Annotated in this window: 56 protein-coding genes and 2 tRNA genes (2 of these 58 cut by a window edge); 26 read left to right on the forward strand and 32 right to left on the reverse strand. The window is 63.9% G+C overall.

Going from position 1 to position 55,578, the window contains the following annotated elements:
• A protein-coding gene (locus tag EU803_RS07060) for an ABC transporter ATP-binding protein (RefSeq protein ID WP_129681177.1) crosses the window boundary here: on the forward strand, positions 1-2,071 show its 3' portion. 14 nt of this gene lie to the left of the window's left edge; only the last 2,071 of its 2,085 coding nucleotides appear in the window; its start codon lies beyond the left edge, outside the window; its stop codon occupies positions 2,069-2,071.
• A gap of 76 nt (positions 2,072-2,147) precedes the next feature.
• On the opposite strand, the gene EU803_RS07065 is transcribed toward EU803_RS07060, so the two are convergent.
• On the reverse strand, positions 2,148-2,693 hold the full coding sequence (locus EU803_RS07065; protein WP_242494301.1) for a lytic transglycosylase domain-containing protein: 546 nt from the start codon (positions 2,691-2,693) through the stop codon (positions 2,148-2,150).
• A 245-nt stretch (positions 2,694-2,938) separates the two neighbouring features.
• On the opposite strand from EU803_RS07065, the gene ssb reads away from it, so the two are divergent.
• Entirely contained in the window at positions 2,939-3,424 is a 486-nt protein-coding gene (gene ssb / locus EU803_RS07070) for a single-stranded DNA-binding protein (protein ID WP_129681180.1), read from the forward strand.
• 150 nt (positions 3,425-3,574) lie between these two features.
• On the opposite strand, the gene aroB is transcribed toward ssb, so the two are convergent.
• Both aroB and EU803_RS07080 read right to left on the reverse strand, forming a co-directional pair.
• Positions 3,575-4,687, reverse strand: coding sequence for a 3-dehydroquinate synthase (gene aroB, locus EU803_RS07075; protein WP_129681181.1), 1,113 nt, complete (start codon positions 4,685-4,687; stop codon positions 3,575-3,577).
• The gene (locus tag EU803_RS07080; RefSeq protein WP_129681182.1) at positions 4,687-5,265 is read right to left on the reverse strand and encodes a shikimate kinase; all 579 of its coding nucleotides are present in this window, start codon (positions 5,263-5,265) and stop codon (positions 4,687-4,689) included. The genes aroB and EU803_RS07080 overlap by 1 nt, the downstream gene beginning before the upstream one ends.
• A gap of 201 nt (positions 5,266-5,466) precedes the next feature.
• Here EU803_RS07080 and EU803_RS18555 point away from each other — a divergent pair, with 201 nt between their 5' ends.
• The 8 genes from EU803_RS18555 to lexA all read left to right on the forward strand — a co-directional run bounded on the left by EU803_RS18555 (position 5,467) and on the right by lexA (position 13,084).
• A complete protein-coding gene (locus EU803_RS18555; RefSeq protein WP_165352776.1) occupies positions 5,467-5,622 on the forward strand; it encodes a hypothetical protein in 156 nt (51 codons plus the stop codon).
• A gap of 37 nt (positions 5,623-5,659) precedes the next feature.
• Positions 5,660-7,210 (forward strand): hypothetical protein, encoded by a 1,551-nt coding sequence (locus EU803_RS07085; protein ID WP_129681183.1) that lies wholly within the window; start codon positions 5,660-5,662, stop codon positions 7,208-7,210.
• Positions 7,207-8,157, forward strand: coding sequence for a site-specific tyrosine recombinase XerD (locus tag EU803_RS07090; protein ID WP_129681184.1), 951 nt, complete (start codon positions 7,207-7,209; stop codon positions 8,155-8,157). The genes EU803_RS07085 and EU803_RS07090 overlap by 4 nt, the downstream gene beginning before the upstream one ends.
• A gap of 54 nt (positions 8,158-8,211) precedes the next feature.
• Entirely contained in the window at positions 8,212-9,513 is a 1,302-nt protein-coding gene (locus EU803_RS07095; protein ID WP_129681185.1) for an HlyC/CorC family transporter, read from the forward strand.
• A gap of 276 nt (positions 9,514-9,789) precedes the next feature.
• The gene (trpC, locus tag EU803_RS07100; protein WP_129681186.1) at positions 9,790-10,596 is read left to right on the forward strand and encodes an indole-3-glycerol phosphate synthase TrpC; all 807 of its coding nucleotides are present in this window, start codon (positions 9,790-9,792) and stop codon (positions 10,594-10,596) included.
• Positions 10,596-11,078, forward strand: a complete 483-nt coding sequence (gene moaC, locus EU803_RS07105) for a cyclic pyranopterin monophosphate synthase MoaC (protein WP_129681187.1) — start codon at positions 10,596-10,598, stop codon at positions 11,076-11,078. Before trpC ends, moaC begins: the two co-directional genes overlap by 1 nt.
• Positions 11,075-12,259, forward strand: a complete 1,185-nt coding sequence (gene glp, locus EU803_RS07110; protein WP_129681188.1) for a gephyrin-like molybdotransferase Glp — start codon at positions 11,075-11,077, stop codon at positions 12,257-12,259. The genes moaC and glp overlap by 4 nt, the downstream gene beginning before the upstream one ends.
• Positions 12,260-12,379: 120 nt before the next feature.
• Positions 12,380-13,084, forward strand: a complete 705-nt coding sequence (lexA, locus tag EU803_RS07115) for a transcriptional repressor LexA (RefSeq protein WP_129681190.1) — start codon at positions 12,380-12,382, stop codon at positions 13,082-13,084.
• A gap of 75 nt (positions 13,085-13,159) precedes the next feature.
• On the opposite strand, the gene EU803_RS07120 is transcribed toward lexA, so the two are convergent.
• Together EU803_RS07120 and EU803_RS07125 are read right to left on the reverse strand one after the other, a co-directional pair.
• Entirely contained in the window at positions 13,160-13,576 is a 417-nt protein-coding gene (locus EU803_RS07120) for a hypothetical protein (protein ID WP_129681191.1), read from the reverse strand.
• A 69-nt stretch (positions 13,577-13,645) separates the two neighbouring features.
• Positions 13,646-14,854, reverse strand: coding sequence for a pyridoxal phosphate-dependent aminotransferase (locus EU803_RS07125; RefSeq protein WP_129681193.1), 1,209 nt, complete (start codon positions 14,852-14,854; stop codon positions 13,646-13,648).
• 81 nt (positions 14,855-14,935) lie between these two features.
• On the opposite strand from EU803_RS07125, the gene EU803_RS07130 reads away from it, so the two are divergent.
• Together EU803_RS07130 and EU803_RS07135 are read left to right on the forward strand one after the other, a co-directional pair.
• Complete coding sequence (locus EU803_RS07130) at positions 14,936-15,340, forward strand: helix-turn-helix domain-containing protein (protein ID WP_129681195.1); 405 nt, start codon at positions 14,936-14,938, stop codon at positions 15,338-15,340.
• On the forward strand, positions 15,337-15,609 hold the full coding sequence (locus EU803_RS07135; protein WP_242494302.1) for a succinate dehydrogenase assembly factor 2: 273 nt from the start codon (positions 15,337-15,339) through the stop codon (positions 15,607-15,609). The genes EU803_RS07130 and EU803_RS07135 overlap by 4 nt, the downstream gene beginning before the upstream one ends.
• Positions 15,610-15,614: 5 nt before the next feature.
• Here the strand turns inward: EU803_RS07135 and EU803_RS07140 are convergent, their stop codons facing one another.
• The 3 genes from EU803_RS07140 to EU803_RS07150 form a co-directional block, all read right to left on the reverse strand.
• Positions 15,615-16,454 (reverse strand): lysophospholipid acyltransferase family protein, encoded by an 840-nt coding sequence (locus EU803_RS07140; RefSeq protein WP_129681198.1) that lies wholly within the window; start codon positions 16,452-16,454, stop codon positions 15,615-15,617.
• Complete coding sequence (locus tag EU803_RS07145) at positions 16,451-17,224, reverse strand: GNAT family N-acyltransferase (RefSeq protein ID WP_129681200.1); 774 nt, start codon at positions 17,222-17,224, stop codon at positions 16,451-16,453. Before EU803_RS07145 ends, EU803_RS07140 begins: the two co-directional genes overlap by 4 nt.
• A 128-nt stretch (positions 17,225-17,352) precedes the next feature.
• Positions 17,353-17,541 (reverse strand): DUF3553 domain-containing protein, encoded by a 189-nt coding sequence (locus EU803_RS07150; RefSeq protein WP_129681202.1) that lies wholly within the window; start codon positions 17,539-17,541, stop codon positions 17,353-17,355.
• Positions 17,542-17,571: 30 nt separating this feature from the next.
• Here EU803_RS07150 and EU803_RS07155 point away from each other — a divergent pair, with 30 nt between their 5' ends.
• Positions 17,572-18,159 carry a histidine phosphotransferase family protein gene (locus EU803_RS07155; RefSeq protein ID WP_129681204.1) on the forward strand — a complete coding sequence of 196 codons (588 nt, stop codon included), beginning with the start codon at positions 17,572-17,574 and terminating at the stop codon, positions 18,157-18,159.
• A gap of 53 nt (positions 18,160-18,212) precedes the next feature.
• Here EU803_RS07155 and EU803_RS07160 read toward each other — a convergent pair whose 3' ends face one another.
• The 8 genes from EU803_RS07160 to EU803_RS07195 all read right to left on the reverse strand — a co-directional run bounded on the left by EU803_RS07160 (position 18,213) and on the right by EU803_RS07195 (position 24,270).
• Positions 18,213-19,466, reverse strand: a complete 1,254-nt coding sequence (locus tag EU803_RS07160) for a glutamate-5-semialdehyde dehydrogenase (RefSeq protein ID WP_129681206.1) — start codon at positions 19,464-19,466, stop codon at positions 18,213-18,215.
• A 10-nt stretch (positions 19,467-19,476) separates the two neighbouring features.
• On the reverse strand, positions 19,477-20,583 hold the full coding sequence (gene proB / locus EU803_RS07165; protein WP_129681208.1) for a glutamate 5-kinase: 1,107 nt from the start codon (positions 20,581-20,583) through the stop codon (positions 19,477-19,479).
• Positions 20,571-21,608 carry a GTPase ObgE gene (gene obgE / locus EU803_RS07170; protein WP_129681209.1) on the reverse strand — a complete coding sequence of 346 codons (1,038 nt, stop codon included), beginning with the start codon at positions 21,606-21,608 and terminating at the stop codon, positions 20,571-20,573. Before obgE ends, proB begins: the two co-directional genes overlap by 13 nt.
• A 36-nt stretch (positions 21,609-21,644) precedes the next feature.
• On the reverse strand, positions 21,645-22,163 hold the full coding sequence (locus tag EU803_RS07175) for a GNAT family N-acetyltransferase (RefSeq protein ID WP_129681211.1): 519 nt from the start codon (positions 22,161-22,163) through the stop codon (positions 21,645-21,647).
• On the reverse strand, positions 22,156-22,668 hold the full coding sequence (locus EU803_RS07180) for a GNAT family N-acetyltransferase (protein WP_129681213.1): 513 nt from the start codon (positions 22,666-22,668) through the stop codon (positions 22,156-22,158). The genes EU803_RS07175 and EU803_RS07180 overlap by 8 nt, the downstream gene beginning before the upstream one ends.
• Positions 22,669-22,671: 3 nt before the next feature.
• Positions 22,672-23,208 (reverse strand): GNAT family N-acetyltransferase, encoded by a 537-nt coding sequence (locus tag EU803_RS07185; RefSeq protein WP_129681215.1) that lies wholly within the window; start codon positions 23,206-23,208, stop codon positions 22,672-22,674.
• 144 nt (positions 23,209-23,352) lie between these two features.
• Positions 23,353-23,622 carry a 50S ribosomal protein L27 gene (gene rpmA / locus EU803_RS07190; protein WP_129681217.1) on the reverse strand — a complete coding sequence of 90 codons (270 nt, stop codon included), beginning with the start codon at positions 23,620-23,622 and terminating at the stop codon, positions 23,353-23,355.
• A 24-nt stretch (positions 23,623-23,646) separates the two neighbouring features.
• Entirely contained in the window at positions 23,647-24,270 is a 624-nt protein-coding gene (locus EU803_RS07195; protein WP_129681219.1) for a 50S ribosomal protein L21, read from the reverse strand.
• A 184-nt stretch (positions 24,271-24,454) separates the two neighbouring features.
• Between EU803_RS07195 and EU803_RS07200 the strand changes: the two genes are divergently transcribed.
• Positions 24,455-24,784 (forward strand): hypothetical protein, encoded by a 330-nt coding sequence (locus EU803_RS07200; protein WP_242494303.1) that lies wholly within the window; start codon positions 24,455-24,457, stop codon positions 24,782-24,784.
• Here the strand turns inward: EU803_RS07200 and EU803_RS07205 are convergent.
• Positions 24,781-25,614, reverse strand: coding sequence for a DUF2059 domain-containing protein (locus EU803_RS07205; protein WP_129681221.1), 834 nt, complete (start codon positions 25,612-25,614; stop codon positions 24,781-24,783). The genes EU803_RS07200 and EU803_RS07205 overlap by 4 nt on opposite strands.
• 182 nt (positions 25,615-25,796) lie before the next feature.
• On the opposite strand from EU803_RS07205, the gene EU803_RS07210 reads away from it, so the two are divergent.
• Positions 25,797-25,886, forward strand: a tRNA-Ser gene (locus tag EU803_RS07210).
• Between the two features lie 423 nt (positions 25,887-26,309).
• Here the strand turns inward: EU803_RS07210 and EU803_RS07215 are convergent.
• Together EU803_RS07215 and EU803_RS07220 are read right to left on the reverse strand one after the other, a co-directional pair.
• Positions 26,310-27,038: an RlmE family RNA methyltransferase gene (locus EU803_RS07215; protein ID WP_129681223.1), complete on the reverse strand. Its 729-nt coding sequence runs from the start codon at positions 27,036-27,038 to the stop codon at positions 26,310-26,312.
• A gap of 36 nt (positions 27,039-27,074) precedes the next feature.
• Positions 27,075-28,187, reverse strand: coding sequence for a Ppx/GppA phosphatase family protein (locus tag EU803_RS07220; RefSeq protein ID WP_129681225.1), 1,113 nt, complete (start codon positions 28,185-28,187; stop codon positions 27,075-27,077).
• Positions 28,188-28,451: 264 nt separating this feature from the next.
• Between EU803_RS07220 and EU803_RS07225 the strand changes: the two genes are divergently transcribed.
• The 3 genes from EU803_RS07225 to EU803_RS07235 are packed head-to-tail and all read left to right on the forward strand — an operon-like array spanning position 28,452 to position 30,802.
• Positions 28,452-28,748 (forward strand): virulence factor, encoded by a 297-nt coding sequence (locus EU803_RS07225; protein ID WP_129681227.1) that lies wholly within the window; start codon positions 28,452-28,454, stop codon positions 28,746-28,748.
• A gap of 47 nt (positions 28,749-28,795) precedes the next feature.
• Positions 28,796-29,731, forward strand: a complete 936-nt coding sequence (locus EU803_RS07230) for a methylenetetrahydrofolate reductase (protein WP_129681229.1) — start codon at positions 28,796-28,798, stop codon at positions 29,729-29,731.
• Between the two features lie 9 nt (positions 29,732-29,740).
• Positions 29,741-30,802, forward strand: coding sequence for a methyltetrahydrofolate cobalamin methyltransferase (locus EU803_RS07235; RefSeq protein WP_129681231.1), 1,062 nt, complete (start codon positions 29,741-29,743; stop codon positions 30,800-30,802).
• A 37-nt stretch (positions 30,803-30,839) separates the two neighbouring features.
• Here EU803_RS07235 and EU803_RS07240 read toward each other — a convergent pair whose 3' ends face one another.
• Together EU803_RS07240 and EU803_RS07245 are read right to left on the reverse strand one after the other, a co-directional pair.
• A complete protein-coding gene (locus tag EU803_RS07240; RefSeq protein WP_129681233.1) occupies positions 30,840-32,204 on the reverse strand; it encodes a sulfatase in 1,365 nt (454 codons plus the stop codon).
• A gap of 76 nt (positions 32,205-32,280) precedes the next feature.
• A complete protein-coding gene (locus EU803_RS07245; protein WP_165352792.1) occupies positions 32,281-33,906 on the reverse strand; it encodes an alpha-glucosidase in 1,626 nt (541 codons plus the stop codon).
• A 242-nt stretch (positions 33,907-34,148) separates the two neighbouring features.
• Here EU803_RS07245 and EU803_RS07250 point away from each other — a divergent pair, with 242 nt between their 5' ends.
• A complete protein-coding gene (locus EU803_RS07250) occupies positions 34,149-35,174 on the forward strand; it encodes a substrate-binding domain-containing protein (protein ID WP_129681624.1) in 1,026 nt (341 codons plus the stop codon).
• An 84-nt stretch (positions 35,175-35,258) separates the two neighbouring features.
• Positions 35,259-36,248 carry a glucokinase gene (locus EU803_RS07255; RefSeq protein ID WP_129681235.1) on the forward strand — a complete coding sequence of 330 codons (990 nt, stop codon included), beginning with the start codon at positions 35,259-35,261 and terminating at the stop codon, positions 36,246-36,248.
• Here the strand turns inward: EU803_RS07255 and EU803_RS07260 are convergent.
• From EU803_RS07260 to guaB, 3 genes are all read right to left on the reverse strand, one after another.
• Positions 36,245-38,554 (reverse strand): ATP-binding protein, encoded by a 2,310-nt coding sequence (locus EU803_RS07260; RefSeq protein WP_129681237.1) that lies wholly within the window; start codon positions 38,552-38,554, stop codon positions 36,245-36,247. The two genes, EU803_RS07255 and EU803_RS07260, sit on opposite strands and share 4 nt — an antisense overlap.
• 165 nt (positions 38,555-38,719) lie before the next feature.
• Entirely contained in the window at positions 38,720-39,883 is a 1,164-nt protein-coding gene (locus EU803_RS07265; protein WP_129681239.1) for an RsmB/NOP family class I SAM-dependent RNA methyltransferase, read from the reverse strand.
• 45 nt (positions 39,884-39,928) lie between these two features.
• Positions 39,929-41,377, reverse strand: a complete 1,449-nt coding sequence (guaB, locus tag EU803_RS07270) for an IMP dehydrogenase (protein ID WP_129681241.1) — start codon at positions 41,375-41,377, stop codon at positions 39,929-39,931.
• 167 nt (positions 41,378-41,544) lie between these two features.
• On the opposite strand from guaB, the gene EU803_RS07275 reads away from it, so the two are divergent.
• Positions 41,545-42,243: a hypothetical protein gene (locus EU803_RS07275; protein WP_207209172.1), complete on the forward strand. Its 699-nt coding sequence runs from the start codon at positions 41,545-41,547 to the stop codon at positions 42,241-42,243.
• A gap of 100 nt (positions 42,244-42,343) precedes the next feature.
• Entirely contained in the window at positions 42,344-44,389 is a 2,046-nt protein-coding gene (locus EU803_RS07280; RefSeq protein ID WP_129681245.1) for an ASKHA domain-containing protein, read from the forward strand.
• Here EU803_RS07280 and EU803_RS07285 read toward each other — a convergent pair.
• Genes EU803_RS07285 through EU803_RS07305 form a run of 5 tightly spaced genes read right to left on the reverse strand, consistent with a single transcriptional unit; the run spans position 44,386 to position 48,837 of the window.
• Positions 44,386-45,177 carry an alpha/beta fold hydrolase gene (locus tag EU803_RS07285; protein WP_129681247.1) on the reverse strand — a complete coding sequence of 264 codons (792 nt, stop codon included), beginning with the start codon at positions 45,175-45,177 and terminating at the stop codon, positions 44,386-44,388. The genes EU803_RS07280 and EU803_RS07285 overlap by 4 nt on opposite strands.
• Positions 45,177-45,773, reverse strand: coding sequence for an amino acid synthesis family protein (locus EU803_RS07290; RefSeq protein ID WP_129681249.1), 597 nt, complete (start codon positions 45,771-45,773; stop codon positions 45,177-45,179). Before EU803_RS07290 ends, EU803_RS07285 begins: the two co-directional genes overlap by 1 nt.
• A gap of 11 nt (positions 45,774-45,784) precedes the next feature.
• On the reverse strand, positions 45,785-46,819 hold the full coding sequence (locus EU803_RS07295) for an LLM class flavin-dependent oxidoreductase (protein ID WP_129681251.1): 1,035 nt from the start codon (positions 46,817-46,819) through the stop codon (positions 45,785-45,787).
• 20 nt (positions 46,820-46,839) lie between these two features.
• Positions 46,840-48,312: an aldehyde dehydrogenase gene (locus EU803_RS07300; protein ID WP_129681253.1), complete on the reverse strand. Its 1,473-nt coding sequence runs from the start codon at positions 48,310-48,312 to the stop codon at positions 46,840-46,842.
• Between the two features lie 12 nt (positions 48,313-48,324).
• Positions 48,325-48,837, reverse strand: a complete 513-nt coding sequence (locus tag EU803_RS07305) for a flavin reductase family protein (RefSeq protein ID WP_242494304.1) — start codon at positions 48,835-48,837, stop codon at positions 48,325-48,327.
• 83 nt (positions 48,838-48,920) lie between these two features.
• Here EU803_RS07305 and EU803_RS07310 point away from each other — a divergent pair, with 83 nt between their 5' ends.
• The 4 genes from EU803_RS07310 to EU803_RS07325 all read left to right on the forward strand — a co-directional run bounded on the left by EU803_RS07310 (position 48,921) and on the right by EU803_RS07325 (position 51,829).
• Positions 48,921-49,808: a LysR family transcriptional regulator gene (locus EU803_RS07310; RefSeq protein ID WP_242494305.1), complete on the forward strand. Its 888-nt coding sequence runs from the start codon at positions 48,921-48,923 to the stop codon at positions 49,806-49,808.
• A gap of 37 nt (positions 49,809-49,845) precedes the next feature.
• Positions 49,846-49,919: transfer RNA gene (locus EU803_RS07315), tRNA-Gly, on the forward strand.
• Positions 49,920-49,968: 49 nt separating this feature from the next.
• Complete coding sequence (locus EU803_RS07320) at positions 49,969-50,319, forward strand: RidA family protein (RefSeq protein ID WP_129681255.1); 351 nt, start codon at positions 49,969-49,971, stop codon at positions 50,317-50,319.
• Positions 50,320-50,446: 127 nt separating this feature from the next.
• The gene (locus EU803_RS07325) at positions 50,447-51,829 is read left to right on the forward strand and encodes a DUF2235 domain-containing protein (RefSeq protein ID WP_129681257.1); all 1,383 of its coding nucleotides are present in this window, start codon (positions 50,447-50,449) and stop codon (positions 51,827-51,829) included.
• A 366-nt stretch (positions 51,830-52,195) separates the two neighbouring features.
• Here EU803_RS07325 and pgi read toward each other — a convergent pair whose 3' ends face one another.
• From pgi to zwf, 3 genes are all read right to left on the reverse strand, one after another.
• Positions 52,196-53,794 (reverse strand): glucose-6-phosphate isomerase, encoded by a 1,599-nt coding sequence (pgi, locus tag EU803_RS07330; protein WP_129681259.1) that lies wholly within the window; start codon positions 53,792-53,794, stop codon positions 52,196-52,198.
• 15 nt (positions 53,795-53,809) lie between these two features.
• Positions 53,810-54,481, reverse strand: a complete 672-nt coding sequence (pgl, locus tag EU803_RS07335; RefSeq protein ID WP_129681261.1) for a 6-phosphogluconolactonase — start codon at positions 54,479-54,481, stop codon at positions 53,810-53,812.
• Between the two features lie 95 nt (positions 54,482-54,576).
• Positions 54,577-55,578, reverse strand: the 3' portion of a protein-coding gene (gene zwf, locus EU803_RS07340) for a glucose-6-phosphate dehydrogenase (protein ID WP_129681263.1). It continues 453 nt past the right edge of the window; only the last 1,002 of its 1,455 coding nucleotides appear in the window; the start codon falls outside the window, past its right edge; it ends in the stop codon at positions 54,577-54,579.

Genomic DNA, 55,578 nt, shown 5'->3' on the forward strand with positions numbered 1-55,578 from the left:
TTATGACGGCCCGATCCTCGAGATCGACAAGCTTTCGATCAGCTTCTTCACCCGGTTGCGTGAAATCCCCGCCGTGATGGATTTCTCCGCCAAGGTGATGCCGGGCGAGGCACTGGGCCTTGTCGGCGAATCCGGCTGCGGCAAATCCACCGTGGCGCTGGGGGTGATGCAGGACCTTGGGGTCAACGGCCGGATCGTCGGCGGTTCGATCAAGTTCAAGGGACGCGACCTGTGCGCCATGTCGCCCGAGGAACTGCGCGACATTCGCGGGTCCGAGATCGCGATGATCTATCAGGAGCCGATGGCCTCGCTTAACCCGGCGATGCGGATCGGCAAGCAGCTGATGGAAGTGCCGATGATCCACGAAGGCGTTTCCGAGGCTGAGGCCTATCAGCGGGCGCTGGAGGTGGTGACGGACGTGAAGCTGCCGGATCCGGAGCGGATGCTGAAAAGCTTTCCGCACCAGCTTTCGGGCGGGCAGCAGCAGCGGATCGTCATCGCCATGGCGCTGATGTCGAAACCCTCGCTTCTGATCCTGGACGAGCCGACCACCGCGCTGGACGTGACGGTCGAGGCGGCAGTGGTCGAACTGGTCAAGGATCTGGGCAAGAAATACGGCACCTCTATGCTGTTCATCTCGCACAACCTTGGGCTTGTGCTGGAAACCTGCGACCGGATCTGCGTGATGTATTCCGGCGAGGCGGTGGAGCGTGGCAGCATCGAGGACGTGTTCGACCAGATGCGCCACCCCTATACGCAGGCCCTGTTCCGGTCTATCCCGCTTCCGGGCGCGGACAAGAACGCCCGCCCGCTGGTGGCTATTCCGGGCAACTTCCCCCTGCCCCATGAACGGCCCAAGGGCTGTAACTTTGGTCCGCGCTGCGACTATTTCGAGGCCGGCCGCTGTGACGCCACCGACATCATGATGGCCCCGGTGGAAGGCAACGAACGGCATGAAAGCCGCTGCCTGAAGTTCAACGAAATCGACTGGAACGCCCCGATCAAGGCCTCTGCCGTCAAGGAAAAAGGCGAGATCGGCCGCACTGTCCTGAAGATGGACAACCTCAAGAAATACTATGAGGTGGCGGCCAATGCGCTGTTCGGTGCGGGCGACAAGAAGGTGGTCAAGGCCAACGAGACCCTGACGTTCGAAGCCCGCGAATCCGAGACACTGGCAATCGTCGGGGAATCCGGTTGCGGAAAATCCACCTTTGCCAAGGTGCTGATGGGGCTGGAAACGGCGACCGACGGCAAGATCCTTCTGGACAATGCCGAAATTCAGGGGACCGCGATCCAGAACCGCGATACCAAGACCATCGCCGATGTGCAGATGGTGTTCCAGAACCCCTTTGACACGCTGAACCCGTCGATGACGGTCGGGCGGCAGATCATCCGCGCGCTTGAGATCTTCAAGATTGGCAAGACCGACGCGGAACGCCGCGAAAAGATGCTTGAACTTCTCGATCTGGTGAAACTGCCGCGTGCCTTCGCCGACCGGATGCCGCGGCAGCTGTCCGGCGGTCAGAAACAGCGGGTCGGGATTGCGCGCGCCTTTGCGGGCGGCGCCCGGATCGTGGTGGCGGACGAACCTGTCTCGGCGCTGGACGTGTCGGTGCAGGCGGCGGTGACGGACCTGCTGATGGAAATCCAGCGGCGCGAGAAGACGACGCTGCTGTTCATCAGCCATGACCTGTCCATCGTGCGCTACCTGTCGGACCGGGTGATGGTGATGTATCTGGGTCATGTGGTCGAACTGGGCACGACCGATCAGGTCTTTGCCCCGCCTTACCACCCCTATACCGAGGCGCTTTTGTCCGCCGTGCCCATTGCCGATACCAAGGTCCAGAAAAAGCACATTGTGCTGGAAGGCGACATTCCATCAGCCATGAACCCGCCGCCGGGCTGCCCGTTCCAGACCCGCTGCCGCTGGAAGTCCAAGGTTGCGGGCGGGCTCTGCGACAAAGAGGTTCCGCCGGTCCAGACGCTCGACAATGGGCACCAGATCAAATGCCACCTGTCGGCCGCGGACTTTGCCGAGATGGAGCCGGTCATCAAGGTCGCCGCCGAATAGGACAGCGAGACATCGGAAAAGACAGGCAGCCCCATCCGTCGCGTTGGGGCTGTTTCTGCTTGGGGTGTTGGAAGGCTCAGCTGCCCCAGATCACCTGCACGTAATTCTGGGTTTCCCGGTAGGGCGGGATGCCGTCGTGACGCCGCACCGCTTCCGGCCCCGCGTTATAGGCCGCCAGCGCCAGCCGCCACGACCCAAAGCTGTCGTATTGCTGCCGCAGGTAGCGCGCCCCGCCGTCGAGGTTTTCGTAGGGGTCGGTCGGGTCCACCCCCAGACGCCGCGCCGTGGCGGGCATCAGTTGCGCCAGCCCGATTGCACCCTTGGGCGACACCGCGCCCGCGTTCCAGCCGCTTTCCTGCTGAACAAGCCGCAGAAACAGGTCTGTCGGAACCCCATGGCGCAACGCGGCGGACCGCGCCATATCCAGATAGGGGCCACGGTAGCTGCCGGTATAGGGCTGACCGCTGGCTCCGGGGACCGCCGGTTCGGTCGGCTGCAGGCGCACGGAATTCGAATATTGCTCCGCCGCGCGGCCATCCAGAACGTCAAGCTGGGACTGGAACAGTTGCAGGCGGTTGCGGGTCGAAAACGTCTCGGCCCCGACGGGCGCTGCCGCGGACATTGCGATAGCGACACCGCAGAAAAAGGCCAAACCCTGGCCGCGTCCCTCAACCCTTGTCATTGACGATGTTCCGCCTGTCACCTCTAACCTCGCGAAAAATAGGGCAGGACGATTGCAAATGCCAGTCTTTCCCGGCGCGACCGGCGGCACACTGCCCGTCAGCGGTCAGATTAGCCTTCCATTAACCATGGTGGGGTGATGTAACAGGGCAAAGCAAGACAGCAAGATTCGAAGGGGGGTGCCGCATGGCCGGATCCGTAAACAAAGTCATCCTGATCGGAAACCTGGGCCGCGACCCTGAAATTCGGAATTTCCAGAACGGCGGCAAAGTCGCGAACCTGCGCATCGCCACCTCGGAAAACTGGAAAGACCGCAACACCGGCGAACGCCGCGAACGGACCGAATGGCATACCGTCGCGATCTTCTCGGAACCGCTGGTGCGTCTGGCGGAACAGTATCTGCGCAAGGGGTCCAAGGTCTATATCGAGGGCCAGCTGGAAACCCGCAAGTGGCAGGACCAGTCCGGGCAAGACCGGTATTCGACCGAGGTCGTCCTGCGCCCCTATCGCGGGGAAATCACCATGCTGGATGGCCGCGGCGATAATGCTGCCGGTGGCGGCGGTGGCTATTCCGATGACAGGGGCGGCTATGGTGGCGGCGGCGGTTACGACAGCGGCCCGGTCGGCGGCGGCGGTGGCCGATCTGACATGGACGACGAAATCCCGTTCTAGGTTGACCACGACGAATGTAAGAAGGCCCGCACCGATCCCCCGGCGCGGGCCTTTTCCGTCGCGAACCGCGTCCCATCTTCTTTGGGTCCGAAATATCCTCGGGGGTGAATTGCCCGGCACGGGCAAGAGGGGGCAGACAGCCCCTTTTGCCTAGCGCCCCGCCAGCGCGTCGTTCAAGACCGACAAAACTACGTCACGCGGCACATCCGAGGTGACGAAGGCCGCGCCGATCCCGCGGGCCATGATGAACCGCAGGGTGCCATCGACCACCTTCTTGTCCTGCCCCATCAGCTCCAGCAGTGCGGCGGCGTCCGGCAGGTCACCGGGAATGTCGGCCAGATCGCATTTCATTCCCATGTCTTTCAGATGCGCCCGGACCCGGTTTGGGTCCTCCTGGCTGCACAGGCCCAGCCGTGCCGAGGTTTCGAACGCCAGCGCGCAGCCGATGGCAACGCCCTCGCCATGCAACAGCCGGTCGGAATAGCCGGTGGCCGCCTCCAGCGCGTGGCAGAAGGTATGGCCCAGGTTCAAAAGCGCGCGGTCGCCCTGCTCGGTTTCGTCGCGCATGACGATCTCGGCTTTCATCTGGCAGGACCGGGTCACGGCATAGACCCGCGCGGCCATATCCCCGGCTGCGGCCTTGGGGCCGTTCACCTCGAGCCAGTCAAAGAACGCCGCATCGCCCAGTAGCCCGTATTTCACGACCTCGCCATAGCCGGCCAGAAAATCGCGCGGCGGCAGGGTGTCCAGAAGGCTGGTGTCGGCCAGAACCAGCACCGGCTGATGAAAGGCGCCGACAAGGTTCTTGCCCTGCGCCGTGTTGATCCCGGTCTTGCCGCCGACCGAACTGTCCACCTGCGCCAGAAGGGTTGTGGGGATCTGGGCAAAGCGGACGCCCCGGCGGACAACGGCGGCGGCAAACCCGGCCAGATCGCCAATCACCCCGCCGCCGAAGGCCACGACCAGATCGCCGCGTTCGATCTTCTGCTCCAGCAGCCATTCGACGGTGCGGGAAAACTGGGTCCAGCCTTTGGTCGCCTCGCCTGCCGGCAGTGCCAGCGCGGCATGGGTGATCCCTTCGGCCTCCAGCGCGGCCTCAAGCGTCGCAAGATGGGCCGCTGCGACCCGTTCATCGGTTACGATGGCAACCTTCGGGCGGCGCAGGTGGGGCGACAGGTGCTTGCCTGCCTCCGCCAGCAGCCCCGGTCCGATCAGAATGTCATATTCCCGGCCCGGCAGGCCCACGTGAACGCTATCTTGCATCATGTCTTCTCCAGCACGTCTGGGCGGGTCAGCAAGACCTCGATCACCCGGTCGGTGGTTTCTTCGATAGAGTATTCCGGCAGGGTTTCCGCCCGCAGGTCAGCCAATTGATAGACGGGCACCCGGGCCGCGAAAATCTCTTCCAAGGTCTTGCGCGGATTCGGCGTTCGCAAAAGCGGGCGCGTGTCCTTGTGCTTGACCCGTTCCCACAACAGATCGACAGAGGCGTCAAGCCAGACCGCGACCCCTTTGTCATGGATCGCCTGTCGGTTCCGTTCGGCAAGGAAAGCGCCGCCGCCGGTGGACAGGATGCAGGGTGGACCGGACAGAAGCCGGGCAATCACCTCGGCCTCGCGGTCGCGAAAGAACGGCTCTCCGTCGCGGGCAAAAATCTCGGAGATGGAGGCATTGGCCGCGCGTTCGATCTCGGCATCCGAATCAAGCAGTTGCACGCCCAGCCGGGCGGCGAGGCTGCGGCCCACGGCGGATTTTCCGCAGCCCATCATGCCCACCAGCACAACGGTCCGATGCAGGATCATCCCGCCTGTCACCCCGTTCTGCCTGCCTGCTATGCCCATCTTGCCGAAAACCCCTGACTTGCCGGGGTCAAATGATCGGCATCCCCCCGCGCACCCCTTGAATTTAGCCCTTCAATGGCGTGAACTTGCCGAAAAGGCCATATATAAACGAAACACGAACCGCAATTGGCGGGGCGTTGGGCAAAAAGGCCGGGGACAACCGGCCATATGGGCAGAGGCAGAAAAGGGGCACGTGCCAAGATGATCTGGCGACTGATCAAATACCTGTTGGTCCTCGCGGTTCTCGCCGCGATTGGACTGGTGATTTACGCCTATCTCGGGCCGATCTTCTTCCCGTCCGATTTTGCGGCTCCGACGCAGGACATCGTGGCGCCGGTCACGCTCGAGGTGGACTGACATGGCCCTGTGCCTGCCCCGCAGATGCCGCAGGCTGATGGCCGTGCTTTTGGCGACGGTTGCGGGTCTGGCACAGGCGCAGGAGGGCGGCGCGCCGATGTCGGCCATCGACTGGCTGTCCCGGTCGGTCGAAACACCTGCGGTTGCGGCGGCGGGCCCGCGTCCCGGCCTGCGCCCCCCGGTCCCCGGCGAACCCCCGGTGTCCGAAAATGCCACCTCGCCCGATGTGTCGGTGGCACCGCTCGACGCTGCGTCGCCCGATTCCGTGGGGTTGTTGCCGCCCGAGGTGACGGGTCTGCCCCGGTCGTTATGGTCGGGGTCGTCGGTCGATCTGTTGACCGACCTGATCCATGCGGAACGGGTCGAAACCCTGCCTGCCCTGCAAGAACTTATCATCACGCTGATGCTGGTCGAAGCGGACCCGCCGATGGGGGCAACGCCGGACGGGCGCATGTTCCTTGCCCGCATCGACAAGCTTCTGGACCTTGGCGCATTGGATCAGGCCCTTGCCTTGCTGGACGAGGCAGGCCCCGACAGCCCGACCCTGTTCCGGCGCTGGTTCGACGTGTCGCTGCTGACCGGGACCGAGCAAGAGGCCTGCACCCTTCTGCGCAGCAAGCCAGAGTTCGCCCCGACCTATCAGGCCCGCATCTTTTGCCTTGCCCGCAACGGCCAGTTCGACGCGGCGGTCCTTGTTCTGAATACCGGCGAGGCGCTGGGAGATATTTCACCCGAGGAAGACGCGCTTCTGGCCCGCTTCCTTGACCCGGACCTGTTCGAGGGTGAAGGCCCCCTGCCGCCGCCGTCCCGCCCCTCGCCGCTTGTCTTCGCGATGCGGGAAGCGATCGGGGAACGCCTGTCCACGGGAACCCTGCCCCGCGCCTTTGCCCATGCGGATTTGCGGGACACAGCGGGCTGGCGCAACCAGATGGAAGCGGCCGAACGGCTGGCCCGTGTGGGGGCTGTCGACCCGAACCGGCTTCAGGCGCTTTATACGGAACGGACCCCGGCGGCATCAGGCGGGGTCTGGGACCGGGCGGCGGCGTTTCAGCGGTTTGATACTGCCGTCGCGGCGGGGAACGCCGATGCTGTCGCCCAGACATTGCCAGTGGCCTTTGACGCCATGGAAACCGCCCGGATCGAGATACCTTTCGCCCAGCTATATAGCGCGCAGCTGGCCACGGTTGACCTGACGGACGAGGCGGCGGCGCTTGCCTTCCGGGTTCGGCTCTTGTCGTCAGCCTATGAATCGGCGGCCCTGTCCTATCGGCCCCAGACCCCGGAAGACCGGTTTCTGGCCGGGGTGGCGCGGGGCACGGTGGACCTGTCGGATGCCCCCGATACCCCCGCCGGGCGGGCCGTGGCCGAGGCGTTTTCCGGCCACCCTGCCCCCGATGCCCTTGCCACCCTGGCCCGCAACGGTCGGCTGGGAGAGGCGATCTTGCGGGCGATTGCCCTGATTTCCGAGGGCACATCCGGCGATCCAGTGGCGGTCCGGGACGGGCTGTCGTTCTTCCGCTCCGTGGGGATGGAGGATCTGGCCCGGCGCACTGCCCTGCAATACCTGATCCTGGACCGGGCGCCGTGACACAGGCGGCAACAGACCGCAGCCAGGCCCATTGGGTGCAAGCCTTTCTTGAGGCGCAGGCGGCAGAACTTGATGCGGCCACGAACACGCAACTGGCCTATGGACGCGATCTGCTGCAATTCGCCGACTGGCTGGACCGGCGCGGCCTGCACTTTGCCACGGCAACGCAGGATCACGTCGAATCCTACCTGATCGACTGCGAGGCCGAGGGGCTGTCCCGCGCCACCCGCGCCCGCCGCCTGTCCGCGATCAAGCAATTGTATCGCTTCGCCTTCGAAGAAGGCTGGCGCACCGAAAGTCCGGCGATCCGGATCAAGGGGCCGGGCCGGTCCAAATCCCTACCCAAAACGCTAAGCGTCGAGGAGGTCGACAGGCTTCTGGCGGCGGCCCGCGATCATGGGCGACAGCCGACCCGCAACCACTGCCTGATGGAGGTGCTGTATGCCACCGGGATGCGGGTCAGCGAGCTTGTGGAACTGCCGGTCAGTGCTGCGCGGGGTGATCCCCGGATGCTGCTGGTCCGGGGCAAGGGCGGCAAGGAACGCATGGTGCCCCTGTCCGGCGATGCCCGCGCCGCGCTGGCCGACTGGCTGGCAGAGCGAGACCGGGCAGAGGAGGCCGCCCGCGCCGAAGGCACGACAGCCTCGCGCCACCTGTTTCCGGCGGCGGGCAAGGCCGGCCATCTGACGCGGCAGGGGTTCTACCGCCTGATCAAGGATATCGCGGTCGCCGCGGGGGTCAGCCCTGCCAAGGTGACACCGCATACGATCCGGCACGCCTTTGCCACCCATCTTCTGGCGGGCGGCGCCGACCTGCGGTCGATCCAGACGATGCTGGGCCATGCGGATGTGGCCACCACCGAAATCTATACCCACGTCCTTGAGGACCGGCTTCGCGATCTGGTGCTGGAACATCACCCGCTGGGGAAAGCTGCGCCAAAGGCTTGAAGCGGACCCGCCCTGCCCCCATAAACAGGGAACCCAACAATTTTCTCCGGACCCATGGACCTTTCCCTTCTCGACGCGGCCTTCTGGATCACCTGCGCCGCGGTGCTCGTGCTTCTGATCCTGTCGGCCTTCTTTTCCGGCTCTGAAACTGCGCTGACCGCCGCGTCGCGCGGCAAATTGCGGTCGGCCTCTGACAGGGGGGACGAGGGCGCAAGCCGGGCCCTGAAGGTGACCGAGGACAGCGAGCGGCTGATCGGCTCCATCCTTCTGGGGAACAACGTGGTCAATATCCTTGCCACCGCGCTGGCCACCGCCGTGCTGACCCGGATTTTCGGGCAGAACGGGGTTGCGCTGGCGACGCTTGGGATGACCCTTCTGGTCCTGATCTTTGCAGAGGTGTTGCCGAAGACCTACGCCATCACCAACGCCGAAACTGTGGCCGCCCGCGTGGCCCGGCCGATCCAGTGGGTGATCCTGATCTTCGCCCCGGTGGTCAGCGCCGTGCGGGTCTTTGTCCGGCTGGTGCTGCGCCTTTTCGGGGTGCGGGCCGACCCGGACAGCCATATCCTTGCCGTGCGCGAAGAAATCGCCGGTGCCCTGCAACTGGGCCATTCCGAAGGGGTGGTGGAAAAGGAAGACCGGGACCGCATTCTTGGCGCGCTCGACCTTGGCGACCGGACCGTGGAAGAGGTGATGTTGCATCGCTCCGGGATCGAGATGATCGACGCCGACCTGCCCGCCGAGGAGATCATGGCGCGCTGTCTGGAAAGCCCGCACACCCGCCTGCCGCTCTACCGCGAAGACCAGGAAAACATCGTCGGCGTGATCCATGCCAAGGATCTCTTGCGGGCCATGCACAAGCTGTTGAAAAACGGACGGATCGACCCGCGCGGGCTGGCCGAATTCAACGTGCTGGACGTGGCGATGAAACCCTATTTCGTGCCGGAAACCACGACGCTGGACGACCAGATGCGCGCCTTTCTCAAGCGCAAGTCGCATTTCGCGCTGGTGGTGGATGAATACGGCGGGCTTCAGGGGCTGATCACGCTGGAAGATATCCTTGAGGAAATCGTCGGCGAAATTGCGGATGAATTCGATCTGGTGGAAGAGGCCCCCGTCGCCACCGCGCCGGACGGGTCGTTCATCGTTGACGGCGCGATGACCATCCGCGACCTGAACCGCGCCCACGACTGGACCCTGCCCGATGACGAGGCGAACACCATTGCCGGTCTGGTGATCCACGAGGCCCAGATGATTCCCACCGTGGGGCAGGTGTTTTCCTTCCACGGATTCCGGTTCGAAGTTCTGGAAAAGGACGAAAACCGGTTGTCGCGGCTGAAGATCAGACCCCTGTAGGGGGTGGTGGCTCAAGACTCACCTTACCTCGGGGGCGCTTCGCCCCCCGGACCCCCAGAGGATATTTAGAACCCAAAGAAGGACTAAGCTTGAGTCCAGCCCCCCTTCTTTGGGTCAAAAATATCCCGGGGTGAATGGCCCGGAACGGGCCAGAGGGGCAGAGCCCCTAACGTAAGGTGGGTTTCAACCCACCACCCCCTTGACCCTTCCCCGGTCCGGGGCGAAGGTCGCCCAAACCGGCTTTTCGCCGCGCGGATGATCCCCTAGAAGGCCCTCATGCATATTCTCGACAAGATCAAAGCCTACAAGCTTGACCATATCGCCGCCTGCAAGGCCGCCCGCCCCATTGCCGAGGTCGAGGAGGCCGCGCGCGCCGCATCCCCAACCCGTGGCTTTGCCGACGCCCTGATTTCCGCCAGCCGCGAAGGTTACGGCCTGATTGCCGAGATCAAGAAGGCCAGCCCGTCCAAGGGGTTGATCCGCGCCGATTTCAACCCACCGGATCTCGCCCGCGCCTACAAGGCCGGAGGGGCGACCTGCCTGTCGGTCCTGACCGATGGGCCGTCCTTTCAGGGGGCGGATGACTATCTTGTCGCCGCGCGCGAGGCGGTGGACCTGCCCGCCCTGCGCAAGGATTTCATGTATGACCCCTATCAGGTGGCCGAGGCCCGCGCATTGGGCGCCGATTGCATCCTGATCATCCTGGCCTCGGTCTCTGACGCGCAGGCGGCGGAACTGGAGGCCTGCGCCTTTGACTGGGGCATGGATGTCCTGCTCGAGGTGCATGACGCCGAAGAGCTGGAGCGCGCCTGCCACCTGAAATCCCCGCTCATGGGGATCAACAACCGCAACCTCAAGACATTCGAGACGACGCTCGACACCACCCGCGATCTGGCCCGGCGCGTGCCCGAGGACCGGCTGATCGTCTGCGAAAGTGGGCTGTTCACCCCGGACGATCTGGCCGATATGGCCCGCTATGGTGCGCGCACCTTCCTGATCGGCGAAAGCCTGATGCGGCAGGACGACGTGGCGGCCGCCACCCGCGCCCTGCTGGCCAATCCCTTGCAGGCGGGGGGCATGTGATGGCCGACACGGGGCTGACCCATTTCGACGCCTCCGGCAAGGCGCATATGGTCGATGTTTCGGACAAGCCCGTGACCGCCCGGCAGGCCGTGGCAGAGGGCCATATCACCATGACCCCGGACACCCTGTCGCGCGTGGCAGAGGGCCGCGCCGACAAGGGCGATGTTCTGGGGGTGGCCCGTCTCGCCGGGATCATGGGGGCCAAGAAGACATCCGAGTTGATCCCGCTGTGCCACCCGCTGCCGGTGACCAAGGTCACGCTGGATCTGGTAGTCGATCCCGCCCTTCCCGGCGTTCGGGCCACCGCGACCGTCAAGACCTCTGGCCAGACCGGGGTCGAGATGGAGGCGCTGACCGCGGTCTCGACTGCGCTGCTCACGGTCTATGACATGGTCAAGGCGGTGCAAAAGGATATGGAGATCGGCGGCATCCGGCTCTTGGCCAAGGATGGCGGCAAATCGGGGAGCTACCGGGCCGAATGATTTCCGTCGCGGACGCCCTGTCGAAACTCTTTGCGCTGGCCGCGCCGCTGCCCGCAGAAGAGGTTCCGCTGGTCGAAGGATCTGGCCGTGTGTTGGCGGCCCCTGTCGCCGCCCGTCTGACCCAGCCGCCCTTCGACGCCTCCGCCATGGATGGCTATGCCGTGATCGCGGCCGAGGTTCGCCCCGGCGCCACCTTCCAAGTCATTGGCACGGCACAGGCCGGAACTGCCTTTGCCGGAGAGGTTGGGCCGGGTGAGGCGGTCCGCATCTTCACCGGGTCGCCCGTGCCCAAGGGGGCCACCCGGATTGTCTTGCAAGAGGACGTGACCCGCGAGGGTGACACCGTGACCATCGGCGATCGGGTCGACACCGGCCCGCATATCCGCCCCGCCGGGCAGGATTTCGCGTTTGGGCAGGAATTGTCCGCGCCGCGCCGCCTGACCCCTTCGGGTATCGCGCTTCTGGCGGCGATGAATATCCCCCGCCTGCCCGTCACCCGCCGCCCCGAGGTTGCGATCATCGCCACCGGGGACGAATTGGTGCAGCCCGGGGAAACCCCCGGCCCGGACCAGATCATCGCCTCCAACAGCTACGGGATCGCCGCGCGGCTTGCCGCGGCCGGAGCCATTCCCCGGTTATTGCCGATTGCCCGCGATACGGTTGAAAGTCTGCGGTTCACCTTCGAGCTTGCCCGCGGGGCCGATCTTGTCATCACCATCGGCGGGGCCTCGGTCGGGGATTATGACCTCGTGGGCGATGTGGCGCGTGATCTCGGCATGGAACAGTCGTTCTACAAGGTGGCGATGCGCCCCGGCAAACCGCTCATGGCGGGGCGGATGGGCGCGGACCACGGCGAGGCGATGATGATCGGCCTGCCCGGCAACCCCGTGTCGGCCATGGTCTGCACCGAGATTTTCGTGGTCCCGGTGATCAACAAGATGCTTGGCCTTGGGGCGCAGCCCGCCCCGCGTGAAACCGTGCGGCTGGACAGCGACCTTGCCGCCAACGGACCGCGCGAACATTACATGCGGGCCCATGCCGGGCCGGACAGCGTGCGCGCCTTCGACCGGCAGGACAGCGCCCTTTTGACCGTGTTATCGCAGTCCAATTGCATGATCGTGCGACCCCCGAATGACCCGGCCCGCGCCGTCGGCGACCCGGTCGAGATCATCCGCATCTAGGAACATTACCGAAACCGTTGACACAAAACGGGAACATCGGTAGAACATAGTCAAAACGGACCGCCCGTCCGCACCATGTTCGCCCGGCACCTGCACGGGCCCAGATGAAGGGGAAACCCGATGCTGACCAAGAAACAACTCGACCTGTTGGAATTCATCCACGTCCGGGTGCAGCGCGATGGCGTGCCCCCCTCGTTCGAGGAAATGAAGGACGCGCTGGACCTGCGGTCCAAGTCCGGCATTCACCGGCTGATCACGGCGCTGGAAGAACGCGGGTTCATCCAGCGGCTGGCGCATCGGGCGCGGGCGCTGGAAATCGTCAAACTGCCCGAGGCGCTTGAGGCGAAACTGGGTGGCAAGCGCGCCGGATTCTCGCCTCGGGTGATCGATGGGGACCGCCCCGACCACACCCCGCCCGCCGCGCGGACCATCGAAACCGCCGGTGCGGTCGAATTGCCGGTCATGGGCCGGATCGCCGCCGGTGTCCCGATCGAGGCGATTTCGGAAGTGTCCCACAATATCTCGGTCCCGGGGTCCATGCTGGGCAAGGGTGAACATTACGCGCTGGAAGTGCGCGGGGATTCGATGATCAACGCGGGCATCAATGACGGCGATGTGGTGGTGATCCGCGAAACTTCGGTTGCGGACAACGGCGATATCGTCGTGGCCCTTGTCGAAGGGCAGGAAGCGACGCTGAAGACCCTGCGGCGGCAGAACGGGATGATCGCGCTTGAGGCGGCAAACCCGGCCTATGAGACCCGGATTTTCCGTGACGATCAGGTGAAGGTGCAGGGCCGATTGGTCGGGCTGATCCGCACCTACTGACGCGGAAACCCATCGCAGCAAAAGATAAGGGGGCGCAGAGCCCCCTTTTTCATGCCTGCGGGACAGGTTCGTAGCCTATTCCTTTTCGCCCCGCGCCCGCATGACCCTATCGGCCTTCTTGCGCACAAGCACCGACCGAAGGTCGTGCATCGCCAGCAAAAGCGTATCGGTGATTTCGTCAAGCTGGTCGTCGGTTGCCTTGGATTGAACCCATTGCGTGGTCAGGTTCAGGTGATCGACGGCACGGTGAATATCATCCACCGTGCGCCGGGCCAGCATTTCGGTCCGGGCGTCTTTCCAGTCCTCGATCGCGGCAATCTCTGCCGGGGTCAGCTGATGATCGCCCTGCGCCTTGATCTGGCCGTTGTTGACGTTGACGACGGCGATCTGATCCATCTCGATCCGGCGCTGGCGGTTCTCGGTATCCACACGAAACACGGCCGCCCCGTTTTCACGGACGCGGAAATAGAACTCTGGTAGTTCTGCACTCATATACTGCTCGCCCCTGCGCAGGCCCTGATGTCCTTTGGGCGTGATCCTAGCAGCCCGCGACTGGGCAGGCTAGCTTTCTGTAAGACCGTCGCAGAAGGTCTGAATCCGGCGGCAGGCCTCTTCCAGGGCCGCGTCGGATGTGGCGTAGGACACCCGGAAATTCGGCGACAGGCCAAATGCCGCGCCAAAGACAACCGCGACCCCGGTTTCCTCCAGAAGCGCAGTGGCAAAGGCCTCGTCATCCACAATCAGGGTGCCCCCGGCAGAGGTCTTTCCGATGCAGGCCGAGATATCGGGATAGACGTAGAACGCCCCTTCCGGCACCGGGCAGGTCACGCCCTTGGCGGCGTTCAGCATCGACACCACCAGATCGCGGCGGCGCTGGAACAGGGCCTTGTTGCCTTCAAGATAGTCCTGCGGCCCGGTCAGCGCCTCGACCGCGGCATATTGGCTGATCGAACACGGGTTCGAGGTGGATTGCGACTGCACCTTGCGCATCGCCCCGATCAGCTCTTTCGGGCCGGCCGCATAACCGATCCGCCAGCCCGTCATCGCATAGGCCTTGGACACGCCGTTCACCGTCAGGGTCCGGTCATAGAGCCCCGGTTCCACCTGCGCGGGCGTGCAGAATTCGAACCCGTCAAAGACGAGGTGTTCATACATGTCATCGGTCATGACCCAGACCTGCGGATGGCGCATCAGGACATCGGTCAGCGCCTTCAATTCATCCCAGCTATAGCCTGCGCCCGTGGGGTTGGACGGCGAGTTGAACAGGAACCATTTGGTCTTTGGGGTGATCGCCGCCTCAAGCTGGTCTGCCGTCATCTTGAACCCGGTCTCAAGCGGGGCCGGGACCACAACGGGCGTCCCCCCTGCCAGCAGCACCATGTCCGGATAGCTGACCCAATAGGGTGCGGGGATGATCACCTCGTCGCCGGGGTTCAGGGTCGCCATGAAGGCATTGTAGAGGACCTGCTTCCCGCCCGTTCCGACCGTGACTTGCGACGGATCGTAGGTCAGGCCGTTTTCGCGTGCGAATTTCTGGCAGATCGCCTGCTTCAGTTCCGGCACCCCGTCTACGGCGGTATAGCGGGTCTTGCCCTCTTCAATCGCGCGGATGCCGGCGGCGCGGATGTTCTCGGGCGTGTCGAAATCGGGTTCGCCGGCACCAAGGCCTATCACATCCTTGCCCGCAGCCTTCATTTCGGCCGCTTTGGTGGTCACGGCGATGGTCGGCGACGGTTTGACGCGTGCAAGTGTCGCGGAAAGGAAGGTCATGGCGGGCTCCCGGTGGCCAATCTGGTTCAGACGTGTCATACGTCTGGCCCGAAACCGGATCAAGCAGGGAAGGAATTCGACATGTCTTCGACGCCCGCCGAAGAAAACTGGTACAGCGACGACCGCGCAACCTTTGGTGACCGGCTCGCCGCCGCGCGCGAAGGCGCAGGGCTGAGCCAGAAGGACGTCGCGTCGCGGCTGGGGGTGAAGACCTCTGTCATCAAGGCCTGGGAACAGGACCTCAAGGAACCCCGCGCAAACCGTCTGCAAATGATGTCCGGCCTGTTGGGTGTCAGCCTGACGTGGCTTCTGACCGGCGAAGGCGACGCGCCCAGCCTGCCGGAGGACGAGAGCTATGTCCCGGCCGATATTTCCGAGCTTCTGTCCGATATCCGCGCCCTGCAGGGACAGATCCGGCAGAGCAGCGAAAAGCTGGCCCAGATCGAAAAACGCCTGCGCAGCGCCTTGCAGGACAGCGCCCTGTGACCGAGCCGCGCGATATCCGGGAAAAACGGCTGGCGATGCGGTCGATGCGCCGCGGCATCAAGGAAATGGACCTGATCCTTGACAGTTTCGCGCGCGCCCATCTGGCCGATCTGTCCGAGGCGGACCTCGACCTTTACGAGGCGCTCTTGGCCGAGAATGACCACGATCTCTATCAATGGGTGTCGGGTCAGGTGGACACCCCTGCCCCCTATGGCCCGCTGATTGCCCGGATCACCGAACAGGCCCGCGGGTTGACCCGCCCGGCCTGAGGGGGTCAGCTGTCCGGCACGCCAGCCCGGTCCAGCCCGTCGCGCACCCGTTCTTCCAGCAACCGGGCAAGCGCCTTGCGGTCGGCCACCTCGGCCACCCGCACGGGCGGATGATAGACCAGCGTCACCGACCCCTGACGCCGCGCCCCCAGCGTGGACAGAAGATGCGGCCCAAACTCCATCTCGCCCCACCAACCATATTGGCGGGGGTCCGCGCCGGGCGCGGCCCGATAAACCACCGTTACGGGCTGTATCGACAGGGTTTCGCGCAGCCCATCTGCCATGAAGGCAGCAAAGAGTGTTGGTTTGAAGGGCAGCACACGCCGCCCGTCGGTCGATGTGCCTTCGGGAAAGAACAACAGCTTGTGCCCATGCGACAGCCGTTCGATGAACAGATCGACATGTTCCCGCGCCTCGCGCGGGTTGCGCCGGATGAACACGGTCCCCGTCGCCCGCGCCAGCCAGCCGATCCCCGGCCAGCTTGCCACCTCGGCCTTTGACACGAAGTAGATCCGCTTGCGGGCATTCAGCGCGAAGATGTCCAGCCAGCTTGAATGATTGGCGACAACCGCGCCGGGGCCTTTCATCATGTGGCCTTCGGTTCGATAGCGGATGCCGAGAATGAAAAAGGCCGACCGACAGACGAATTGGGTGATGAAGGGCGTCAGCGGACGGCCCTGACCGAAGAGCGGCCGTTCAACCAACCGCAGCAGCAGCAAAAGCGCGAGGCACCCAAATGTCAGGGTGCCAAGGATCACCCCGCGCAGGAACGCCAGCCCCCAACCAACCACGCCCAGCGGCGCATGGGGTGGTTCGATCTCGGGGTGCCAGCCTGCGTCACTCATGCCCGGCCCGCCTTTTCATAGATCGCCCGCTGGGTAGCATTCATCCGCGCGGTATCAAGGATCAGGCAGACATCGGTCGTATTGAACGCATGGTCGATCCAGGCCCCCTCGCCCACGACGCCCCCCAACCGCAGGTAGGCCTTGATCAGCGCGGGGGTGTCCAGCATGGCCCTGCGCCTGTCGATCTGATCCTCGGGCATGAGGTTCATGCTGGCCGCATGGGGCGGCAGTGCCGCAACGCGCAGATCTTCGGGGGCGAGGTGCCGATGATGCAGCAGGGACAGGGGCGCCGCCAAGGCCTGTGGATCGGTGCCATGAAAGGACGCAACGCCGAACAGAACTTCGATCCCGTGGTTTGCCACATAGCCGGACAGCCCGTTCCACAGGTGATACATCGCCGCCCCGCCGCGATAGTCAGGCAACAGGCAGGAGCGGCCGAGTTCCAGAAGCTTGCGGCCAGACCGGCGCAACGGGCCAAGATCATATTCAGTCTCGGAATAGAAGCGCCCGATCTTCGCGGCCTGATCCCCGCGCAACAGCCGATAGACACCAACGGCCTGATCTCCGTCAGCCCGGGCGCGGTCGAACAGGATCAGGTGATCAAAGAAGGGGTCAAAGGCATCCTGCTCCAGCCGGGCGTCGTGGTCCACCATCTCGCCGGTGCCGCCCAGTTCTTCGACAAAGACGGCATAGCGCAGGCGTTGGGCCGCGCGCAGGTCCGCCTCTGTCCGGGCAAGGCACAGCTGGAAATCCGGGGAGGTCTGGGACATGCGGGCCCGCGGTTGATCAAGGTCCGGGGGGTTCTAGGCCCCCAGCGACCCCATGGCAAGACAGGCTGTCACCCCGCTATTCTGTCGGGAATTGACAGGGCTGGCCGGGTTGCTACCCTCGGTTGCAATCAGAACCTGTCAGGCGACACCATGATCAACATCACGCGGCGGCTATCTATGACAACCTTGCCCTCGTCCGGAAAGTTCACCGTGACCCGGCCCCCGATATTCGACTGCACCTGCCCGACGCCCCAGTCGGGGCAATCGGGGTGGCGGACCATGATGCCCGGTTCAAGAAAGCTGTTCAAATCATCCATTGCCTGCTCCTTCCCGGCCCGAGGTGCCCTATGACTGCCGTCCTGTCCACCCTTGTCGGGTCCCGCATCTGTCACGACCTGATCAGCCCGATCGGCGCGATCAGCAACGGGATCGAGCTTTTGTCCATGACCGGGATGGAAACCACCCCGGAACTGGCGCTGATCCGCGACAGCGTTGAAAACGCCAATGCCCGTATCCGCATGTTCCGGATCGCCTTTGGCGCCGCGGGCGAGGAGCAAACCGTGTCCAACGCAGAGGCCGCGAACATCCTTGAAACACTGGGCCGGGCCAGCCGGTGCAGCTATCACTGGGATGTCACAGAGGCGCAGGCGCGGGCCGATGTGCGGCTGGCCTTCCTTCTGGTGATGTGCCTCGAAACCGCCCTGCCCTACGGCGGCGAAATCCACGTCATGGCAGATGGCACCGGCTGGCGGTTGACGGCGGATGCGGAGCGGATGCAGGTCGATCCTGCCCTGTGGCGGATACTAGAGGGGCAGCCCGCGCCGGACCTTGCCGCCGCCCAGGTTCATTTCCTGCTTCTGGCACAGATCATCGGGAGCGAAAGGCGCCAGGTCAGAATGACCCAATCTGCAAGCCAACTATCAGTGGTCTTTTAGCCTCCAATTCCACCCCTGCCCGGTCTTTCGGCTTTTCCACTTGTGGTGTTGTGTCACGGGCGCGTCGCGCCGTTGCCTTCCACAAGGTATTTGAAGCTGGTCAGCTGCTCTGCTCCGACGGGGCCGCGTGCGTGCATCTTGCCGGTGGCGATGCCGATCTCGGCCCCCATCCCGAACTCGCCCCCGTCGGCGAACTGGGTCGATGCGTTGTGCATCAGGATTGCGCTGTCCAGCCGTTCAAAGAACCGGGCCACGGGGGCTGCGTCTTCGGCGATGATGCAATCGGTGTGGTTGGACCCGTAGCTGCGGATGTGGGCAATCGCCTCGTCCACCCCGTCGACCAGTTTCGCCGCGATATCCATATCGAGGTATTCGCGCCCCCAATCGTCCTCGGTCGCGGCAACGGTGCCGTCGATCCCCTCTGCCCCATGTACACGGACGCCCGCCGCCTTGAGCGCGGCGACCAGATCGGCGCCAAGACCCTCTGCAATGTCGCGGTGAACCAGCAGGCACTCGGCGGCGCCGCAAATCCCGGTCCGCCGCGTCTTGGCATTCAGCACGATGTCGAGCGCCTTTTTCGGGTCGGCGGATTTGTCGACGTAGATGTGCACGATTCCTTCCAGGTGGGCAAAGACCGGCACCCGTGCCTCGCGCTGCACCAGCCCGACAAGGCCCTTGCCGCCACGGGGAACGATCACGTCGATATGGTCGGTCATGGTCAGCATCTCGCTGACGGCCGCGCGGTCGCGGGTCGGGACCAATTGGATCGCCGCTTCGGGCAGGTTCGCGCCTTTCAGCCCTTCGACAAGACAGGCGTGAATCGCCTGGGAAGAGTTGAACCCTTCCGATCCGCCGCGCAGGATCACCGCGTTGCCCGACATCAGGCACAGCGCGCCCGCGTCCGCGGTCACGTTGGGACGGCTTTCATAAATCACGCCGACAACGCCAAGCGGGGTGCGCACCCGCCGAATGTGCAGGCCCGACGGCATGTCCCATTCGGCGATGACATCGCCCACCGGATCGCGCTGTTCGGCCACGGTACGCAGCCCGTCGACGATGCCGCGAATGCGGTCTTCGTCCAGCATCAGCCGGTCCATCATCGCCGGGCTCAGGCCCTTCTCACGGCCATAGTCCATATCGCGCGCGTTGGCCTCGATGATCTTGGCGCGGTTCTTCCAGACGGCATCTGCGGCCCCAATCAGGGCGGCGTGCTTGCGGTCGGCCTTGGCATAGGCCAGTTCGGCGGCGGCAGCCCGGGCCTTTTCGCCGATTTCGATCATCTGGCTGTGAATCTCGGTCGCGTCCATCTTCGCCCCCTCAAAGTACCATATCGTCACGGTGGACCAATGCGGCCCGCCCCTTGTAGCCCAACAGCGCCTCGATGTCGGCGCTGCGGCGGCCCATGATCTGGCGGGCCTCTGTCGCGGTGTAGCGGGACAGCCCGATGCCCAGCTGCGCCCCGTTGGAGGCGCGGATCGCAACCGGGTCGCCACGCCCGAAACTGCCGCTGACCTTCGTCACCCCGGCGGGCAAAAGGCTCTTGCCCTGGGCCAGCGCACCTTCGGCGCCCGCGTCCACGACGACCTCGCCCTTGGGCTTCATCGCGGCGATCCAGTGTTTGCGGGCGGCCTTCGGATCGGTCTGGGCTGTAAACCAGGTCGCATTTGCGCCATTATCAAGCTGATCCAATGGGTTAAGCGGCGATCCTAAGGTAATCGCCATGGCGCAGCCCGCCTCGGTCGCGACCTTGGCCGCCATCAGCTTGGTAATCATCCCGCCCTTCGACAGGCCAGAGACGCCATCGCCTGCCATTGCCTCAATCTCTGGCGTAATTTTTTCAATCACGTCAAACCGTTGCGCGGTGCTATCAATGTTCGGATTGCCGGAATAGAACCCGTCCACATCGGACAGAAGAACGAGGGTATCCGCCCCGACCGTGACGGACACCTGCGCGGCAAGCCGGTCATTGTCGCCATAGCGGATCTCGTCGGTGGCGATGGTGTCGTTTTCATTGACGATGGGCACCACACCCAGCCCCAGCAGGGTTTCCAGCGTGGCGCGGGAATTGAGGTAACGGCGGCGGTTGGCGCTGTCTTCCAGCGTTACAAGCACCTGTCCCGTGGTGATCCCATGCGGGGCCAGCACCTCTTCATAGGCCTGCGCCAGCCGGATCTGCCCGACCGAGGCGGCGGCCTGCGACTGTTCCAGCGCCAGTTCACCGCGCGGCAGGCCCAGAACCCCGCGCCCCAGCGCGATGGACCCGGAGGAAACAAGCACCACATCCGTGCCGCGCGCCTTGATCCGGGAGACATCTTCCGCAAGGGATTTCAGCCAGTTACGGCGCAAAGTTCCAGTTTCCCGGTCGACCAGCAAGGCCGAACCGATCTTGACCACAAGGCGTTTGGACGCGGTCAGGGTTGCCAAGGGTCGTCCTCCGCCTCCGCTGCCTTTTCGGCCGCCCGGCGTCCGTCGATCACGGCGCGGAGGGCGCGCAGCACGTCCTGCACGCCTTCGCCCGTGGCCCCGGACATCAGGAGGACCGGCGCATCAATTGCGGCTTCGATCTCGCCCTTGATGAATTGCCGTTCTTCCGCATCCAGCGTGTCGATCTTGTTCAGAACGGTGATCCGGGTCTTGTCGGCCAGACCCGAGCCATAGGCCTCCAGCTCGCCGATGATCGTCTCGTAATCGCCCACCGGATCGCCGGATGTGCCGTCAAGCAGGTGCAGAAGCACCGAACAGCGTTCCACGTGGCCCAGGAACATATCGCCCAGCCCCCGGCCCTCGCTGGCCCCTTCAATCAGGCCCGGAATATCGGCCACCACGAATTCGGCCCCGTCCACGCCCACGACCCCAAGGTTTGGCACCAGCGTGGTGAAGGGATAATCGGCGATCTTGGGCCGCGCGTTCGATGTGGCAGCAAGAAAGGTGGATTTGCCCGCGTTGGGCAGACCCAGAAGGCCGACATCGGCGATCAGTTTCAGCCGCAACCAGATTGTGCGCTCAATCGCCTCTTGCCCCGGGTTGGCGCGGCGCGGGGCCTGATTGGTTGCGGATTTGAAATGCAAGTTGCCCCAGCCGCCATTGCCGCCCTTGGCCAACACAACGCGCTGCCCGACCTCGGTCAGGTCGGCGATGACGGTTTCCTCGTCCTCGTCGATGATCTCGGTCCCGACGGGCACGCGCAGGATAATGTCATCCCCATCCGGGCCGGTGCGGTTGCTGCCCATGCCGGGGCGGCCGTTCTTGGCAAAGAAATGCTGCTGGTAGCGAAAGTCGATCAGGGTGTTCAGCCCGTCCACCGCCTCGGCGATCACATCGCCGCCGCGCCCGCCGTCGCCGCCATCAGGGCCACCGAATTCGATGAACTTCTCGCGCCGGAACGACACACAGCCATTCCCGCCCGCACCGGAGCGGATGTAAACTTTGGCGAGGTCGAGGAATTTCATCAGTCAGGCTTTCTGTTGCGTCAGGCAGGCGATACTCTAAGCCGCGCCAATCCTCAAGCTGTCGTAACGGGCGCGGGTCAGGGCAAAGCGCCGCGACAGAAGCGTTTCGCCCCGCGCCTTGCAGAACCCGACGGTATCGGGCCGGTTTTCAAACCCCAGCTTTTGCAGCACCCGCATCGAGGCGGGGTTGTCCAGCCAGACGCCGCCCACGACCTCGCCCCAACCGTAGGTCGCAAAGGCCCGGTCGAGCAGAACCTGCGCCGCCTCGGTCGCATAGCCCTGCCCCCAATGCGGCGGTGCGACGGCATAGCCGATCTCGCCCTCCAGAATGCCCATCTGGCCGACCATCTCTGATCCGCGCCAGAGGCCGAAGACAAAGCCGCGCGCCGGGTCGATCCGCTGGCAGCGTTCAAGGGCAAAGTCCCGATCTGCCGGGATCGGCCAGCTGCCGGTCATCCGCGCGACCTCGGGCCAGGACATGAGCGCGAGAAGTGGTTCATGGTCGGCCGGCGACACGGGCCGCAAGGTCAGCCGGTCAGTGCGCAGGTCATCCATGACGCGCCTCCCAAGTGTCGCGGGTCAACAGCATGTCGCGCGATGGCACATCCTGCCCCCGCGCCACGCAGGGCAGCATCTTGGCGCCGACATCCATGAACCCCAACTTGCGCAACACCTTCGCAGACCCTGCGTTGTCATCGAAATGACCCGACCGGATCTTGTAGTTCAGCGGATTGGCAAAATAATGGCGCAGAACGGCGCATCCGGCTTCGGTCGCATAGCCCTGCCCCCAGACCCGGCGCGCCAGCCAATAGCCAAGCCCCGTGTCTGTGGTGCCGATCATGCCGCAAAGCCCGTCAGCGTCACAGATCGCCCAGGATGCCTCTCTGCCCGCTTCGCATTCGGTCAGGAACCATTCGGCATCGGCGCGGCTGTAAGGATAGGGCACAACCGACAACCACTGAACGACCTCCCAGTCGTTGATGGCAAGGGTCAGCGCCTCTGCATCCCCGACCACCGGGGGCCGGAGGGTGAGGCGCCCGGTGGTCAAAACGGGGATCATCACTTACATCTTCTTGGTATAGGTCCAGGTTGGGACAGTGGCATTGCGGGCAACGCAAAACGCTTCGGCGTCGCCCAGATAATCGAAACCGGAATTGGTCAGCACCCGGGCAGAGCCGGGATTGTCCTGAAACACGCTGGCAAAAATCCGGTCGGACTGATGCGGATTCGCGTCCAGCATGGCCTGAACCGCCTCGGTCGCGATGCCGCCGTTCCAGAAGGCCGGAGCCACCCAATAGCCGATCTCGGACTGGTTGCGGTCCATCCGTTCCAACCCGACAAGGCCAATCACCTCGGCATGGCCATTGGCCGATCCGTCGATGGCCCAGATATCCTCGGTGCGTTTCGGGTCCGAGGCATGGGTGATCAGCGCCTCGACCGCGCCGGGCGGCATCGGGTGCGGGATGTCACGCGTCATGCGGGCCACGCGTTCGTCGGCGGAATACATTCCGATCAGCCCGGCGTCGGACTTGCGCAGCGGGCGCAGGATGAACCGCTCCGCCTCGATCACGGGCTGATTGACGACCAATTCTTGCAACATGGTCTTCCTCCTCGAAAACCAACGCGGGTGCCCCGGCAATCCTCCTATGCCAGATCCGCTAAAATTTCATGACATCACGTAAGACGAGAAAGGGGACCGGCCTACGCCGATCCCCCCAATGTGATGCCTTGTGAAGGTTTCGGCTTACTCAGCGGCCTCCGCCACCGGGAGAACCGAAATAAAGGTGCGCTTTTTCAGGCCCTTGTGGAATTTCACCTGGCCTTCGGCGGTTGCAAAGATGGTGTGATCCTTGCCCATGCCAACGCCCTCGCCCGGCCACATCTTGGTGCCGCGCTGACGCACGATGATGTTGCCCGGGATGACGGCTTCGCCACCGAATTTCTTCACGCCAAGACGGCGACCGGCGGAGTCGCGGCCGTTACGGGAGGAACCGCCTGCTTTTTTGTGTGCCATAGTCTCTCTCCTACGTCTTGTATCTTACTTGGCCAGTTCTTTGGCCTGGTCAACCCAGCCTTCACGCTCGATACGGCCCTTGAACGACAGCTTCTCGTCGAACTCGGCAATATCGGCTTCAGTCCAGGCAGCGATCTGGGCAAAGGAGGTGACGCCAGCGGCGTGCAGCTTCTTTTCCAGTGCCGGGCCGACGCCCGACAGTTGTTTCAGGTCGTCAGCGCCCGCAGCAGCGGCAGCGTCGGCCTTCTTGGCGGGGGCGGCTTTCTTCGGGGCGGCGGCGGCGACAGCCACACCAGCAACCGAACCAGCACCCACGGCGGCCTTCACGCCGGACTTGTCGGCACCCTTTTCAAGGATGTCGGTGATCCGGACCAGCGTCAGCTGCTGACGGTGACCCTTGGTGCGCTTGGACGAGTGCTTGCGACGACGCTTCACAAAGTGGATCGTCTTCTCGCCCTTGATCTGGTCGATGACCTCAGCCTGAACGGCGGCACCTTCCACAAGGGGGGCACCAACGGTCGCGCCGACCATGAGAATCTCGTTGAACTGGACCTTCTCGCCAGCGTCAGCCGCCAGCTTTTCGACCCGCAGAACGTCGCCCGAGGCGACCTTGTATTGCTTGCCGCCGGTTTTCAGAACCGCAAACATATGATCTTCCTTCATTTTCCGCGTCTCTAGGGCCTCGGCCTTGGCCGTGTTGTGGGATCGTTCCCGCCCGTGGACTGCGCGCCGGTATCGGCGTTATTTCGCAACTTACCCGACAAGGCTCTTGCCGGGATGGCGGCTTATCTGCGCCAATGGGGCAAAAGTCAACACCCAAAGGGGCCTGCAGATGCGACTATTCCTGATTGCCACGACCTGTCTTCTTGCCGGCTGCACCAGTCTGGGTGATGGCCCCGTGGGGCGGGTTTTCGACCAGACCGCAAACGCGGTCAACACCGAACGGCGCGGCGCGGTCGAGGTGATCGTGAAAACCAACCACCCGACCCTGCTGGCCGAGATCGCGGCGGGGGGCGGCCCGGTTCTGACCCGCGCCATGGATGCCGCCGGGGTGCCGCTGTCGGACCGTTCCGCCCGAATCCTTCAGCTTCAGGGCGATCTGCCGGTCTACCGCGCCAATCTGGAGGCGCTGACAACCGCCCTGCTACTTTACGGTGGCTAGAGGTCGGCGCCGGTCATCATTTCACCGGCGGCAAGACCCAACCCGCGGGACAGGTCATTGAACATCCCGTCAAAGCCGTTGAACAAGGCCCGGTTCATCGCCTGCCCGATATCCGTCTCCGACAGGGCGATATAGGCCTCGACATCGCTGTCGGACAGCGGCTGATAGGCAAGCCCAAGGAAGGAATAGACCCATTCCGTGGTCGAGGCCCGTACCTCGGGTTCCTGGCTCCAGACATCGGTGAGGATATCGCTTTCGGTCAATTCGCCGCCAAAGGCCCCCGCGTCGGCCATGCCGATGTAGAAGGCATAGTTGGAATTCAGCCCCCCGACGACGTTCGATTCGATGAGGTCGTTTACCTCGATGAACCGGGTCAGCAGCTGATGACGGTCGGTTTCATCCATCGCGGCAATCGCCGCGGCCTCGATCGCGGCGGCCTCCACCTCTGGGTCGAGGAAGGCGCGGCGGGCGCTGATTTCAAGCGACACGATTTCCATCCCGAGGTCAGATCCGAAGAAATCGAGTAGTGGGCCGATATCTTCGCCCTCAAGCGACGCGGCGAAATCCATCCGGACCCGCGCCTCCATCCGCTCCACGTCATAGACGCGGTCGATCATGCTGTCCCAACGCGGCCCGCCGCCGCCCTGAAACAGATCAGAGGCAAGCTGATCCGCGTGCGACAGCCCCTCTTCGCGCATGATTCCAATCAGTTCGGGCAGGCCGGTCGCGTCAAACAGCCGGTCGATGTCCCCGGTTTCGGACTGGGCAAAGGCGGGCAGACCCATTGCCGTCGAAAAAACCGCACCGACAAGGGAAAAACGAAGGGACATGTGATGGCTCCTGACCGGGGAAACTTTGCGTTCCCAATAGGTCTAGTGGTTGCCCCCCTTGTTTCCAAGGGTGCTGACGTGATTGTCAGGACAGGAAATTCAGCCATGGCAGGATCGAGCCGGAATTGGGGGTTGCAGAAGGTCGCGGCCTTGGCTAAACGCCCCCCACCAAGACCCTTCGCGGAGAGGTGCCGGAGTGGTCGAACGGGGCGGTCTCGAAAACCGTTGTGGGTGCAAGCCCACCCAGGGTTCGAATCCCTGTCTCTCCGCCATATACCCCAAATTGATGATGTGATTTGCGCTGGCGCTCAGGCCCTGGCGCCGCCGCGTCGCATTCGATGCGCGTCATCAGTCGGTTATTGCTCACGGCCGGCGTTAGCCCCTTCCTATGCCGCCCCCCTTTCCCTGTCTGCCCTGCGACCGCCTGTCGCATCCAAAGACTGGGCTGCGGACTACGTTTTGTCCCGTCGACATCGCGAACGGAGACATCACATGTTCAAAGGACTGGGGCTTTCCCTGTTTCTGATTATCGGCGGCATGCTGGCCGTCCCGGCAGCCATGGTTGCCGCGCTTTAGAAAACAGCGACGGGGCAGCGGACCGCTGCCCCGTTTCCTGTTTTGCATTGGCGGTCTTCGAACCAGTGGCAGAAGCAACGCGACCCTGAGCGTCGTCACCTCGCCATCCCAACCAAAAATCAGGATTCCTCGCGGCCCCGGAACCCTGTTGCGACCACGAATTTTTCGGAACTGTCGGACCGGCTTGCCGGGGGTTTGACGTTGGCGACCTTCTCGAACCGCTGCTTTAGGAGCTTCTGCAATTCCCCTTCGGCCCCGCCCGCCAGAACCTTGGCTACGAAGGTGCCGCCGGGGGCCAGCACGTCAAAGGCCAGATAGGCCGCGGCCTCGCACAGGGCGATGATCCGCAGGTGGTCCGTTTGCTTGTGCCCGGAAGACGACGCCGCCATGTCGGACATGACCACATCTGCCTCGCCGCCCAGCCAGTCCTTGATCTGTTCGTCCGCCCCGTCGTCGAGGAAATCCAGCTGGTGAACCTCTGCGCCCGGCAGTGGTTCCACCTCTTGCAGGTCGATGCCGATAATCCGGCCCACGGCCTTGCCCGACTTTTCGCCAAGCGCGTTGATCCGGGGCACCGCCACCTGAAGCCAGCCGCCCGGCGCACAGCCAAGGTCCACGACCCGGGCACCGGGCACAAGGAACCGGAACTTGTCGTCCAGTTCCAGAATCTTATAGGCGGCCCGCCCGCGATAGCCGTCTGCCTTGGCCCGCTTCACATAGGGGTCGTTCAACTGCCGCTGAAGCCAGCGGGTCGAGCTGTTGGACCGGCCGCGCGCGGTCTTGACCTTCACATGCAGGTCGCGTTGCCCGCGCCCGCTGGTGCCCTTTGTTCCCGGTTTCTTTGCCATGCGTCCGGTCCTTTCCGTCAGGCCCGCCCCTTTGCCCTAAAACGGCACGTCTTCCAAGACCCCGTCGGCGCTCATCTGCGCGTAGAGCAGCCCTTCGCGCAGGCCGCGGTCCGCCACCGACATCCGATCGGTCGGCCAGATCCGCATCAGCGCCTGCAGGATCGCCGCCCCCGACATGATCAGCGCCGACCGGTCGCGGCCGATGCGCGGGTCGGCACGGCGGCCTTCTGGCCCCATCAGGAGATAGTTGCGGATCACCGCGTCGATCTGGTCCGACGTCATTCGCAGCCCGTCCACCTTGTTCCGGTCGTAGCGTTTCAGGCCAAGGTGGCTGGCCGCGACCGTGGTGATGGTGCCGCTGGTGCCGATGATCTGGAACCCCTCGCGGGCCTGTTCGGCGGCATAGGGGCTGAACTTCGCAAGGTTCTCTTCGAAGAACCAGCTCATCAGGGCAAAGCGCGCCGCGTCATCTTCGACATCCTCGAACTGGTCGCGCAGGGTCGCGACGCCCAGGGGGACGGAAATCCAGTCGACCACACGGGCCGCGGCAAAGGGGCCGGGGTCCTGAATGAAACCGCGATGCAGGCGCATGATCGCGCCGGGGCGTTCCCGGTGCGGGACATTGGTCAGGTCGATCCAGACCAGTTCGGTCGATCCGCCTCCAATATCCACGACCAGCAACTGGTCGGTCTTGGTGCTGACCAGCGGCGCACAGGAGATGACGGCCAGCCGGGCCTCTTCCTCGGGGGCGATGATATCCAGGCTCAGACCGGTTTCGCGCCGCACCTGATTGATGAACCCTGCCCCGTTCTTGGCGCGGCGGCAGGCTTCGGTCGCGACAAGGCGCATCCGCTTGACCTTGTGACGGGCCAGTTTCTGTTTGCAGATGCGCAGGGCGCTGATGGTGCGCGCCATCGACGACCGGGACAGCTTGCCGCTGCTTTCCAGCCCATGGCCCAGTTGCACGGATTTCGAAAAGCTGTCGATCACATGGAATTGGCTGCCCTTGGGCTGGGCAATCAACATCCGACAACTGTTCGTACCCAGATCAAGCGCCGCATAAAGCGTCGCGGGATCGGGCGTCGGAGGCACGGGGCGCTCTACCGCTTTGGGGAACGCGCCCGCACCTTTGGGACGCTTGGGCGCCATAACTCACGCCCTCCATATCGAGTTGAGACCAAGCTAGGATGGAAGCCGCATTGGCGCAAGCCCCGAGGCACCCGGAGGCCCATTTGAATGGGCTGCAAGATGATGCTGAAGATTTCTGAAACGCGCCGCCATGTCGCCCGCCGCCCAGCTTTGATATGCCTTGTCGTCGCAAGGATCGCTCACCATGTCGAAAACCGACCCTGTGTCGTTTTTCGCGCGGGCTATGAGGGCATCAGAAACATCGAAGGGTAAGGGAATCATCCCATGGCCGAAGTTACCATCGTCTACTGGCGGGACATCCCCGCGCAGGTCATCGTCGGAAAGGGCCGCCGGGGCACCAAGGTGCAGCTTCCCGAACGGTTCGAACAGGCGATCGACCGAGCCGCGATGAAGACCGGGGCCGCCGGAACGGACGACTATCTTGCCGAATGGCGCAAGGCCGAACCCTATACCGTCGACGGCGAAGATGCCGAGGTCGCAGCCGCAGAGGCCGCCCGGATCGACGCGGAATACACCCAAGAGCGTATCAAGGCTCTTATCGCGAATGATGGCTGGTCGTGACGACCCCGCCTAAAGATCCCATTCAGGCCCGCATCAAGGAGGCTGTCGTGTCCGTATTTCCCTTCCTCAAGAAGAAAGAAGCCCCTGCCGCGGGCACCCCGGTCAACCCCGAGGTCGAGGCCTTTCTGAAAGGCTATTCGATCGAGGTGATGCCGCGCACCGCCGAGAAGGTCGAAGATTTCCGCGAACTGCTGCCCAACGGCACTCGGGTCTATATCGCCCATATCGAAGGCACCCCGATCGAGGAAATGGTCGCCACCGCCAAGCGGATCAAATCCGAAGGCTTTGACGTGATGCCCCACTTCCCGGCGCGGATCATCAAGGATCAGGCCACGCTGGCCGACTGGATCGCCCGCTATCAGGGCGAAGCGGGCGTCGAACAGGCGCTGCTGCTGGCCGGTGGCGTTGCCAAGCCGCATGGCGACTTCCACTGCTCCATGCAGCTGTTGGAATCCGGTGAATTCGGCAAGGCAGGCTTCAAGCGCCTGCACGTCGCGGGCCACCCGGAAGGTAACAAGGACATCGACCCGGATGGGTCCGACAAGAACGTGATGGACGCGCTGCGCTGGAAGCAGACGTTCAACGAAACCTCGGATGCCGAAATGGCGCTGGCCACCCAGTTCTGTTTCGAAGCCAAGCCCGTCATCGCCTGGGCCGACCGCCTGCGCGCCGAGGGCATCGACCTGCCGATCCATATCGGTGTCGCCGGTCCGGCCAAGCTGCAAACGCTGATCAAGTTCGCCATCGCCTGTGGCGTCGGCCCGTCGCTGAAGGTTCTGCAGAAGCGGGCCATGGACGTGTCCAAGCTGCTGCTGCCCTACGAGCCGAACGAGTTTATCGGTGAACTGGCCGCCCACGCCGCCAAAACCCCCGATTTCAACATCACCAAGGTGCATTTCTTCCCGCTGGGCGGGATCAAGACCAATGCCAATTGGGCCATCGAAAACGGCGGCGCTTCTGCCGTCCCCGCAGCCAAAGCCTAAGGAAGAGCCATGACCCGCACGATCGTCGAGTCCAAGACCAAAACCGCCATCATCGGGTTCGACCAGCCCTTCTGCGTGATCGGTGAACGGATCAACCCCACCGGCCGCAAGAAGCTGGCCGCGGAACTGGAAGCGGGCGATTTTTCGACCGTGGAAAAGGATGCGATTTCGCAGGTGGCCGCCGGGGCGACTGTCCTCGATATCAACGCGGGCGTCGTTTACAACTCCAACCCCAACCCGAACGAGACTGAACCGCCGCTGATGACCAAGATCGTCCAGCTGGTTCAGGGTCTGGTCGATGTGCCGCTTTGCATCGACAGCTCGGTTCCCGCCGCGCTCGAGGCCGGTCTGCAGGCCGCCGAAGGCCGCCCGCTGCTGAACTCGGTCACCGGGGAAGAAGACCGGCTCGAATTCGTGCTGCCGCTGGTCAAGAAATACAACGTGCCTGTCGTGGCGATTTCCAACGACGACACCGGCATTTCCGAAGACCCGGACGTGCGCTTCGCCGTTGCCAAGAAGATCGTGGAACGCGCCGCCGATTTCGGCATTCCGGCCCATGACATCGTGGTCGACCCGCTGGTCATGCCGATCGGTGCGATGGCCACCGCGGGCCACCAGGTTTTCACCCTTGTCCGGCGTCTGCGGGAAGAACTGGGCGTGAACACCACCTGCGGCGCATCCAACATCTCGTTCGGGCTGCCGAACCGCCACGGCATCAACAACGCCTTCCTGCCGATGGCGATGGGCGCAGGCATGACCAGCGCGATCATGAACCCGGTCGCCCTGCCCACCCCGAAATCGAAGATCGAAGAAAAGCGAGCCGAGATCGAAGCCGCCGGCATCATCCTGCCCGACGACATGGATGACGAAGCCCTGTGCCTGATGTTCGGGCTGGGCAGCACCCAGTTCCGCGCGGGCAAGGAAATGGAGGCCATTCGCGCCGCCAACCTGCTGACCAACAACGACCCGCATGGCGGCGAATGGATCCGGTTCAACAAGCCCGCGGGCAGCGCCGGGGCCGACGCAGGCAAGACCGGCGGACGCCGGGGCGGCCGTCGCCGCACCGCCTGACCCAGTTTTCAGATCAGGGCGCCTTCGGGCGCCCTTTTCATGTCTGGGGCTCTGGTGCCGGGGGGACGATATCCCCGATGGCGGCGTTCATAACCGATTGATAATGGTCCGCCAGCCCGCGCAGGTTATCCCCTGCCCCGTGGGCCAGTAGGTTGACGTGTTCAAACGGGTCCGCCTCGCTGTCATACATCTCTTCCCCGCCGTTCCAATACAGGGTGTAACGGTGCGTCTTGCTGCGCAGGGAAAAGGCGATCCGCCCGTCTTCGGGGCTGCCCCATGTGCCCCAGACGGAGACGACAGGTTTCTTCCGCTCCCAATGGTCGCCGCGCAACACCGGGCTGAAATCCTCGCCATCCAGACGGTGGGCCGGGCGCGCGCCGGTCAGGGACATGAGCGTAGGGTAGAGATCCAGCAGGGACACAGGTTCTTGGCAGTCGCCCTGCGCGATCCCCGGCCCGGCCACCATCAGGGGCACCCGTAGGGCCCGCTCCCACAGGGAAAACTTGCGGAAAGTCAGCTTTTCGCCCAATTGCCAGCCATGATCGGACCACAGGACGATCAGCGTGTTGTCGATCTGCCCCGTCTCTTCCAGCCGGTCCAGGACCTTGCCCAACAACGTGTCGGCATAGGTGATCGAGGCGAGATAGGCGCGCAGGAAATCGTTATATTCCCCGAACTTGTGCAGCGCCCAGCCGGTCCAGCGACCGATGAACTTCTGCGCCTCTTCCGGCAAATCGTCGATCAACTTGCTGTTGCCTGGCCGAAAGCTCGGCTGGCCAAGGCCGGGCGGCGGCGCAATCTCGCCCGGGTACATGTCGAAATATTCCTTCGGCACGATGAACGGCAGATGCGGCCGATAAAGGCCATAGCCCCAGAACTGATTGTCCAGTCCCGGCTGGATCCGGTCGCAGATCCAATCGGTGTTCACCGCGTCGAAATCGGCGCGATCCTCGGGGTCCGGGCCGAAATCCGTCAGGCGGCCCAGTTTGCCCGCCGCGACGACTTTGCTGACGATGGGATACTTGCGATGGCGGATGTCAGATTTGTAGTCATCCCAATCGGCGGGGTCGTATCCTTTCACGTCCAGATGAAAAATTTTTCCTGCGCCGACAGTGGTATAGCCCGCGTTCTTCATCGCCCCGACCAGCGACAGGCGCTGCCCTTTAGGGTAGTGATAGTGCCATTTCTCGGTGTTGGAATAGACCCCGGTTTCCCAAGGGTTCTGACCGAACAGCGCGGCGGTGCGTGACGGGGAACAGGCCGGAACCGGGGCATAGGCGTTGCGGAACAGCATCCCCATCTTGGCCAGCCGCGACAGGTTCGGGGTCCGCACCTGCGGGTGGCCGCCCAGCGGCTCGATCCAATCGTTAAGATCCTCGATAGAGGCGAACAGGATATTCATGCCGCCACCCTACCCGATCCGCCGACGGCGTCACGGCGAAAATGGCCCGCGCGGCAGGGCGCGGGCCGGGGTTGGGTCAGCCCCGCTTGCGGGCGAACCAGACCTGCCAGGGGCCAAGGTGCAACTTGCCATCGGCGCTGGGATGGGCGCTGCCCAGATCCTCGCCAATCGTGTCCCAAGTGCCCTTGGGCATCTCAAGGTCCGATGGCGTGTCGCTGATGTTGAAGGCGCAGAAAATCGTCTCGTCCCCGGCACTGCGGGTAAAGCTGATCACCTCTCCACTGGCGTTCAGACCGCCGTGATCGCCTGTCATCAGCGCCGGATGGGCATGACGGAAGGCAATCGCGCGGCGGTAGTGATGCAGCAGCGCGGAGGGGTCCTGTTCCTGCGCGGTGACCGACAGGGCGAGGTGTTCGCTTGATACCGGCAGCCACGGGCGTCCTTCGGTAAAGCCGCCGTTCTGGTTCGACGGTTCCCAGACCATCGGCGTCCGGCACCCATCGCGGCCTTTGAACTCCGGCCAGAATTCAATGCCATACGGGTCTTGCAGATCCTCAAAGGCCACATCGGCCTCGGGCAGGCCCAATTCTTCGCCCTGATAGAAACAGACCGACCCACGCAGCGCGATGATCAGGCTGGCAAACATTCGCTGGGCTGCGGGCGGCAGGTTCCAGCGGCTGGCGTGACGCATCACGTCATGGTTGGAAAACGCCCAGCAGGCCCAGCCATCGGCGGCGACCTCGTCGACCTTGTTCAGAACCTCGATGATCCGGGTGGCGGTCGGCGCGTCAGCGGCAAGGAATTCGAAGGCATAGCACATCTGCATCAGGTCATCCCCGGCGGTGTACTGGCCCATGATCTCAAGGCCCCGCTGGGCATCGCCCACCTCGCCCACGGCGGCGGCGCCGAAGGGCTCCATCACCGCCCGCAATTTCCGCAGGAAATCAAAGTTTTCCGGGCGGTTCTTGTCGTAAAGATGTTCCTGGTGGTTATAGGGGTTCACGCTGGGCGCGATGGTTGCGTTGCGCAGTTCCGGGGCCAGCGGCGGGTTGTCCCGCAACTCTATGTCGTGGACGTAGAAGTTAATCGTATCCAGCCGGAACCCGTCCACACCCCGGTTCAGCCAGAACCGGCCAACATCCAGAAGCGCGTTCTGCACATCGGGGTTGTGGAAGTTCAGATCGGGCTGCGACACAAGGAAATTGTGCAGGTAATACTGTTCCCGACGGGCGTCCCACTGCCAGGCCGATCCACCGAAAATCGACAGCCAGTTGGTGGGCGGGGTGCCATCGGGTTTCGGATCGGCCCAGACATACCAATCGGCGCGGGCGTTGTCGCGGCTGGCGCGGCTTTCCACGAACCAGGGGTGCTGGTCGCTGGTGTGGCTCAGGACAAGGTCGATCATCACCCGAACGCCAAGCCGGTGCGCGGTATCGATCACCGCGTCGAAATCGGCCAGCGTGCCGAACATCGGATCAACGTCGCAATAATCGCTGACGTCATAGCCGAAATCCTTCATCGGCGAGGTGAAGAAGGGCGAAATCCAGATCGCATCGACCCCAAGCGAGGCGATATAGGGCAGCCGTTCGACGATCCCGGCAAGGTCGCCGATTCCATCGCCGTTGCTGTCCTGATAGCTGCGGGGATAGATCTGGTAGATCACGGCACCGCGCCACCAATCCCGGTTGAGTTCCAACGTCATATCACTTCGATCCTTGAAAGCCCGGTCACCACCTGACCGCCGTCGCGCCGCCCATGTTAACGCCAACATGGCGTGAATATAAGGCCCAAGGCGCTTTGGGGTGATCGATTACTGTCATTTCGGGCCCTTGTCGACAGGCCAAGGGCGGGAAAAACGCCGCGCGGGTTCAAAACGCTTTGACCGCCCGCCACCCTCGGCGTTATGTGGCCCAGACCTTCCGCAACCGCTTTGGAACGATGACGATCAACCTCAAGGAACTCTCTGCAAAGCTGGGCCTGAGCCAGACAACCGTCAGCCGCGCGCTGAACGGCTACCCGGAAGTCTCGCAGTCCACACGCGACCGCGTTGCGCAGGCGGCGGCACGCTATGGCTACCGGCCCAATCCCCGCGCCAAGGGGCTTGCCGTGGGCCGAGCCTTTGCGATCGGCCATGTGATCCAATCCGACGGGCCGACCGAGATTGTGAACCCGATTTTCGGGGATTTCATCGCCGGGGCCGGCGCGGCCTATAGCCAGGCGGGGTATGAAATGGTCCTCTCGGTGGTGTCGGACGGGGACGAGGCCGCCACCTACAAGGCGCTGAAGGCCCGGGGCGCGGTTGACGGTGTTGTCCTCAGCGGCCCGCTGGTGACGGACCCGCGCATCCCGCTTCTGCAAGACATCGGCCTGCCCTTCGTTGTGCATGGCCAGACACTCGATCAGGTTCCCGACTACGATTGGGTCGACGTGGACAATTTCGAAGCGTTCCGCAGCGCGACCACCCATCTGATCGACCTCGGCCATCGCCGGATCGCCCTGATCAACGGGCACGAGACGATGACCTTCGCCCATCTGCGCCGCGAAGGATATCTGCACAGCCTTGAGGCCGCCGGCATCGCCCCCGACCCGGCCCTGATGTTCAGCAGCGACATGACCGAGGAGATCGGCTTTCGCTCTTGTCTGAAGATGCTTGACGCGGACCAGCCCCCTACCGCTTTTGTCGTGTCGTCGATGATCTCGGCCCTTGGTGTGCGGCGCGCCATCGAAGGACGGGGGCTGACCATGGGCCGGGACATCTCGGTTGTCATTCACGACGATGCGTTGTCCTATCTTCAGAACGGGTCGGATCGGCCGATCTTTACCGCGACGCGGTCGTCTGTGCGCGATGCCGGGCGCGAGGTTGCGGATATGTTGATCCGCCGGATCGAGGACCCGACCCTTCCGCCGCAACACCTCTTGTTGTCGGCGGCGCTTGTTCAGGGGGGGTCGTCCGGGCCCGCTTTGGCTTGAGTCCCGGTTGGGACTGCCCTATGACGACAGAAAGCTACCTTTAGCGCTAACATTGGCGCGTAGATCGACAGACGGATGGCACCCATGGCACACCCTGCGAACACATATTCCCTTGTCGCCGATATCGGCGGGACGAACACGCGGGTCGCGCTGTGCGAAGGACGGCGCGTGCTGGGCGGCACCATCCGGCGCTATTCAAACGCGAAATTCCCCGGGCTTGAGGCGGTTCTGACCCAATACGTCGCCGACGAAGGCGGGGTCGACACGCGGGCAATCTGCGTGGCCGTCGCGGGGCCGGTCCGGGATGGCCGGGCCACGATGACCAATCTGGACTGGACCATCGACAAACCGACGCTCGCCCGTGCCGCCAAGGCCGAAACCACCGCGATTCTGAACGACCTTCAGGCGCAGGGTCACGCCATTGGGCACATCGACCCGGCCAATCTGCGCCCCATCCTCGCGGGACCGGAGGGGAACGAACGGTCCGCGAAACTGGTCATCGGGGTCGGCACCGGGTTCAATGCTGCCCCGGTGTTCGATGGGGACACCGCCCGCCTTGTCCCCCCTTCGGAAGCCGGACACGCAAACCTGCCAATCCGGACCGAGGCGGAAATGCGCCTGTGCCGCTATGTTGAAACCGCCCATGGCTTTCCGGCCGTCGAAGACGTCTTGTCCGGACGCGGCCTTGAGCGGGTCTATGCCTGGCTTGGGGAAGAGGCGAACGATCCTCGCCAGTTGAAAGCCGCCGATATCATGGCTGCGCAGGCGGCGGGCAGCGATCCGCGCGCCACCGAGGCGGTCAAGACCTTTGTCCGCATCCTTGGCACCGTCGCCGGCAACCTTGCACTGATCCAGCTGCCTTTCGGCGGCGTCTTCCTTGTCGGTGGCGTGGCCCGGGCCATGGCGCCCTACCTGCATGAATACGGGTTTGGCGAGGCGTTCCGCGACAAGGGCCGGTTTGCCGGGTTCATGGGGAATTTCGCGGTCTCGGTGGTCGAGGATGATTTTGCTGCGCTGACGGGCTGTGCCGCGCATCTTGTGGATCTGGAAAACCGCCGCGCCGCCCGCGCCTAATGAAGCTGCTCCCGCACGGTCGAGGTCAGCTCGTTCAGTGAGAACGGCTTGGGCAGGAAGACCGAATTGGGGATCGCGTCCTCGTTCTCGCCAAAGGCGTCCTCGGCATAGCCCGAGACAAAAACCACCCGCGTGTCGGGGCGGCTTTGCAGCGCCTCGCGCACCCAGGTGGGCCCGTCCTTGCCGGGCATGATCACATCGGTGACGAAGATGTCGACATGCAGCGCCTCATCCTCGAGCATGTCCAGCGCGGTTTCGGCGCTGTCCGCCTCGAGCACGGTATAGCCACGCAACCGCAGCGCCCGCGACGCGAAGGCCCGCACCGGTGCTTCGTCCTCGACCAGCAGGACAACGCCACCCGTCGGTCCGACCCCTTCGGGCAGGGCGTGGTCCGCCGAGGTCACGGCGGTGCGATGCGCGAAGACCGGGGGTTCCGGCGCGGGGTCGGCGGTGGTCAGATCGTGAACCGGGAAGTAGAGTGTGAAGACCGACCCGGTCCCAACCTCGCTGTCGGCAAAGATGAAACCGCCGGTCTGTTTCACGATGCCATAGGCGGTCGACAGGCCCAGCCCGGTGCCTTCGCCCGTGCGTTTCGTGGTATAGAAGGGTTCGAAAATCTTGGTGATCTTCTCGGGCCTGATGCCCATGCCTTCGTCGATGACCCGGACCATGACATAGTCGCCGGCGGGCACTGTCGCCCGATCGCGCGACAGCGGTTCGGTCAGGGTCATATTCTCTGTCTCGACCCGAATCTCGCCGCCCGATGGCATCGCGTCGCGCGCGTTCACCACGAGGTTCATGATCACCTGCTCCAACTGCCGTTTGTCCGCGCGGATCGGCATCAGGTCCGGGTCATGATTGAGAAGAAGTTTCACCTTCTCGCCCACCAACCGGTTAAGAAGATGGGTCAGGTCGGCCAGCGTATCCCGCAGGTCGATCACCTCGGGTCGCAGGTTCTGCTTGCGCGAGAAGGCCAGAAGCTGCCCGACTAGCGATGCCGCCCGGTTCGCGTTCTGGTGGATCTGGATCAGGTCGGAATAGTCCTGATCCCCCTGGTCATGGCGTAACAACAACAGGTCGCAATGGCCGGAAATCGCGGTCAGCAGGTTGTTGAAATCATGCGCCACGCCCCCGGCCAGCTGTCCAATCGCCTGCATCTTCTGGCTTTGGACGAACTGCGCCTCAAGCGACTTGAACTCTGTCATGTCGTTGAGCACCGCGACGAGGTGCCGGTCGTCCCCCTTGCCGGCCGCGTTCAGCGAGACCTGAACGAAGAAGTCCTGTTTCTCGCCGCGTCCGCGCAGAAACTGGCTGTCGCCGTCGCGCTGCCCGTTCGCCACCTCTTGCAACCAATCAATGATCGGGCGGCCAAGCCCTTCGAGAAGATCGGACAGGCGCGTTCCTTCGCCCAACTGCCCCACCAGCGACCGCGCCTCGCGGTTCGAGGCCAGAACCTCACCGGTACGAGCAACCTTTAGGAGCGGAACGGGAAGTTCCTCGATGGCATCCCAGGTTGCCAGCGCGCCCGGCGTATGCCCGGTGGTCTGTTGGTCACCCGGGATCAGAAAGACCTCTTGCCGCCCGCCGCTTCCCGAAATAATCGCTACCGTGGCGGTCACCTCGCCCTCTGTGCCCAAGACACGGTGCATCCGCCCCGACACCAATGGCAGATCGGCAAAGACCTGCGACAGGGCCCGGGGTCGTTTGCCCACCAGCCGCCGAAAACTGTCATTCATGTAAAGGATTGTGCCCGACGGACCTGCGGTCAGCATCGGGAGCGCCTGACTGTCCTGCGCCTTGTCATTGCCGGGTTTGGCCTCGTCCAGATGTTCGACCCGCCAGATGAAATTTCCTTCCGTCACGCTTGTCACGCTCAGGCGCACCCGGCCCCGGCGGGTCGAGATCACCTCTTGCACCGCGCCTTCGGTATCGGCGCGCGACTGGATGCGGAACAGGACGGCGGAGGGGTTGGCGAACACATCGGAAAACCGGGCTGTCAGGGTGTCTTCGCCCTCTGGCCCCGGGCCGCTGGCCGGATTGTGCCCGATCACTCGCCCTGACGGATCACATAGGTAGGACGGCACGGCGTCATTCAGGATCAGGTCCATGAGCGCGTCGGACACGATGCGACGTCGCCCGGAGAGCATCTTTGCCAAGGCCCATTGGCCAAGCGCAAAAACGATCAGGGTTCCGCCGATGATCTGCATCCCAAGGGAAGCCCACCATTCGGCCATGAAGAGCGAGGAAATGATCGCGACAAGCCCGAGGGCAAGAACAGGTATGACGCCGATCCGGAGTTGGGCCATACGAATCCTGCGCGGTTTCGCCCGACGAAAGGCACTATTCAGATCAGTCTGGCTCACAGCTGCCCCTTCGATTCACCTTTGGGCACAAGACCGCAAAGGAGTTAATCGCGTCTTAACTTCGGGTCCGAGATTACGGAGAGCCTGTCGAATTGCAACCTTTGGTTGCTATTCATGCGTTTCCAGCAGCGCCAGATAGAAACCATCCCAAGTCTTGGTTGGGGCAAGGCGCATTTCGTCAACCAGAAGCCAGCCACGATGCCGGGACAGGAAACCCTTCACCCTGTCCTCGTTTTCGTCGCGAAACACCGAACAGGTCGCATAGGCCAGCCGACCACCGGGCGCGACATGCCGAACCGCGTGATCCAGAACGTCGTCCTGCATTGCACAAAGATCCGCAAGACGATCCTCGGTTAGCGCCCATTTCGCCTCGGGCGTGCGGCGCCAGGTTCCCGAGCCAGAGCAGGGCGCATCGCAAAAAACGATGTCAAAGCGGCGGGACCCAAGGGCGTCTCCGACGATGTCGATCCGCGTCCCCGCGCGGGCGGCCCGGTTCGGGATGTCGGCCATTCTGCGCGGCGCAATATCATGGGCCGTAACCTGCGCCCCCTGCGCCGCCAATGCGAGCGACTTGCCACCGCCACCGGCGCAGTAGTCAAGCACGGACCGGCCATCAAGTGGCCCAAGGCGCAGCACTGCGGCCTGAGAGGCGGCGTCCTGAAGCTCAACCAGCCCGGATATAAACGCCTGCGAAGCAGACATTTTTCGCTCGTTTTCAATAACGTGCAGGGCGGTCTTCACGTTTTCGACCGGGACACAACCGATGCCCTCTGCGACGAGTTCGGCCATCGCCTGTGCAATGTCCCCGCGTGCCGTGTTGACCCGGACAGTCACCGGGGCGCGGGTTTGCAACACGGACAGCGCCGCAATCGCGCCCTCTTCACCCAGCGCCGTGACAAACCGGGGCCACAGCCAATCCGGACTATCGAGCCGCTCAGCTATGTCTGTCGGGGTGCGGTGCGCCCCATCTTCGACCTCCGTAACCGGGGCGGGCGCATGGCCCTCGCCGGTAAAAACAGAAGCTAAATCAATGCCTTCCGACCGGACCTTGCCAATCATCAGCCCGCGCCCGGTCTCTGCCCCGCCAAGGGCGGCAAAGGACCGGCGGCAGCGGATTGCGTCAAACACATGGTCGCGGATTGCGGCGCGGTCCTTGGACCCGGCAAAGCGCGACCGGCGCGCCCAGTTGGTCAGCGCCTTTTCGGCGGCTGTGCCCGCCAGCCATTCGTCCAGAATCTCGATGGCGGCGCTGACTCGCGCGGCCGGGGTCATTGCCCCTGCCCCGCATTAAGTTGACACGCCACCACGTTGAATTCCTTAGCCAACCCGATAGTTCGGGCTTTCGCGCGTGATCTGCACGTCATGCACGTGGCTTTCCTTCAGGCCCGCACCGGTAATCCGCACGAAAGAGGCGTTCTTGCGCATTTCAGCCACGGTGGCATTGCCGGTATAGCCCATGGCCGCGCGAAGGCCGCCGACAAGCTGGTGCACCACGGCACTGGCCGACCCTTTGTAGGGCACCTGCCCCTCGATCCCTTCGGGCACCAATTTGTCGCTGGCGGCATCCTTCTGGAAATACCGGTCGGCCGAGCCGCGGGCCATTGCCCCAAGGCTTCCCATGCCGCGATAGGCCTTGAACGACCGGCCCTGATACAGAATGACCTCGCCCGGGCTTTCGTCGGTGCCCGCGATCATGCTGCCGACCATCGCGCAGGAGGCCCCCGCCGCAATCGCCTTGGCAAAATCGCCCGAAAACTTGATCCCGCCATCGGCGATCACCGGGGTGTCGCCTGCAGCGCGGGCGCAATCCATGATCGCGGTCAGCTGGGGCACACCAACGCCCGCAACCATGCGGGTTGTGCAGATCGACCCCGGCCCGATCCCGACCTTGACCGCATCCGCGCCCGCGTCGATCAGCGCCTTGGTGGCCTCGCCCGTGGCGACGTTGCCCGCGATGACCTGCACGGTGTTCGACAGCCGCTTGACCCGGTCGACGGCCTGCAACACGCCTTCGCTGTGGCCGTGCGCCGTGTCGATCACCACGATATCGACGCCTGCATCAATCAGCGCCTCGGACCGTTCAAAGCCCGCGTCGCCCACGCCCGTGGCCGCGGCGACCCGCAACCGGCCCAGTTCATCCTTGCAGGCGGTGGGGTTCAAGACCGCCTGTTCGGTGTCCTTCAGGGTCAGAAGGCCGGTCAGCTTGCCGGTGCCATCATGCACCAGCAGCTTTTCGATCCGGCGGGACCGCATGAGCGATTTCGCCTCTTCCAGATCGGCAGGTTCGGCAAGCATGGCAAGGTTTTCGACGGTCATCACCGCGTGGACCGGCGTGTCGTCCGAAGTGGCGAACCGCATGTCGCGGTTGGTCACGATGCCGACGACCCGGCCCTGTTCGTCAACCACCGGAAAACCGGTGAAATTGTACCGCTCGACCAGCGCGCGCGCGTCGGCGATGGTCTGGTTCGCGGTCAGGGTGACGGGGTTGTAGACGATCCCGGATTCGAACCGTTTGACCCGGCGCACTTCGCGGGCCTGTTCTTCGACGTTCAGGTTCTTGTGAACCACGCCGATCCCGCCTGCCTGCGCCATGGCGATGGCCATGCGCGCCTCGGTCACGGTGTCCATCGCACTGGACAAAAGCGGGATATTCATCCGGATCGACCGGGTGACATTGGTACGGGTATCGGCGGTTGACGGCAGCACCGAAGAGGCGGCCGGAACCAGCAGAACATCGTCGAAGGTGAGGGCCTCGCGAATCTCCATGTGGGTCTCCATGGGGTGGCTTCGTTTGGCGCTTCCCTATTTCACGATTGCCACCAGAGGGAAAGACCGAAATCCGGCCTGTCGCGGGTTTTCCCCGAACTGCCACGGGTCCGGCCAGTTGAATCCCCTGTCAAATGCGCAGGACCGGGGCCATGATGCGGATCAGGATGGACCAAGATGACCCTTTCGAACGCGCTGGCCTGCCGCCTGCCCCGCCCCTCTGGGTGTCCATGGGCCGGATGGTGCTGCGCCTTGCGCTGATCGGGGTTCTGGTTCTTGCCGGCTATTGGGCCATCGACTGGGTGATGCGGAACGAGGCGGCGGAGACATGGCCGGTGATCCTTGGCCTGATCCTGATTTACGGGTTCCTGATCAGCATCCCGTTCCTGCCCGGGATCGAGGTGGGGTTGGGCCTTCTCCTGATGGAGGGGCCGGACGTCGCGCCGCTGGTTTGGGCCGGGACAGTCGTGGGCCTGTCACTTGCTTATTGCGTCGGGCATTTTCTTCCAGGGCGGATGCTGCATACGTTTTTCGCAGATCTGCGGATGCTGCGGGCCTGTCAACTGGTGGATCGGCTGGACCGGCTGCCCCCCGAGGACAGGCTGTCCTGGCTGCGGTCGCGGATGCCGGGCTGGATCGCGGCCCGGCTGGGCACCGGGCGCTATGTGATCCTTGGCCTTGCGGTCAACTTGCCGGGCAGCGCGCTGATCGGCGGCGGCGGCGGCATTGCGCTGACTGCCGGGCTCAGCCGTCTGTTTCGGCCCGGTCTTGTGGTTCTGACCTTCGTGATCGCTACCTCTCCGGTCCCGATTGCGGTGATGATCTGGGGGCCGCAGGTGGCCGATTGGCTGGCCAACCGGGGCTGATGCCGCTCGCGACCTGAAACATGACGGGATCGGCCTTTCCCTTGGCAGACATTCCACTATCTTGCCGCCAAGCGCGAACATCCAAGGCCAGATCATTTCCATGTCCCAAGACCCCCTCGTGATCTTTACCCCCTCCGGCAAACGTGGCCGGTTCCCCATGGGCACCCCGATTCTGACCGCCGCGCGGCAGTTGGGTGTGGACCTGGACAGTGTCTGCGGCGGGCGCGGGATCTGTTCGAAATGCCAGATCACCCCGTCGTATGGCGAGTTTCCGAAACACGGGGTGACCGTGCGCGAAGGGGCTCTGTCCGAATGGAACAGCGTCGAAGACCGCTATGACCGGATCCGGGGCCTGCCCAAGGGCCGCCGCCTTGGCTGTCAGGCGACGGTTCAGGGGGATGTGGTTGTCGACGTGCCGCCCGAAAGCCAGGTGCACCGTCAGGTCGTTCGCAAACGGGCCGAGGTGCGGGCGATCACGCTGAACGCGACTGTGAAACTTTATTATGTCGAGGTGCGCGAACCCGACATGCACGACCCCACCGGCGATCTGGAGCGGCTGCGCACCGCCCTGACCGATCAATGGGGCCTGCCGCGCGTCGATTGCGACCTGTCGGTTCTGGGGATGCTGCAACCGGCCCTGCGCAAGGGCGACTGGAAGGTGACCGTCGCGATCCATCAGGACGAAGACGACGACACCCCGCGGATCATGACCCTTTGGCCCGGACTGCATGAAAGTGGCATTTACGGGCTTGCCGTCGATCTGGGATCGACCACCATTGCCGCCCACCTGTGCGACCTGCAATCGGGCGAGGTTGTCGCCTCCTCTGGCCTTATGAACCCGCAGATACGCTTTGGCGAAGACCTGATGAGCCGGGTCAGCTATTCGATGATGAACCCGACCGGCGCGGCGGAGATGACCAAGGCCGTCCGCGACGGTATGAACCAGCTGTTCGACGACATCGCCAAGGAGGCGGGGATCGACAAGGCGCTGATCCTTGACTCGGTCTTCGTCTGCAATCCGGTGATGCACCACCTGTTCCTTGGGATCGACCCGTTCGAACTGGGACAGGCGCCCTTCGCGCTGGCCACATCGGATTCGATCCGGCTGATGGCCCGCGACCTTGACCTGCACCTGAACCCTGCCGCCCGCGCCTATATCCTGCCCTGCATCGCGGGGCATGTGGGGGCGGATGCCGCCGCCGTGGCCCTGTCCGAGGAACCCAACAAGTCGAAGGATCTGGTGCTGGTCGTCGATGTGGGCACCAACGCCGAAATCCTTCTGGGCAATACGGAAAAGGTTCTGGCCTGCTCGTCCCCCACCGGCCCTGCCTTTGAAGGCGCGCAGATCAGCGCTGGCCAGCGGGCCGCGCCGGGGGCCATCGAACGGGTCGAGATTGACCCCGTGACCAAGGAGCCCCGGTTCAAGGTCATCGGCTGCGACCTGTGGTCGACCGAGGACGGCTTTACCGAGGCCACCGCCAGCACCGGGATCACCGGCATCTGCGGGTCGGGCATTATCGAGGCACTGGCCGAAATGCGGATGGCGGGGATTCTGGACGCCTCTGGCCTGATCGGCTCGGCGGAACAGGTGGGCAGTGCCCGCTGCATCGCCGAGGGGCGGACGAATTCCTACCTGCTGCATGACGGCAGTGCCGATGGCGGCCCGGTCATCACGGTGACCAATCCCGACGTGCGGGCGATCCAGATGGCCAAGGCCGCGCTTTATTCCGGGGCCCGGCTGCTGATGGACAAATTCGGTGTGGATGCGGTGGACCGCGTGGTGCTGGCCGGGGCCTTTGGTGCCCATATCAGCCCAAAGCACGCGATGGTTCTGGGCATGATCCCCGACGCGCCACTGGACAAAGTCACCAGCGCCGGGAATGCCGCCGGAACCGGCGCGCGCATCGCCCTTCTCAACCGCGCGGCGCGCGGCGAGATCGAGGCGACCGTGCACCAGATCCACAAGGTCGAAACCGCGATCGAGCCGCGCTTTCAGGAGCATTTCGTGAACGCCTCGGCACTGCCCAACTCGGTCGAGCCGTTCCCGATCCTGAATTCCGTGGTCAGCCTGCCCGATGTCAGCTTTAACACCGGCGGCGGTGACGGGGCCGATGGCGGACGGCGGCGGCGGCGCGGGCGGAGCTAGACCCCCGCCAGAAACGCCTCAACTGCGTCGGAAAAGACCTTGGGCTGTTCGATCAGCCCGAGGTGTTTCAGGCCCGGAACAATCGTGACGGTGGCCCCGGAGATTTCCCGGCCCATGTCCGCGCTCATGGCCGGGGTGGACCCGACATCGTTTTCGCAGGTCATCACCAGCGTGGGCACGGTCAACGGCGGGTCGGGCCGGATCAGTTCGACCACCCCCTCGACCAGCACCCGGCGATGGGCGCTATAGGTTTCAGCATCGTTGGACAGGACAGCCGCGCGGACCTGTGCCACGGCATCCGGGTTCGTGCTGCGAAAGGCATCCGTGAACCAGCGCTCCATCGTCTGGTCGATCCCCGCCGCCGGGCCGCCCGCCGCGTTGTTGCGCGCCCGTTCCTCGGCCAGACGCTGCTGTTCCGCGCCCCTGTCGTGCGGGGAATTCAGGATCGCCAGCGCCGACACGCGGGCGGGATGGTCGATCGCCACGCGCCGGTTGATCATGCCGCCCAGCGAAAACCCCACCAATGCGGCCCGGTCGATTCCCAGATGATCCAGCAGCGCAACCACCTGATCACCCAGCATCCGCAGCGTGACTGGCCCCGATGGCGGGGCGCTCTCGCCGTGACCGGGCAGATCATAGGTCAGAACCCGGAACCCCGCGGACAGCGCCGGCCCGATCTGCGCCCATGTCACCGCCCGGTTCAGCCCCAGCCCGTGGATCAGCGCCACAACCGGCGCGCCTTCTGGCCCGGTCAGGTCATAGGCGGTCCCATCCGGCGCGACGGGCATCACACGCCCGCCGGGTTGTCGACGTCATGGCCCATTTCGCGCAGGTCTTCGTAGCGGTTGCCGATCCGGTGGTTCGGATGGCCGCCGACCGATGCGCCGAGGGCAAGGATGATCTCATCTTCGGCCGGGGCGTCGGGAACCGTCGTATGGATGGTCTGGTAATGCGACCGGCGGCCGCCATCGTCCTTGTCCATCAAGGGGATGATCAGCGCCGTGCCCGGCCCGCCGCGGGTGTTCGAAAACGCCAGATAGGACTTGGCTTTGACCGCCTCGCGGTACTGGTTGCCGAACCACAGCGAATGGGTCAGCCCCTGCCCGTGTTCATTCTCGCCCCCTGCCCCGGTGACGGACGCCTTGCCGTAGCCTTCGATCCGGTCACCCGCCGCGCCGATCAGCATATCGGTCAGCAACTTGCCCAGAACCGGCCCGTGTTCGCGAATCTCGGGGCGCAAGTTCTCGACATGGCCGCGCCCGAACCACGGGTTCCGGATGATTGCCATCGCGGCATAAAGATGGGTCGGTTCATCAACCTTTTTCCAGCCTTCAAGATAGGTGGTCTGCTGCCACAGAAGCGTGCGGCGGATTTCGATAGCCATCAGATGTCCCCTCAGGAAAAGGCCGGAATGACGTGTTCGCAGAACAGTTCCATCGACCGTTTCTGCTCTGCCTGACCAAGGCCAAGGCTGGCGTAGTAGATAAAGCTGTCGACGCCGCGCGCCTCGTATCCCTTCAGCCGTTCGATGATCTGGTCGGGGGTGCCGAACATCAGGTTGTCGGCCAGCATCTGCGGGTCGTATTCCGCCCGGTTTTCAAGGTCTTCCAGCGGAATCTGCCTGGCAAAACCGTTCTTCACGTCGCCAAGGTTCTTGAACAGGTTTTCGAATTGCGACAGCTGGCGGCGGGCGGCGGCGATGGGCACGGCAACGTCCTCGACCCGGTCCACAAGGGCTGTATGGCGCATCATGGCAATCTCGGGCCGTTTGCGGCCGGGGAACTTCGCCTGCGCCTCAGCGAAACGTTCCATATAAAGGTCCACTTCTGACATGGGGCGCGTCAGGGGCCAGGACATGATGTTGTAGCCATGTTCGACCGCGTAATCGAAGGTGATCGGCGCGCGGGCGGCAACCCAGATAGGCACTTCTTTCTGCGCGGGCTTGGGAACCGAGGTGGATTTCGGGAACTTCCAGAACTCCCCGTCGTGTTCGTAATCCCCCGCCCAAAGCGCCTTCACCGCGGGCAGCATCTCGTGCATGTAGCGCCAGGCGTCGGATTGCTTCAGCCCCGGATGCATCCGGTCAAATTCGCGCTGATAGGCCCCCGATCCGATCCCGAATTCCAGCCGCCCGCCGGTCAGCAGGTCGGTCATCGCCGCCTCGCCCGCCAGCCGGATCGGCGTCCAATAGGGGGCAACTGCCACGGCGGTGCCCAGCCGGATGCGGGTCGTGTGATCGCCCCACCATGTCAGCAATTGGAACGGGTTCGGCGCGATGGTCATTTCCATCGCATGATGTTCGGCGGCCCAGACGATATCGAACCCGCCCTGATCGGCCATCTTGACCATGTCGAGCGTGTGATCGCGGACCGAGACCATGTCGATGCTGTCGTCGATCCGTTCCATATTGATGGCGAGCTGAAATTTCATCGGTTTATCCTTGCTTGGGCTCAGCGCATGACAAAAGGGTTGGCCAGCGGCGTATCGGATGTGTTCATCCAGACCGTCTTGGGCCTTGTGTAGTCGTAGACGGCCTGGAACCCGCTTTCGCGGCCATAGCCAGAGTTCTTCATCCCGCCGAATTCCGCGATCGGGGACACGGCGCGATAGGTGTTGACCCAGACGATCCCGGCACGGACCGCGCGGGACATCCGCAGGGCGCGGGCGTTGTCGTGGGTGAATATCCCAGCGGCCAGCCCGTGCACGGTGTCATTGGCCAGCGCCAGCGCCTCTTCTTCCGTGCGGAAGCGCAGGACCGATAGGACCGGGCCGAACAGTTCCGTATCCACGATATGCAGGTCCGGGCGCGGGCAATCGACGATGGTGGGCTGAAAAAACAGGTCAGACCCGGCTTCGGCGCGCGCGCCGCCACAGATGATCCGCGCGCCTTCGCTGACCGCGCGGGAAAGTTCCCGCTCGATGTTTTCAACCTGCCCCATGGTGCAAAGCGGCCCCATGTCGGTGTCTTCCGCCATCGGGTCACCGATCCGGACCCGGCCCGCGACCGCCGCCATCTTCGTCAGGAATTCCTCGGCCACATCTTCATGCACGATCAGGCGCGACCCGGCCACGCAGCTTTGCCCGGATGCACCAAAGATCCCGCCGACCGATCCGTTGACCGCGCTGTCGATGTCGGCGTCCGGGAAGACGATGAAGGGGGATTTGCCACCCAGTTCAAGGCTGACTTCGGCGAAGTTCTGGGTCGAGTTCTGGATCACGTGCCGGGCCGAGGCCGGTCCACCGGTAAAGGACACCCGCGCCACCAAAGGGTGCGAGGTCAGCACCCGCCCGCAGGGATCGCCGTGGCCGGTGACGATGTTCACAACCCCATCGGGAATGCCCGCCTCGGCCACCAGCCTGCCAAACTCCAGCATCGGGGCCGAGGCATGTTCCGACGCCTTCAGCACAACCGTGTTGCCCGCCGCCAACGCTGGCCCGATCTTGACCGCCGACAGGAACAGCTGGCTGTTCCACGGCACCACCGCGGCAATGACGCCCAGCGGTTCGCGCTGGGTGAAAACGAACATATCGGGCTTGTCGATGGGCAGGGTTTCGCCGTGGATCTTATCCGCAGCGCCCGCGTAGAAGTGATAGAATTCGCTGATGTATTTCGCCTGCCAGCGGGTTTCCTTGAACATCTTGCCGGTATCGCGGGTTTCCACCGCGCCCAGCTGTTCGGACCGGTCGGCCAGCAGGTCGGCAAGGCGGCGCAGGCAGCGGCCGCGCTGGGTCGGAGACATGGTCGCCCAGGGGCCCGTGGTGAAGGCCTCATGCGCCGCACGCACGGCGCGGTCCACATCCTCTGCCGTGGCCTCGGGGATCAGCGCCCAATCTTTGCCCGTCGCGGGCTCCATACTGGGAAACGTCGCCCCGTCCGAGGCCGCGACCCAGTCGCCGCCGATCAACATCTTATAGGTTTGCATCTGTCCTCCGGCCTAGTGCGGGGCGTGCGCCGCGTCAGGCACCACCCGGTGATAGGCCCCATCATGGTAGGTCAGCGGGCGGCTGTCACCGCCCAGAACCGCACCAACCCGCCCGATGACAATCAGGTGGCTGCCGGACAGGAGGGTCTGCTGGACCTCGGCCTGAAACACGATGGCCCCGTCGATCTGCGGCGGGGTGCCGGGAAGACCATAGCAATCAACCCCGGAAAACCGGTCCGACACGCGGGCATCATGCCGCCCGGCGAAGCGGTCTGCGATGTCGGTGCTGCCCTCGGGCAGGACGTTGACGCAGAACCGGCCATTATCCTGAACCGCCTGCGCGATCCGGCTTTGCCCGTGCAGACAGACCAGCACCGTCGGCGGATCGGCCGAGACAGAGGAAAACGCGCTGACCGTCGCACCGTAGCGTCCCGCCGGCCCGTCGGTGGTGACGACCGTGACCGAGGCCGCGACCCGCCGCATGGCCCCGATGAACTGGTCCCGATCTGCCTGATCTGTTGCCATGGCGCACCTCCTGTCCCGCATGTTGACGGGCGGAAACTGCCACATGTTACCAATTCTTGAAAACGAATAGTTTTGATCGTTTAATGCGGAAATTCCGAATTGAGGCCGCCGTGAATATCACCTCGCTCCAAACCTTTCTTGCCATCGTCGAAACCGGCAGTCTTGTTCGCGCGTCGCACAAGATGAACGTGACCCAATCGACTGTCACCGCGCGGCTGAAGGGGCTGGAAGAGGAGATCGGCCAGACCCTGCTGATCCGGCAGAAATCCGGCGTAACCCTGACGCCTGCCGGGACCAAGATGCTGCGCCATGCGCGGCTCATGACGGGGCTGTGGCGGCAGGCGAAATATGAAACCGCCCTGCCCGAGGGGCTGGACTCGGTCTGCACATTCGGCTGCGATCGCGAGTTGTGGCACGGTCCGGGGCGGGCGTTCTTCTACGGGATCACCGCCGACCGGCCCGAGGTGGCCCTGTCGGTCCAGCAGGGCAGCAGCCGCGATCTGGAGGATTGGATCTCAACCGGCATCGTCGATGTGATCCTGACCTACGAGGCGGTCGCGCGGGGCAACCAGACCATCCACGACCTGCCGCCCGAGGAGCTGGTGCTGTATTCCTGGCGCGACGGCGCCCCGGTGATTGGCGATCCGGGATATATCTTTGTCGATCACGGGGCGGAGTTTCGCCGACAGCACGCCGAAGCCTATCACGACGCAGGGCTGGCGCGGCTGAACTTCGACAGCTCTTGGTGGGCGCTGCAATTCATCCTCGACAACCGCGGCTCGGCCTATCTGCCCCGCGCGCTGGCCGACACATTCGTCCAGCAGGGCCGGATCTTCGAGGTGGCGGGCGCGCCCCTGTTCAGCCGCAAGAAATGCCTTGTGGTCAACGACTCCGCTGCCCGCAACTGGCCGTGGTTCCCGGCGCTGGTGGCGCGGCTGCAAGGACGGGTCAGCCCCACGAATTCCGCTTGACCTTTGCGCGCCCCGAAAATACATCCCCCTTCAAGCGGCGGGTATGGTGAAAAGGTATCACGAAAGCTTCCCAAGCTTCAGTTACGGGTTCGATTCCCGTTACCCGCTCCAACCTCTCCCGACCGGTTACGTTTCAACCAATTCCAACGGGAGACACCCCATGTCAGACATTAAACGTATCGAATGCGGTCAGCGGATGAGCCAGGCCGTGGTTTACAATGGCATCGCCTATCTGGCCGGTCAGGTCGGCACGCCCGGCGCGTCGGTCGCCGACCAGACCCGCGCCGTTCTGGACAGCATTGACCGGCTTCTGGCCGAGGCCGGGACCGACAAGACCAAGATCCTGACCGCGCAGGTCTGGGTGGCCGACATCAGCACCGATTTCGCCCCGATGAACGAGGTCTGGGATGCATGGGTCGCCCCCGGCCACGCCCCCGCCCGCTATACCGGCGAAGCAAAGCTGGCCACCCCCGACTACCGGGTGGAGATCATCGTGACTGCCGCGATCTGACAGTCGCCAACTTGATGGAAAGGCCCCGAATCTGGGGCCTTTCCTGTTCCGGCTGCATCCTTTGGTTGATTTGCCGAGCCGCCCGCTCCATCCTTTCCGCATTGGTTAAGGCAGTTCGGGGGCGGCGATGCGCAAGATCATCATTTGCATGGATGGCACCGGGAACGAGGTCGGGGACAAGGAAACCAATGTCCTCAAGCTCTACAAGGCGCTGAAGAAGGACGACGTTCAGGTCTGCCATTACGTCCCCGGCGTGGGCACGATGGACAACCAGCGCATGTTCGGCAAGGCGGTGCAGCGGGTCAAGGCGATCATGGGCCTCGCCTTTGGCCTTGGGCTGGAAGACGACGTTCTGGACGCCTACCGCTTTCTTGCCACAACCTACAAAAGTGCCGAGGTCCACGCGGCAGAGGCAGGCAGCAAACCTTCGGACAGTTTTCAGGACGACCGGATCTATATCTTCGGGTTTTCGCGGGGCGCCTATGCCGCCCGCGTGCTGGCCGGGTTCATCCACAACTTCGGCCTTGTCTCGCCCGACCGGCTGCACATGATCACGCAGGTGTTCCGCGCCTATCGCCGAGTCACCAACGCCGAAAAGGGCGAAGACCCGGACAAAGTGTTCCAGAAGCTGCGCGAATACGAACATGTCATGGACCCCGACCGGGTTGTCCCGATCCGGTTTCTGGGCCTTTACGATACCGTATCGTCGATGATCCGGCTGCCGATCTTGCGGGGCGATTTGCGCACCATCTATCGCGAGGGCAGCCTGCTGGAATACGGCACCCATGCCAATGTGAACCAGAATTGTTCGGTGCGCATCGTGCGTCACGCGCTGGCGGCAGATGAACGCCGGTCGATGTTCCGGCCGCAGGTCTGGCAGCCCGGCCCCTACTATGGCAACCGGTTCAAGCGTGGCACCGAAAAGACCCAATTCGTCGAACAGCGCTGGTTCGCAGGCTATCATTCCGACATCGGCGGCAGCCCGCCCGAGGATGAAAGCGGGATCGGCAAGATCACCCTTTTGTGGATGCTGGACGAATTGAAGGCCGCCGAGGAAGCCGCGGATGCCGAGGACGCCGCGATCCGCAAATCCGAACGCAAACGCGCCCTGCCCCTTGCCGCCCGGTTCGCACCGGGGCTGGAGTTGAAACGCGGCGCGATGAAGAACTACCTGACCGGGGAAAATGGCAAGAAAACCCCGGGCGGCCTGCCCTATTGCGGCCCGGACCCGATGGCCCCGATCCACAATTCGATCTGGGGGACCGACTGGAAGCCGAAAGGCAGCTGGATTTGGGCCCTGTTCGAGTTTCTGCCGAAATGCATTACCCGACGCACATGGCCGCCGGGGCCGTTCCTGCTGCGCCGGGGGATCATCTGGTTCCTGCCGATGTTCGAACCGCGCGTCATACCCAAGGACCACATCCTTGACCCAAGCCTTCTGACCCGGCGGGACAAGGACCCGGACTATGACCCGCCTAACCTGCGGGCGCGGTTGGAACAGTCGGGCTAGTCTGGTCCCTTGCATGACCTTGGGGCGAAGGAACCATTCGTTCTAGCGCGCGGCGCGCGTGCGATGTTTGGACGACAGCCTTTCGGGACGAAACGGTCATTCATTAGCCCGGGCCGAATAGCACCGAAAGTGCCGGCCCATCGCCAGACCGCCCACGGGGCTGGCGATTTGGCGGGACTGGGTGCATCGCTCATGCGGAGCGCGGACGTGGCAGAGATAAAGCGGAAAGCACCGGCGTTGATCGCCATCCCGCGGTCCGCCGATGGGCCTCCTGCCAAAGGTCGGGCTTGGGTTCATAGCCGATCTTCAGGTGGTGTAGGCGCCCTCTAGATACCAGCCACCTCAGGGCGCCCTACATCTTCGCCGTCACGTCCCGTGGCTGTGCAGGAAGCCTACCAGCGCGGCTGTGGACCCGTCCTTGCCTGCCGCGCTTTCCGACCCTTCGACGATCGGTTGCAGGGCCGTCGCCAGTTCCTTGCCCAGTTCCACGCCCCATTGGTCGTAGGAATTGATCCCGAGGATCACCCCTTCGACGAACACCCGGTGTTCGTAAAGCGCGATGATCTGGCCCAGAACCTCTGGCGTCAGCTGCGGATAGGCAATCGTCACGGAGGGCCGGTTGCCCTTGAAAACCCGGTGGCGGGCCTGCCGGTCGAGTTCCTCCCCCTCGAAGCGGCCCGCCACCTTTGCACGGGCCTCGTCAAGGCTCCGGCCCTTCATCAGCGCCTCGGACTGGGCCAGACAATTGGCGACCAGAAGCTGGTGCTGATGGTGCAAGTCATCCTCGTGCCCACGGGCGGCGACAAGGAATTCGCAGGGGATCACGCGGGTCCCCTGATGGATCAACTGGTAGAAGGCATGCTGCCCGTTGGTGCCCGGTTCGCCCCAGACCACGGGGCCGGAGTGGACCGGCAGATCGGCGCCATCCATGCTGACGCCCTTGCCGTTCGATTCCATCTCGAGCTGTTGCAGATAGGCGGGCAGCCGCGCCAGCCGGTTGTCATAGGGCAGCACCGCGCGGGTCGCATGGCCGCAGACCTGATTGTGCCAGACCCCGACAAGAGCCAGCAGCGCCGGTAGGTTTTCATTCCACGCCGCGTCGCGGAAATGCCGGTCCATCGCTTGCCCGCCCCGCAGGAAGGCGCGGAAGGCGGCCCCGCCGATGGCGATCATCAGCGACAGGCCGATCGGCCCCCACATGGAATAGCGCCCGCCGACCCAATCCTCGAACCCGAAGACACGGTCGGGCGAAATACCAAAGGCTGCCGTCTTGTCCGCCGCCGTCGACAGTGCCGCGAATTGCGCCGCGGGGTCGGTGACGGATTGGCTCATCCATGCCTTGGCCGTGCGCGCGTTGGTCATGGTTTCGATGGTGGTGAAGGTTTTCGAGGCCACGATCACCAGCGTGGTCGCCGGGTCGCACCGGCGCAGCACCTCGGCCACATCGGCCGGGTCCACGTTCGATACGAAATGGCAGCGCGGCCCGTCGTGATAGGGCGCCAGCGCCAGCGTGGCCATCGCGGGCCCAAGGTCGGAGCCGCCGATCCCGATATTGACCACATCGGTGATCTTCCCGCCCTGCCCGGTGAACCGGCCCGCGCGCACATCTTCGGCAAAGGCCTCCATCCGGTCGAGCGTTTCCAGAACCTCAGGCATCACATCCTGCCCGTCGACCATGACCGGATCGCCGTCCAGATTGCGCAGCGCCGTGTGCAGCACCGCGCGCCCTTCGGTTTCATTGATCTTCGCGCCGGCGAACATCGCGTCCCGCTTTTCCGCAACGCCCGCGGTTTCCAGCAGGTCGATCAGGAGGGCGCGGCCCTCGGCGTCGATATTGGTCTTGGAATAGTCGAGAAGCATATCCCCCATGCGGGCGGAAAACGCTTTGGCGCGGGGGGCATCGAACAGGCTGTCGATGCGGCGGTTGGCAATTGCGGCGTGATGGGTCTTGAGCTTGTCCCACATGGGTCGTGTCCGTCCTTAGCTGGCGGCCCAATGCACCGTGGCGCCGTTCAGCACGGCGGCCACGGGGGCCTCGTTCGGGGAAAGGGTGCGGGCACGGTCCAGCGCTGCGCGCTTTTCGGCCCCCACAATGACGATATGGCGGGCCATGGCGCCGTTCAGCACCGAGGCCGAAAGGGTGATCCGCGGCTCCGGTGCGCCCGGCGCCCGCATTGGATAGAGCAGGTCCACGCCATTCAAGGCATCATCCAGCCGGTCCGCACCGGGAAAGATCGAGGCGGTATGCATATCCGCGCCCATGCCCAAAAGGCAGACCGACAGCGGTAGCGCCTCGGCCACGGCGCCGGAGAGGCCCGGCAGCATCTCTTCGGCGCTGCCGCCTTCGGCATAAAGGGGCACAAGGGTCGCCGCTGCCGCGCGGTCGGTCAGCAGGCGGTCGCGCAACAGCCGCGTGTTTGAACGGTCCGAGGATTCCGGCACCCAGCGTTCATCGGTCAGCATCACCCGCACCCGCGACCAATCTAGGTCAGAGGCGCAAAGGCTGTCGAAGATCGGGCCGGGGGTGGTGCCGCCGGGCACCGCAAGGCTGGCGGTCTCCTCGTGGACCAGCACGTTCTCCAACTCTCCGGCGATGATATTGGCAAGGTCCATCATCATCATCTCGGAATCGGCGTATTCGATGAATTTCATCTCGCTGTCCTCGTCGCTTGCTCTGGGTCGCACTGGTGGGTTGACCCCCACCTTACAGCAGCACCCAGCGCCCGTAAGGTGGGTCTTGACCCACCCTACCCCTTGATATCGCGCCAACGGCGCCCGTCGCGGTGCATCAGCATCAGCGCGTCATCCGGCCCGGCGCTGCCCTGATCGTACAGCTTCGGCACGTCATTGCGGGCCTTCCAGCCTTCGATGATCGGATCGGTCCAGGCCCAGGCCGCCTCGACCTCGTCGCCGCGCATGAACAGGGTCTGATTGCCCCGGATCACATCCATGATCAGGCGTTCGTAGGCGTCGGTCACGTCCTCGGCCCCATCGCCAAGCGCATCGGCAAAGGACATGTCCAGCGGCACGTCGATCAGGCGCATTCCCCCCGGGCCCGGTTCCTTGATCGTCACCTGAAGGTCGATGCCTTCGTTGGGCTGCAGACGGATGGCCAGAATGTTGCGGTGCCGGGCCACGTCACCTTCGAAAATCGAATGGCCAAGGTCCTTGTAGACCACGGCGATCTCGGACGACCGGGCGCGCATCTTCTTGCCCGTGCGCAGGTAGAACGGCACCCCGGCCCACCGCCAGTTGTTGATATGGCATTTCAGCGCCACGAAACTTTCGGTGTGGGATTTCGGGTTTTCCGCGTCCAGCCGATAGCCCGGTTCATCCCCATCCGCATCATATTGCCCGCGCACGATGTGATGATAATCAACGGGCTGCAAGGCGCGGATAACCTTCAGCTTTTCATCGCGCACCGCATTCGCCTCGAACTGACTGGGCGGTTCCATCGCGATCAGGCACAGAAGCTGCATCAGGTGGTTTTGCACCATATCCCGCATCGCGCCCGACTTGTCGTAATAGGCGCCGCGGCCTTCGACACCGACGGTTTCCGACACGGTGATCTGGATGTGGTCGATGTAGTGGTTGTTCCACAGCGGTTCGAACAAAACGTTACCAAAGCGGACCGCCATCAGGTTCTGGACGGTCTCTTTGCCAAGGTAGTGGTCGATCCGGTAGATTTGATCTTCGTTGAAATGCAGCGCCAGCGTGGCGTTCAGCGCCCGGGCGCTTTCCAGATCGCG

The sequence above is a fragment of the Loktanella sp. IMCC34160 genome, from assembly GCF_004145845.1.
In the GTDB taxonomy this organism is placed as follows: domain Bacteria; phylum Pseudomonadota; class Alphaproteobacteria; order Rhodobacterales; family Rhodobacteraceae; genus SELP01.

Excerpts from the sequence above, each read along its gene's own strand:
- EU803_RS07065 (WP_242494301.1), bottom strand. The coding sequence starts at position 2,693 with ATGTCCGCGGCAGCGCCCGTCGGGGCCGAGACGTTTTCGACCCGCAAC.
- ssb (WP_129681180.1), top strand. The coding sequence starts at position 2,939 with ATGGCCGGATCCGTAAACAAAGTCATCCTGATCGGAAACCTGGGCCGC.
- aroB (WP_129681181.1), bottom strand. The coding sequence starts at position 4,687 with ATGCAAGATAGCGTTCACGTGGGCCTGCCGGGCCGGGAATATGACATT.
- EU803_RS07080 (WP_129681182.1), bottom strand. The coding sequence starts at position 5,265 with ATGGGCATAGCAGGCAGGCAGAACGGGGTGACAGGCGGGATGATCCTG.
- EU803_RS18555 (WP_165352776.1), top strand. The coding sequence starts at position 5,467 with ATGATCTGGCGACTGATCAAATACCTGTTGGTCCTCGCGGTTCTCGCC.
- EU803_RS07085 (WP_129681183.1), top strand. The coding sequence starts at position 5,660 with ATGGCCGTGCTTTTGGCGACGGTTGCGGGTCTGGCACAGGCGCAGGAG.
- EU803_RS07095 (WP_129681185.1), top strand. The coding sequence starts at position 8,212 with ATGGACCTTTCCCTTCTCGACGCGGCCTTCTGGATCACCTGCGCCGCG.
- trpC (WP_129681186.1), top strand. The coding sequence starts at position 9,790 with ATGCATATTCTCGACAAGATCAAAGCCTACAAGCTTGACCATATCGCC.
- moaC (WP_129681187.1), top strand. The coding sequence starts at position 10,596 with ATGGCCGACACGGGGCTGACCCATTTCGACGCCTCCGGCAAGGCGCAT.
- glp (WP_129681188.1), top strand. The coding sequence starts at position 11,075 with ATGATTTCCGTCGCGGACGCCCTGTCGAAACTCTTTGCGCTGGCCGCG.
- lexA (WP_129681190.1), top strand. The coding sequence starts at position 12,380 with ATGCTGACCAAGAAACAACTCGACCTGTTGGAATTCATCCACGTCCGG.
- EU803_RS07120 (WP_129681191.1), bottom strand. The coding sequence starts at position 13,576 with ATGAGTGCAGAACTACCAGAGTTCTATTTCCGCGTCCGTGAAAACGGG.
- EU803_RS07125 (WP_129681193.1), bottom strand. The coding sequence starts at position 14,854 with ATGACCTTCCTTTCCGCGACACTTGCACGCGTCAAACCGTCGCCGACC.
- EU803_RS07130 (WP_129681195.1), top strand. The coding sequence starts at position 14,936 with ATGTCTTCGACGCCCGCCGAAGAAAACTGGTACAGCGACGACCGCGCA.
- EU803_RS07140 (WP_129681198.1), bottom strand. The coding sequence starts at position 16,454 with ATGAGTGACGCAGGCTGGCACCCCGAGATCGAACCACCCCATGCGCCG.
- EU803_RS07145 (WP_129681200.1), bottom strand. The coding sequence starts at position 17,224 with ATGTCCCAGACCTCCCCGGATTTCCAGCTGTGCCTTGCCCGGACAGAG.
- EU803_RS07150 (WP_129681202.1), bottom strand. The coding sequence starts at position 17,541 with ATGGATGATTTGAACAGCTTTCTTGAACCGGGCATCATGGTCCGCCAC.
- EU803_RS07155 (WP_129681204.1), top strand. The coding sequence starts at position 17,572 with ATGACTGCCGTCCTGTCCACCCTTGTCGGGTCCCGCATCTGTCACGAC.
- EU803_RS07160 (WP_129681206.1), bottom strand. The coding sequence starts at position 19,466 with ATGGACGCGACCGAGATTCACAGCCAGATGATCGAAATCGGCGAAAAG.
- obgE (WP_129681209.1), bottom strand. The coding sequence starts at position 21,608 with ATGAAATTCCTCGACCTCGCCAAAGTTTACATCCGCTCCGGTGCGGGC.
- EU803_RS07175 (WP_129681211.1), bottom strand. The coding sequence starts at position 22,163 with ATGGATGACCTGCGCACTGACCGGCTGACCTTGCGGCCCGTGTCGCCG.
- EU803_RS07180 (WP_129681213.1), bottom strand. The coding sequence starts at position 22,668 with ATGATCCCCGTTTTGACCACCGGGCGCCTCACCCTCCGGCCCCCGGTG.
- EU803_RS07185 (WP_129681215.1), bottom strand. The coding sequence starts at position 23,208 with ATGTTGCAAGAATTGGTCGTCAATCAGCCCGTGATCGAGGCGGAGCGG.
- rpmA (WP_129681217.1), bottom strand. The coding sequence starts at position 23,622 with ATGGCACACAAAAAAGCAGGCGGTTCCTCCCGTAACGGCCGCGACTCC.
- EU803_RS07195 (WP_129681219.1), bottom strand. The coding sequence starts at position 24,270 with ATGTTTGCGGTTCTGAAAACCGGCGGCAAGCAATACAAGGTCGCCTCG.
- EU803_RS07200 (WP_242494303.1), top strand. The coding sequence starts at position 24,455 with ATGCGACTATTCCTGATTGCCACGACCTGTCTTCTTGCCGGCTGCACC.
- EU803_RS07205 (WP_129681221.1), bottom strand. The coding sequence starts at position 25,614 with ATGTCCCTTCGTTTTTCCCTTGTCGGTGCGGTTTTTTCGACGGCAATG.
- EU803_RS07215 (WP_129681223.1), bottom strand. The coding sequence starts at position 27,038 with ATGGCAAAGAAACCGGGAACAAAGGGCACCAGCGGGCGCGGGCAACGC.
- EU803_RS07220 (WP_129681225.1), bottom strand. The coding sequence starts at position 28,187 with ATGGCGCCCAAGCGTCCCAAAGGTGCGGGCGCGTTCCCCAAAGCGGTA.
- EU803_RS07225 (WP_129681227.1), top strand. The coding sequence starts at position 28,452 with ATGGCCGAAGTTACCATCGTCTACTGGCGGGACATCCCCGCGCAGGTC.
- EU803_RS07235 (WP_129681231.1), top strand. The coding sequence starts at position 29,741 with ATGACCCGCACGATCGTCGAGTCCAAGACCAAAACCGCCATCATCGGG.
- EU803_RS07240 (WP_129681233.1), bottom strand. The coding sequence starts at position 32,204 with ATGAATATCCTGTTCGCCTCTATCGAGGATCTTAACGATTGGATCGAG.
- EU803_RS07245 (WP_165352792.1), bottom strand. The coding sequence starts at position 33,906 with ATGACGTTGGAACTCAACCGGGATTGGTGGCGCGGTGCCGTGATCTAC.
- EU803_RS07255 (WP_129681235.1), top strand. The coding sequence starts at position 35,259 with ATGGCACACCCTGCGAACACATATTCCCTTGTCGCCGATATCGGCGGG.
- EU803_RS07260 (WP_129681237.1), bottom strand. The coding sequence starts at position 38,554 with ATGGCCCAACTCCGGATCGGCGTCATACCTGTTCTTGCCCTCGGGCTT.
- EU803_RS07265 (WP_129681239.1), bottom strand. The coding sequence starts at position 39,883 with ATGACCCCGGCCGCGCGAGTCAGCGCCGCCATCGAGATTCTGGACGAA.
- guaB (WP_129681241.1), bottom strand. The coding sequence starts at position 41,377 with ATGGAGATTCGCGAGGCCCTCACCTTCGACGATGTTCTGCTGGTTCCG.
- EU803_RS07275 (WP_207209172.1), top strand. The coding sequence starts at position 41,545 with ATGGACCAAGATGACCCTTTCGAACGCGCTGGCCTGCCGCCTGCCCCG.
- EU803_RS07280 (WP_129681245.1), top strand. The coding sequence starts at position 42,344 with ATGTCCCAAGACCCCCTCGTGATCTTTACCCCCTCCGGCAAACGTGGC.
- EU803_RS07285 (WP_129681247.1), bottom strand. The coding sequence starts at position 45,177 with ATGCCCGTCGCGCCGGATGGGACCGCCTATGACCTGACCGGGCCAGAA.
- EU803_RS07290 (WP_129681249.1), bottom strand. The coding sequence starts at position 45,773 with ATGGCTATCGAAATCCGCCGCACGCTTCTGTGGCAGCAGACCACCTAT.
- EU803_RS07295 (WP_129681251.1), bottom strand. The coding sequence starts at position 46,819 with ATGAAATTTCAGCTCGCCATCAATATGGAACGGATCGACGACAGCATC.
- EU803_RS07300 (WP_129681253.1), bottom strand. The coding sequence starts at position 48,312 with ATGCAAACCTATAAGATGTTGATCGGCGGCGACTGGGTCGCGGCCTCG.
- EU803_RS07305 (WP_242494304.1), bottom strand. The coding sequence starts at position 48,837 with ATGGCAACAGATCAGGCAGATCGGGACCAGTTCATCGGGGCCATGCGG.
- EU803_RS07310 (WP_242494305.1), top strand. The coding sequence starts at position 48,921 with ATGCGGAAATTCCGAATTGAGGCCGCCGTGAATATCACCTCGCTCCAA.
- EU803_RS07320 (WP_129681255.1), top strand. The coding sequence starts at position 49,969 with ATGTCAGACATTAAACGTATCGAATGCGGTCAGCGGATGAGCCAGGCC.
- EU803_RS07325 (WP_129681257.1), top strand. The coding sequence starts at position 50,447 with ATGCGCAAGATCATCATTTGCATGGATGGCACCGGGAACGAGGTCGGG.
- pgi (WP_129681259.1), bottom strand. The coding sequence starts at position 53,794 with ATGTGGGACAAGCTCAAGACCCATCACGCCGCAATTGCCAACCGCCGC.
- pgl (WP_129681261.1), bottom strand. The coding sequence starts at position 54,481 with ATGAAATTCATCGAATACGCCGATTCCGAGATGATGATGATGGACCTT.